We start from the raw sequence: 57,405 nt of genomic DNA, 5'->3' as shown, positions 1-57,405 counted from the left end.
TCGATCCAAGCCTGTGGGACTACGGCGTCAATGCCGGCTTCGTGAACTATCAGGCCAATATGCGAAGCGACACCTATTCCGGCCGCAGCAATAAATCGTATTATCTCGGCATGGTCAATGGCGTGAACCTGGGGGGATGGCGCCTGCGTAATGAATCGAACTTGACCAAGTCGGACATGATGTCCACCCAGTTCAAAAGCAACCGGACCTTTGTTCAGCACGACGTCACCGCGCTCAAGGGCCAGTTTTCCGCTGGCGAGATCTACAGCGGCTCGGACATCTTCGGCAGCGTGCGCTTCCGCGGGGTCCAGCTGTCATCCGACGAGGCCATGCTGGCCGACAGCGAGCGTGGCTACGCTCCCGTTGTGCGCGGGGTTGCAGAAACCAATGCAACCGTCGAAGTGCGCCAGAACGGATACCTGCTGACCAGCGCGCCGGTTTCACCCGGCCCTTTTGCGCTGCCCGAGATTTATCCCAACGGGTCCAACGGCGACCTGGAAGTGACCGTGATCGAGGCTGATGGCCGGCGGCGCACTTTCCGCCAGACCTACGCCAGCCTGCCGCTCATGGTCCGGCGCGGAACGTTGCGCTACAGCGCGGAACTTGGACAATACAAATCCACGAGCAGCGAATTGCCGACACCCACGTTCGGTTCTGCATCGCTGGTCTATGGCCTGACTGAAAACGTCTCGCTTGCGGGTGGGGCGCAGGTATCCTCTGACTATCAGGCCGTGAACGTCGGCCTTGGGGGCAATACGCCTATCGGTGCCGTTTCCGTCGACGTGACGCATTCGCGCAGTGTTGCCGCAGGCAAAACCAACCAGGGCCAGAGTGTGCGGGCGCTCTATTCCAAGACGCTCACCGAAACCAATACCACGTTTACCCTGGCAGCCTATCGGTACTCGACAGAGGGCTATCGCACGTTCGACAACCATGTGTATGACACGCGAAAGTCACGCACGGAGCAAGACCCGGCACGGGCGGGTTTTCTTTCCAAGTCGCGCCTGGATCTGACCGTGAACCAGCAGTTGGGGGACGCCGGACGGTATGGCAGCCTTTACCTGAACGGGAGCCAGGAACACTATTGGAACAAGCAGCGTTCAACCAGCGTCAGCGCGGGCTATGGCAATAATTGGGGGCGGGTTTCCTATAACATCAGCTATAGCAGGTCCGCGACGCGCAGTCCGGACGGCTTGTCCCGCAACGACAATATCATCATGCTGTCGTTATCCATCCCCCTTGGATCGGGCCGCAATACGCCGAGCCTGTATTTGTCCGGCATGCGCGCGAAGGAAGGGACCTCGAGTACGGCAAGTGTTAACGGCTATGTCCCCGGCAGCGAGTACACCAGCTATTCCCTCCAGGGCGCGCGCAGCCAGAACGGCGATAAATCGGGCGCCATCAGCCTTACCAGCGACCTTCCCCTGGCTCGTGTCGGCGGCAACTATAGCAACGGCACTGGCTACCATTCCTACGGCGTGAACGCCTCTGGCGCCATCGTCGGCCACGCCGGCGGCGTCAACTTGTCTCGCGAGGTCGGAGACAGCTTTGCGCTGGTGCATGTGGACGGCGTCAAGGGCGTAGGCGTGGGCAATAACCTGCCCAAGACCGGTTACAACGCCTATACCATCTACCCCTACACCCAGCCGTATCGGGTCAATACCGTGCGCCTGGACGCCGAGACCCTGGGCGCCGACACCGAGATCGAAACGCTGACACAATCTGTCGTGCCCAGAAGAGGAGCCATTGTTGCGACCCGTTTCAAGGGGTATTCGGGCCGCCGTGTGCAAATGCGCTTCAACTGGGCCCAGGGCAAGCTGCCAATCGGCGCGGCGGTCGAAGACGAAGAGGGCCGCCAGGTCGGCCTGGTCGACAACAATGGACAGGCGCTGCTGCTGCTTCGCAACGACAGCGGCCGGCTCAAGGTGCGCTGGCAAGACGCTAGCTGCGAAGTCTCGTACCAACTTCCTGAGCGCGACCCGGCCCGGTACTACGACAGAACATCAGAAACCTGCCAATGATCCGGTAGGCCGCCGGCGCCGCAAACGCATCATTCGGCGGTGCCGGACGCCGTATTCTTCGCCGCATATTTCGTATAATGGCAGCGGAAAAGGAGCATGCGGCCGCAGTGGATCCATCATCGGAGGTACTAATGTAATGGCACAGCGCATCGTCATTGTTGATGATCATCCCTTGGTAAGGTTGGCTGTGCGCGTAGTCCTCGAACGGGAAGGCTATGAAGTCGTCGCCGAATGCCAAACCGGCGCCGATTGCCTTCAGGCGGTTCGCAACTTGAAGCCTGATCTGGTGATCCTGGATCTGGGCATCCCCAAGCTGGATGGTTTCTCTGTGATCAGCCGGCTTCGCAGTGCCAAACTCGCGGTCAGCATCTTGGTCCTGACTTCCAGCGACGCCCGCAACTACGGAATGCGCTGCCTGCAGGCGGGCGCATCCGGCTTTCTTTGTAAAGACGAAAAACTCGACGAATTGGCCGACGCCGTGAAGGCTGTCCTGGCCGGGTATACCTATTTCCCCCGGGTCGTCGTTGATATTTTGGCCGAACAAGGCCTGACCTCCAAGGCTGCGGACCCCGAAAAAGCCTCCGCGTCCGAGCTGGCCAGCCTGACCGACCGCGAGATGACGATTCTGGGCTTGTTGGCCAAAGGCATGAACAACCAGGAAATTGCCGAAGTCCTGATGCTTAGCCACAAAACCGTCAGCACCTACAAAATCCGGCTGATGGGCAAGCTCAATCTTCCGAACATGGTTGCCCTGGTCAAGCTCGCCGAACGCAACGGGATCGCGACGTCTTAAGCGAGCGGTACCCTGCCGGAGGGCGCTGAATCTGATGCGTCTCCACTTTCCGACAACATCTTGCCTATAGAGATTATTCCTACTCCGTTTCGGATTAATCCACTTTCCCCGGCCTTCTAAAGCACACTAAGCTTTGGCCGATGAATTCGCCGAACCCCCAATCCCTGCCAAGCAGTTTTCTATTGAGCTGTGCCAAGGGAATGTCACCCAAGCGCTACCGTATTCTGGTCGTAGAAGACCATCCGTTCCTGCTCGCGAGCACGATGGCCGCATTGCAGTCTTCCGGATGTCACGTGGTCGATGGCGCCAAGGATGGTGGCGAAGCGCTGCGTCTTCTGTCTGAGCAGCCCTATGATCTTGTCATCAGCGATCTGCACATGCCCGAAATGGACGGTGTCCAGTTGATCGAGCGTTTTCCTGTCCAGCGCAGGATCAGCCCTGCTCTGGCCATTGTCAGCGGCGACTCGATCCAGATCTCGTCCGGCGCCTGCCAGGCGGCAAAGGCCCGTGGTCTGCCGGTGCTGGGCGCCTACCCCAAACCTTTCTCGAAAGATACGGCCGACGCGCTGCTGCGGGCGCTCGACAAGCATACGGCCATGCCCTTTGCCGGGCAGCCGCTGGCGCATCGCAGCCCGGCCGACATGCTGGTCAAGGCGCTGGAGAACCAGGAAATTCAAGCGTGGCATCAACCCAAGTATTGCCTGTCCGGGCAGCGCATTGTGGGCGTTGAAGCGCTGGCGCGCTGGGTTCACCCCCAGTTGGGCCTCCTGCTGCCCCAGGCATTCATGCCGGATATAGAGCGCGAAGGGCTGTATGAGCGGTTGCTGTGGGCCATGCTCAGGCAATCCATTGCTGCGCAGTACTACTGGAAGTCGCTCGGGCACGAGATCACCGTCTCGGTCAATCTGCACACGCGCCTGCTGGACGATCTCAGCCTGCCCGGAAGGCTGCACAAGTTCGTCATGGATCTGGGGGCGAAACCGTCCTCCATCTGTTTCGAGTTGACCGAGAACAGCACCACCACCGAGGCGTCCAGCTACTACAGCGGGGCGTCGCGCCTGCGCATGATGGGGTTCGGCCTTTCGCAGGACGATTTCAGCACAGGCTACAGTTCCTTTTACCGTCTGGTCGCCACCCCGTTCACGGAATTAAAGGTTGATCGCAGCATGGTGCAGAGTTCAATCGGGCATGACGCGTTTCGCACGGCGCTGACCAGTCTGATACGGCTCGGGAAAGATCTGGGGCTGAGCGTCGTTGCTGAGGGCGTGGAAACCCATGAGGAATTGACGCTGCTGCGGTCTTTGGGTTGCGACATGATTCAGGGGTTTCTAATATCGCCCGCCGTAGATGCGCGTGCGCTGGGCGAGCTGCTTGATCCTAAAAATTCGCCCCGCCTGTAGCTGCCGACCCAAAGACCTTGCAACGATGCTCTCGCCGAGCCGCTCTAGAGGCAATGGGCCGCACGCTGTCCAGCCGTTGATGCACGCTTGCGGGTCATTGCTTGGCCGATTTGTCCATCAATACAAAGGCGATGCCGCCCAGGATGGCGGCGGACGCGATGGCAAGCCGGGGCGTAACGGATTCCGCGACAAACAGGACTCCCCCGATGGTCGCGATCAAGGGCACCGATAGCTGCATGGTGGCAGCGCGCATGGCCGATAGTTTGGGCAGGGCGGCGTACCAGATCACGTAGCCCAAGCCGGAAGTCAGCGCCCCGGATGCCAGGGCCAGCCCGATGCCTGTTGCGGTGACCTGCGCGCTGGCCGCCAGCGCGACGCTCAAGGCCAGTGCAAAGGGCGTCGCCAGCGCGAAATTCCTTGCGGTGGCGGCCAAGGGGTTGGCTGCGTGACGGCCGCGCAGCGAGTACGCGCCCCAGGCAATGCCGGCGATGGCCATCATGCCTGCGTCAAGCAGGGGCGGCGCTGTCACGCCGGGCGACAGAAGATAAACCAGTCCGCCTAGGGCTAAGGCAAGCCCCAGCCACCCTGCGGCGCCGAATCTTTCCCCGGACCAGAGCCCGCACGCGATCATTGTCAATTGAACGGCGCCGAACAGGATCAGCGCGCCTGTGCCCGTGGACAGGGCAAGATAGGCGAACGAGAAGCAGGCGACGTAGGCAAACAGCATGAGCGCGGCCGGCCAGTCTGTTCCCGCTGCGGCGCGCGGCGCCGGCTGAAGCCGGATAAGAAGATTCAGGATCAGCGCTCCGGACAGGAGTCTGATCGATCCGAAACTGGCCGGGTCGATGGCGCCGTGATCCAGTGCAAGCCGGCATAACACGGAATTGGCCGCGAATGCCAGCATGGCTGTTGCGGACAGCAGCAGGGTCTGCATCCGGACTAGATTCCTTGGGTGTGGCCAATGGCCCGCGCCAGGGCTGTGACGTCTTCTTCCTTGTCGAAAGAGAACAGCCGCTCAAGCAGGCTGGCGCAAGCATCCGCGCTGGTCACAGGCGCCACCAAAGTGGAAAATTTGGCGCGCAACCTTTGTTCTTCTTTGTCAAGGTCCGCTTCCGGTGTGCCGGCGTCTTTGCGGGAAACGAAGGAGAGGCCTTGATGGGTGGTGACCGATACCTCTGCTTCCATCATGTCGACCTCGTCCGTAAAAATAATCTGCGCCAGGTCGCGTAGCGCGATGACGGTTTGATTGCCAAGGCGTTCTGGCGTGTACGCTTGTATATCGCCCGTGTTGTATTTCATGGCGGCGAAAGCAGTGTTCAGGCGCAAGCTGAATTTCGCTTCGGCGGCATCGCGCGGCGCGGCGATATTGCACATGTTGCGGCTGCCGGGGTGGGCCTTTACCGTGATGCTGGCGATGTCGGCGGCGGAAAGCTGCTGCGATTCGACGATTTCCCGCATGCAGTCTATGGCCGCATGGGTACCATAGCAGGAAGCATGGTACTTGAACAGGCGTGACAGCATATGCAGCCCGCCCGCCGGTTCTGCGAAGGCCGCGTGGATATCGGGTGCCGGGCTGAGCGTCCGGGCGTAGCCTTGCGCGGCTTCCAATGTGTCCGGGTTGGCCTGGAATCCCTTGGCTGCCAGGTTTGCCGCCATGAGGCCGTTGCGCGCAGCCAGCCCCGCATGCAGCGGTTTCAGATCGGAACCGAACACGGACTTGAGCCCGCTGGCCTGCGTCGCCGCAATGCCCAGCGCCGATACCGCCGTGGGGGCGTCCAGGCCCAGCAGCCGGGCGCAGCCCGCCCCGGCGCCGATGACCCCGACGGTGGCTGTGGCATGATAGCCGCGTTCGTAATGGCCATTGCCCAGCCACCTGCCCACGCGGCAGGCGACTTCGTATCCTGCTGCAAAAGCGCTGAGCACTTCGCGGCCTGTGCTTCGGCGAGCCTCGGCAAGCGGCAGCAAGGCTGAAAAGACGACGGCGGTCGGATGGCCGGTGATGGCCAGGTTGACGTCGTCATAATCCAGCATGTGCGACGCGGTGCCATTGATGAGGGCGGCGGGATACAGCCCGGAACGGTGTGGAGTGCCGGCAAGGGTGGCAAGGGGGTGGCCGCCTTCGCTGAGCACATCGTCGACCACGCTGCGCATGGCCGGGTCGCGCGCGCCGGCGATCGTGACCGCGTACCAGTCCACGATGCAGTGCAAGGCGATACGGCGGGCCGCCGCCGGCAGGCCGGAATAATCGACGTGGGTGGCGTACCGGGCGAGTGAGCAGGTTGCGCGCCCGTCATCGGGAAGTAAAGGGGGACGGGACACGATAGGCCTCTTTGACTGCGCTGGCGCGCCTTATTGATGGATCAATTACCCGGTTCGATACCGGCTTTCCGCATGATTTCGCCGTATCGCGGCAGTTCCTTCGCGACAAGTTCCGAAAACTCCGCGCTGGACATGCCCGATACGTCGGTGCCGAGGTCGAACAGGCGCTTCTTGACATCGGGCGTCTGCAGGATAGCCTGGACGTCGGTCTCGATTTTTGCGATGACGTCTTCCGGTGTGCCGGCCGGCGCAAGCAGGCCTATCCACGCCGCCATCTCATAGTCTTTGAGGCCGGCCTGCTGCATCGTCGGGATATCGGGCAGCGACGATGAGCGCTGAGTCGTCGTCACGGCCAGGGCGCGCAGCTTGCCCGCCTTGATGTGCGGCAAAGAAAGCGCGACGGTGTCGAACATGATGTCCACCTGTCCGCCCAGCAGGTCCATGACAGCTGGAGACGCGCCCTTGTAGGGAATGTGCGTCATTTCCACGCCCGCGAGCGACTGGAACAATTCCCCGGCCAGATGTATGGAGCTGCCGGTGCCGGAAGAAGCATATGTATATTTGCCCGGATCTTTTTTCAGCAGGGCAATCAACTCGGGGACCGATTTCGCGGGGACCGACGGGTTGACTTCCAGCACATTGGGCGCCCACGCCAGCAGGGTGATCGGCGTGAAGTCTTTGATCGGGTCCCAGGTCTTGTTTTTGAAAAGGTTGGGCCCCATGGTATGGCTGCTGGTTGTGCCGACCAGCATGGTATAGCCGTCCGGTTTGGAGCGGGCGACGTAGTTCGAGCCGATACTGCCTGTGGCGCCGGCGCGATTTTCCACCACCACAGGCTGGCCCCACTTCTCGGTGAGCTTGTCTGCCAGCGTGCGCGCAATCGTATCGGTGGCGGCGCCCGGCGGGAAGGGCACGATCAGGCTGACCGGCTTGTCTGGAAATGATTGGGCCAGGCAAGCGCCGCTGAAGAATACGGTACATAGGCCAATTGATAATCGGCGGGAAATTGTTGGGAATCTGATATGCATTGTTTCTCCTCGGGGGTTGTGTGGCTCAGCTTCTGCTTAATGTGCGGCTGATTTCGTTGGCCATGATCATCAGGCCTTCATCGAAACCCATGCCGGGTTTGGTGAACATTCTCCAGGCGCCGAACGCCAGGGCGACGTGAACGGAGGCGCGGGCGGAAATATCGGTTTCATTGCAACTGCCGCCAAGATAGGCAAGCACATCATGCCTGCGGCACGCCTGTATGGCGTCGATGCTGGAAAGCAGCGAGCCGTTGTCGGGCATCTTTATCTGGATCGCGTGGGCGGCCTGGGCTGCCGCGAACGCGGCGGCGCTGCCGGGCCCGTTGGCCCATTCATCGGCGATCAGCCTTGCGGCCGGCAGGCGGTCTTCGATTTTTTCGTAGAGCGAGCGCATGCGGTCCCGCGCTTCCTCTGGCCCGTGCGACAGCATGGGGTCTTCGAAATAGACGGTATACCCCTTTGCCTGCTCGCATACCTGCGCCAGGTATTGCAGAACGCGCTCCTCGTCGTTCCCGTACATGCGCCCAAGGGAGGAATGGAAGTCGAAGTGCAGATCGGGCTTGTAGCCGTCGGCCCCCCACTTGTCGATGCGGCGGGTGATCCATGCGGCATACGAAGGCAGGCGCTCGCATTCCGCAGGGGTCTGGATGGCGGATTGTGGAAACATGGCCACGCCCCGCATGATGGCTTTGTCGACATTGGCTTCCCACGCGCCCCCGCAGGATCCCGCAAAGCCCGGCACGGTACCGGGGCGGGGCAGGGAGAATTCATGGCGCAAGACCTCGGCCAGCGTGCTGCGCTTCGTCAGCGCAGCGGCATTGAGCAGCGCCTGGGAAGCCCCGTACTTGACGGGAAGTTCCAGGCGCGCGGGCAGATCCAGCTGATCGAGCGCCTGGGCGGCATCCGTGAACCCCTGGAAAGACCGGCCAACCAGCACGCCGGCCAGCGCCGCCTGTATGGATTCGGCATCGCCGTCCTTCAGGGGCAGCGGCCGCCCGGCGTAGCCGGCGTTGGCGACGGTAACGCAGTCGCCATAGGCAAATTGGCTATCATCGATTTCGATGGAAATGAGGTAGGCGCGGCTCGGTGAGCGAACCGATGGAAAGTCCGGCGAACTGGTCGGGGCGTCGAAGAAGAAGCCATCGGGGGCGGCGCCGGCCTGCACGGCGGCCTGGTCGTGGATCCAGTACCCCCCCATGCCGCAGTCGACGGTTACTTTCTTGATGTTGATGTGTTTGGGCTGTTTCCCGGCCTTGGACATGCTGCTCCTTGATATCTGCTACGCTATTTGTTTTCAAGTGGAAGACTAGTTGACTATGCAACCTAAGTCAAGCGCTTCTGACGCGACCATGCCGGTTTACCTGCAGATCAGAAACAGTGTCCGTGATGCGATTGCCAGCGGATCGCTGGCCAGCGGCGACCTCGTGCCGTCCGAAACCGTGTTGGCCAAGCAGTTCGGAACGACCCGGGCGACCGTCGTTCATGCCATGCAACAGCTTGTTTTTGAAGGTCTTGTAGAACGCAAGCGCGGGATAGGCACGTTCGTCGCTGGCCGCGCCTTGCACACGACGCTGGATACACGCCGGGTCGGATACTTCGAGCAGGACATGAGCGAAGACGGCGAAAACGTCTCGTATAAGCTCGTTCACTTCGGCGCATCGGCCGTAGAAGGCCATGTGCGGGAACGATTGGAGATAGGCGCAAGCGAGGCGGTATTCAGCCTGCAGCGGCTGCGCCTTTTGTCTGGAAGGCCTATCGCTTTGGAGTTGCGCTATATGCCGGCGTCGGTCGGCAAGCGTTTATCCGAGGAATTGCTTTCGCGCTATTCCGTCCAGGCATTGCTGAATCAACATAGCGACACCGCCATCCATAAGTTCGTCAATACGGTCAGGGTTGCGCTCGTTCCGCAAAATGCGGCAAAACACCTGAAAATAGAGCGCGGCCGCCCTGTGCTGGTTCGATCGCATACCTTCCTGAACAGCGGGGGCAGGCCCTTGCTTTGGGGCGAAACGCTGTACCGGGAAGAGTACAAGATCGAATATGTGCTGGACGCTGCGAGCCAGCCGGCTTGAGTCGGTCAATGCCCCGGGGGCGGCCGGGAGTGCTTTAGCGCAAGCTATTGTGCAGGGCTCCCCGCGGCTTGGGCATTGAAGGGGTAGATTGTGTCGACCGGCACGTGGCGATACGGCAGCAGAGTCAGGTCCGCCGGGCCCCAGTCGGGGGTGTCGATGATCAGGATATCGGCGCTCACCGGCTCAAAGAAGGCACGGAAATGGGTTTTCGAGCGCAAGACAATATAGTCGAACTCGTCCAGCGACCGGCCAAACTGGCGCAGGCAGTCGTCATCGACCGCCGTGCTGGGCAAAGAGGTCAGGGAGACCATGGCTTTGCCTGTATCGATGACGGCCACATTTCCCAACTGAACGATACGGCCGGTGTAATAGGGCCCGGTGGCCCGGTATGAAACAGGCCCCGCGTGCACAAGCTTCCCGGCCAGGGTCACGGGCCCGCCAGCGCGGCCGCTGCTATGGCCGCCCACCTTGAGTTCTACGTGCGACCCCACGTCCGCCTTCATGGCTTCGGCCACCGCGTAAGGGTCCCAAAGCAAAGGAACGGCGACCTTGGGCAAGTCTTGCTCCAGTACGGCGCGCAAGAGATATGTGGAGTCATGCATTCTGTCGGCATGCTCAAGCAGCACGATGGGCCGGCGGCCCGCGGCAAGCTGTTGCTTGGCCTTTTCAATACCGTCTTCGACTGAATACACCAGTTCGCGGTGGCTCAGGGCTTCACGTTGCTGCCAGATCTGTGTGGAAAACTGTTCAGTGATCTTTTGGGCCGCGGCGGCGTCGCGATCCGTGATCGCCACGACGGAGAAGCCGCAATTCGGCACGTCCGCATAGGAAAAGCCGGCGAAGACTGAGACATCCAGGTAGCCGTCGTATTTTTCCGCCATGTCGATCGATGCCAGGACGATGGACTTGAGCGGCTCCATGCCGGTGGCGCTGAATATGCTGGGCACCATCACGTCGGGCTTGATCAGCACGCTGACCGGATTGATTTCCCCGCGCAGCGTCCGGAACAGGCAGTCGGCGGCGCGTTCGCCCGTCTTTCCCATATCGGTGTGCGGCGAGAAGTGGTAGCCGAAGACCGCCGATGCCTGGGCGATTGTCTGGGCATCCAGGTTGGCGTGGTAATCGAGCGCCACCATCACGGGCACGTCAGGGCCGACGGTCGCCCGCACGCGTTCCAGTGTTTCGCGATCTGCATCCAGCCGTGTTGGCGTGACCATGGCGCCGTGCAGATCGAGCAGCACGCCGTCGAGCGGGGCTGCCTGCTTCAGGCCTTCGATAAGCCGCCCCACATAATGGTCGTAAGCCTCGTCGCTGATCGGGCCCGCAGCGCCGCCGCTTGTGTAGAACAAGGGAACGATATCCGCTTGCTCGCGTTCGCAAACGTCGATAATGCCGCCAAGCCCCGTGTTGGAGCCCCGAAGCGTTTTGATCAGCTCTGGCCCGGCGAGCTCGACGGCCTGAAATTGCTCAAGTGTGGTGAGTTCTTCGATGAAGGTGACCGATTCCTGCAGGAAACCGGCGATAGCGATGCGATATTGTTTATTGCCTTGAGGGGTGTTCATACTTCAGATTCCTTTTCCGTATTTTGGGAGCCCGGCCAATTTCAGATTGTCGCCGGTGATCTCAGGCCGCAGGCCCGTTGGTGGTCAGGTAGCGTGCATAAAGGGCGGGATCGCGATCCGTCCAGATGCCGGTATAGGCGCGGTATTGCGACACTTCCTGCAGATCGATTTCTACGCGCAGTACATCCTCGGCGTCATGCTTGAGGATGCCGAGCACCCGTCCATTGGGCGCGACGGCGCAGGACCGCCCGTAAAACCGGTGTCCGGCCTGAACGCCTACCCGATTGCAACTGAGGAAGAACACGCCATTCTCGATGGCGCGGGTATAGGCGCGATGCACGAACAAGTCCTCATCGGCCACCGGGGCGCCATCGATTCCCGAAGACGCCCATATGTTGGTCACGACATCGGCTCCTTGCAGTGCCAGGATTCGGGTGATCTCTGGGAAGCGAATGTCATAACATATCTGCATCCCCAGGCGGCATCCGGGACCCGGCCAGGTATCGATCCGGTCGCCCTTGGTGAAGTAGAGCTTTTCGTTCTGCCATTGATGAACCTTGATGTAAGTTCCCGCCACGCCTTGAGGGCCGATCAGCACAGAAGCATTGCGCATCACGCCTCGCAGCAGCGGATCGCGCAGGCCCAGGCCCAGCACCAGATAGGTACGATGTTTGGCGGCGAGTTCAGACAGGTGCTGTATTTCCTCGCCATCCAGATCCGCGCATGCTTCCCACAGAGCCTGGCCAAAATGGGGAGGCCGCGCCGCAATCTGTTCGCCAGCGGCCACCGGCTCGATGTAGCCGGTGTTGGAAAGCTCGGGGAAGACAATCAAGTCGGCCTCTTTCCCTTCTGTTTCTATCGCCTCGGCCATGCGCCGGAAATTTTCGGCGGGATTGAGTGCCTGGGGTTCAAACTGGATCAAAGCCGCTTTGATCATGCCGGCACCTCTGTAAGGCGTCGGCCTTGCGCAAAATCCCAATCCCTTCCGGGAGCGGCATTGATCAGGTCGCGCGTGTATTGTTCGCGAGGATTGTGCAGGATTTCGGAGGCGGGGCCGTACTCGACGACTTGGCCGCGCTGCATGACCATGACCTCGTCGCATATTTGCGCGGCGACGCGCAGATCATGGGTAATAAACAACAAGGCGAGGTCCTGCCGCTGCTGGATATCGGCCAGGAGTTCAAGTACCTGGGCCTGGATAGAGACGTCCAACGCCGAAACGGCCTCATCGGCAACAATCACATCGGGACTCATCATCAGTGCCCGGGCAATGGCGATCCGTTGCCGCTGTCCGCCCGAGAACTGGTGCGGAAATCGATTCAGGCTGTCTTGCGGCAATCCAACGGTTTCCAGGAGCTCTCCCGCACGGGAAATGGCGCTTGCCCTGCCTTCGCCGAGATTCAATGGTCCTTCTATCATGCTTTCACGGATGCGCAAGCGAGGATTGAGCGAGCGGTTCGGGTCCTGGAATATCATCTGAATGGCTTTGCGCGCCGCGGCCAGCTTCTCAGTCCCCTGTAGCTGTGCGATGTCTTGGCCATTGATCAAGATGCTGCCGTCGGAAGGGTCCTCCAGCCGCAGCACGCAGCGGGCCACGGTGGATTTCCCCGAGCCGCTTTCCCCGACTATGCCCAATGTACGCCCGCGTTGCAGCGCGAACTTGACGTCGCATACGGCATGCACACTGTGCCCGGGGCGGCCCAGCAACTTTGACAGCAGGGGACGCGTTTCAAACCGCTTGTGCAACCCTTGTACCTTGAGTACCGGCTCGCTTTCTACCGTGGACCTGGCTGCCCGGGGCGATAGCGAGGGCACGGCGCTCAGCAGATTCCGGGTGTACTCTTTTTGGGGGCGGGAAAGAACCTCTTGCACCGGCCCTGTTTCTTCCAGGCTGCCGCGTCGCATGACGCAGACCCGATCTGCGATATCGACGACGACACCCATGTCGTGAGTAATGAAAAGTACGGCGGTGCCTTGTTCATCCTGCAGCTTTTGGATCAGGCTCAGGATTTGCTTCTGGGTCGTGACATCCAGCGCTGTGGTGGGCTCGTCGGCAATCAGCAATTTGGGCCGCAACGCCAGAGCCATGGCGATCATGACCCGCTGGCGCTGCCCCCCTGACAACTGGTGGGGGAAGCTTGCATAGATGCGCTCCGGGTCTGGCAACTGCACAGAGGCAAACGCCGTTAATGCAGCTTCTTTGCGTTCGCCCGGCCGCATTTGGGTGTGCGCTGAATACACTTCATCCATCTGCTGGCCGATCGACAGCACGGGATTGAGCGCCGTCATCGGTTCCTGAAATACCATCGCCATCGTCGAGGCACGCAGCGCGCGGGTGCGCGCGGCCGTGGCCGTCAGGATGTTCTCGCCATTCAAAAGGACGCTTCCGGCTGTGACCTCAAGATCTTCCTTGGGAAGCAGATCCATCGTGACAAGCGACGTGACGGATTTGCCGGACCCGCTCTCGCCGACCAGGCAAACCGTCTCGCCCGGGAGGATGTCGAAAGAGATGCCCTGAAGTATTTCCGCCGGCCTCCGGCCGCGCGTCTGTACCCTAAGGTCGCGCACCGATAGAACAGGGGATGAGTCGGTATGGGTAGTCATCATCCGCGTCCTTTCATTTTAGGATCCAGACGATCACGCAGAGCGTCTCCCAGAAGGTTGATGGAGAGAATGCATAAAGAAAGCACGACGGCCGGCCAATACACCAGCCAGGGCTTCATGGCAAAATAGACTCGGCCTTCCGCCATGATGTTGCCCCAGGTCGGAATCTCGGAGCTGATGCCGACGCCCAGGAAGGACAGGGCCGCCTCGGTCAGGATGGCAGAAGCATAGATATAGGTGCCTTGCACAATCAAGGGCGCAATGGTCGAGGGCAGCAAGTGGCGGCGTATCAGGGTAAAGGTCGGTGTGCCGAGCAGGGTGGCGGCATCGACATAGGTTTCGGCACGGGCGGCCAGCACGCGCGAGCGCACCAGGCGGGCCACCTGCGGGATCTCGGGCAGCATGATTGCGACGATGACGGTTGAGATCCCCCCCTTGGTCAAGGCAACGACGGCAATGGCCAGCAGGATGCCGGGTATGGCCATCAGGCCGTCCATCATCCGCATCAACACCGCGTCCAGGGAGCGAAACCAGCCGGCCAGGAGCCCCAGTGGCAAGCCGATGAGTATCGATCCGATCGTCACGCCTGCGCCCACGAGCAGCGAGACTTGAGCGCCATAGATCACGCGCGAATACAGGTCTCTGCCGAAGGCATCGGTGCCCAGCCACCAGATATCGGATGCGGGCTTCAAGCGCTGGGCGGGGTTGATCTTGGTGGGTTCGAAGTTCGCCAGCCAGGGCGCCAAAACAGCCATAAGCACCACGAGAACCAGCACAATCAACGCGACGACCGTGGTCCAGTGCGGCGGGTTGGCCAGCAGGCGGTGCCGAATGAATCCCTGCGAGGGGGCGGCAGTATCAAGGGCGCTCATTGGTATCGAATCCTTGGGTCAGTTACTGCATAAGACAAATCGACCAACAGATTGATCACGACATAAGTTCCTGCAGTCAGAAGAATGATGGCCTGGATCAGCGGGTAGTCGCGGGCAAGCACGGCATCGACGACCAATCTGCCCAAGCCGGGAATGTTGAATACGGTTTCAGTGACGACCACGCCCGAAACCATCATGGCGAATCCTGTTCCCACCACGGTCAGGATGGGGATGGCGGCATTGCGCAGGGCATGACGGAACAGGACGAGGTATTCGGCCAGCCCCTTCGCGCGTGCCGTCCGGATGTAGTCTTCGCGGAGCACTTCGAGCATGGACGCCCGCGTCATGCGCGCCACCAGGGCGATATAGATCGAAGCCAGCGCCAGTCCAGGCAGGAAAATACGGTGTAGAAACTCGCCCGGGCCGGCTGATATGGGGCGGTAGCCCTGTACTGGGAACCAGTTAAGCTTGACGGCAAAAAGGCCGATCAGTATGTAGCCGATCACGAAGATGGGTACGGAAAAGCATACGACTGAAAACGCCATGACAGCCCGATCGATGAGCTTGCCGCGCCGCCATGCCGCCAGCACGCCGAGCGGAACAGAGATCAATACCGTCAGGGCGGTGGCGACGATCGCCACGGCAAGCGTAGGCTCCAGCCGCTGGGCTATCATTTCGGTGACCGGCCGATTCGATATCAGCGATGTGCCGAAGTCGCCGCCGAGTACGTTCAGTATCCAGTGTACGAACTGCTGAGGTAAAGGCTGGTTTAACCCGAGGTGCTCGCGAATCGCGGCAATCTGGTCTGGCGTGGCCTGGTCGCCCAGAATCATCTGGGCGGGATCTCCGGGGGCTAGACGCAGCAACAGAAATACGAATAAAGCGACAAAAAACATCACTGGCACGGCGGCCAGCAGACGGCGCAAAAAATAGGAAACCATGATTCATTCCATTGGAGCATCGGCGCGGGCGCCGCCATGGGGTGGCGCCCGCGAAGGGAGCTACTTCTTGCTGATGTTCCAGAATAAGCTCAGCGGACCTTCATTCACATCCTGGATGTTGCTGCTCCAGGCGCTGACTGAGCGATACTCGCCGCCGTTGTAGTAGAACCCTTCATCCCAGGCGATTTGCTGTATTTCCTTGGCGATCTTCTTCTGAGCGTCCAGATCCAGCGTCACCAGATACTCAGCGCGCAGCGCTTCGACCTGCGGACTGGTGCGCCAGCCGGCCCAGACCTTGTCTTTGCCGGAACCGTCGATCAGGGGATTGACCAGAGGATTCCAGATGCCGGAGATGCCCCAGGCGGTAAAGAACATGTTCCAGCCGCCCTCGGCAACCGGCGCCCACGAGTCTTTGCGCGCTTGCAGCGCACCCCAGTCCATCGGGACCACATTGACTTTGAATCCCGCCTCGCGCAGGCGCTCGGCCGCTACGATCGGCTGCGTGTTCAAGATGGCATAGTCGGTCGGCTGCATCATCATGACCGGCGTTCCGTCGTAGCCGGATTCTTTCAAGGCGGCTTGCGCTTTGACCATTCTTTCTTCAGGCGTGCCTGCGAGATATTCTGCGCCGGCGTCAGAGGCCATCGGCACGGAGCAGCCGTAGGTCGAAGGGCAGGTCTGGTAGTAGTCGGCGTTGCCAATGGCGGTTTGCAGGAAAAGATTCTGGTCGAGTGCCAGCACGGCAGCCCGCCGTACCTTGGGATTGTCGAACGGCGGCAGGCGATGATTGAACTGCCCCGTGATCTGCGAGCCCAGTGTCACTAGGCTGCCGAGCTTGATGTCGGGGTTGTTTTCGAGCAAGGGCAAAAGATCCGTCGTGACTTGCTCGACAAAGTCGACATCGCCGGCCTGCAAGGCATTGAGCGTCGTCTGCATGTCGGGCATGCTCTTCATGACGACCTTGTCGACATTCACCACCTTGCCGCCCGCTGTCCAGCTGGATGGCTCGGCGCGTGGCACATAGGCCGTATTCTTTGCATAGACGGCCTGGTCTCCCGCCCGGAACTCCTTGCCCAGGAATTTGAAGGGGCCGGATCCGATCATCTCGGAGACCTGTTGCCCGGCGGGCGTTTCCGCCAACCGCTTGGGCATCATGAACGCCGGGACGGGCGAAGGCTTGGCCAATAACTCCAGGACGTGTCCGAACGGTTTTTCCAGCGTGATCACCAGTTCTTTGTCGGACGTTGCCGTGATGGACTTTACGTGCTGCATCATGACCCGGCCCGCGCCGTCATTGGCGCCCCAGCGCTTGAGCGATGCAACGCAATCCTCGGCGGTGACGGGCGTGCCATCGTGCCATGCCAGGCCGTCGCGCAGCTTCAGCGTGTAGACCATCCGGTCTTCCGAAACGGTGTAGTCGGCCATTTGGGGCTGGGGGCGGAACTGGGCGTCCATGCCAAGCAAGGTGTCAAATACCATGAAGCCATGCGTACGCACGATCTGGGCTGTGCTCAGGATGGGATCGAGCACACGCAATGATGCAGGGGGGACAACGGTCAACACCGTTTCCGCGGCTGGTGCAGTAGCGTATAGCGACCCGGCAAGCAATGCCAACACACTGATACGACGGATTCCTGGTTGCTTCACAAATTTCTCCTGTTGCGCTGAGGGGTTTTGCACGACCCCGCTTGCCGGAGAATCCGTCTATCAGGGGGTAAGCAGTAAAAGCATTATTTGTTGCATTATTTTTTAATAAAACAACGAATGAATCAATATGGGAAAACCCTGTGGCGAGTTTTGGAGAGAATCCCTGCTGCGGGCCCGGCCCTTCATTTACAATCTCGCCCAGATAAAAATGATTGTTGACCCGTTGGCTGGTGTGTGTGATGGCCACGTTTCCTGTAGGCGCTTTTGCAGCGCTGGGTCGGTGAGCGCAAAGGTGCTGCTGTCCAAGAGCTTGCCAAAGGAGGACGAGCTCGAGGATGAGGGTTGACTGACCAGCATCCCGCCCAAGGAAAGATTATGACGACCGCCTACGACGTGCTTACGGAGCTCATTCGAAGCAAATTTCCGGGGTTCAGCCCGCAGTTCCAGCGGGGAGCCCGCTTCCTGCTGGACAACCCCGATGAAGTGGCGGTGCTTTCCATGCGTAAAGTGGCCTGGCGCGCCGAAGTGCAGCCGGCAGCCTTGGTGCGCTTGGCTCAGCAGATGGGGTATCCGGGCTGGAGCGAATTGCGGGAAGTCTTCGTCAGCCGGATCCGGACACGGCCCGAGCCGCTTACGGCCAAGGCGAAGTCTTTGGTCAAGGAGGGGTCCAGCGATCTGCTGTCATTGCAGATGGGAAAGGCGCAGGCCAGCAATCTTGACGTCACCACCAGCCGCAACGCAGAGCTGATCGTCAAAGTGGCCAACATACTGCGCAAAGCGCCGCACGTGCATATCGCGGGCTTCCGGTCATGCTATGGCACTGCCTGCTCCATGCAATACGGATACCGGCTGTTTCGCTCCTCTGTCAGCCTTATCGACGGCGGGGCGGGCACCTTGGAAATGCAGCTGCGAGGCATCGAGAAACGGCATGCCGTCGTCGTCGTCAGCTTCGCGCCTTATTCGGTCGAGGCTGTGCGGGTGGCCCGCGCGGCAGAGGACAAGGGGGCTCATCTTATCGCGCTGACAGATAGCGCGGTGTCGCCCATTGCCCTGGACGCGGAGCAGTCACTGATTTTTACCCATGACACGCCTTCGTTCTTCCCGTCGCTCATCGCTGCCGGGGCATTGGGCGAGATGTTGATTGCCCAATTGCTGGCGCTTGAAGGTGCGGACGCCATTGCTGAGCTGGAAGCGACGGAGTCGGGCTTGCACGGGCAGGGAGCCTATGCCACATAGCGTCAATGCTGCAGGTTCTGATGGCTAGCAAGAAACCGGCGTATCGGTCATGATGCGTCTGGGTATCGGCAGATAACGGAACGACTGATTGACCGCCGCCAGGAATTTCCTGAAATCCTCTTGGCTGATGGCGATGGTCGCTGTATTGACAAGGGGGTGGAACTGGAAATGGCGGCTCGCAGCCAGATCTGCATCCATGATCAATTGAATCTGCTGCGCCTCTTGGTCCGCAATCAGGGACAAGGGGCTCATTGCGCCGGGGGCAACGCCAAGAAGGTCCAGCATGTCGGCCGGGGAACACAGCGACAAGCGCCCTGAGGCGAGCAGCTTCCCGAGCGCGCCAAGGTCCACGGCGGCGTCGGGCGGCGTGACGATCAAATAGCGATGGCTGTTTTTCTTGTTCCTGACCAGCAGGTTCTTGCAGCGGGTTCCGGGTAGATTCAGGTTCAGGCCTGCCGATTCGGCCATGGTGAATACGGCGGGATGTTGCCTCTGTTGGATGTCAATGCCTTGGGTATTCAGGAAGGCCAGAAGTTTTTCTTGTGTCCACTGCATGGCGGATGGTTGCTCCAGGTTGCACGATTCACAGTATGTGCCCAAGGAATTCCTGGGTGCGCGGGTCTTTGGGCGAGTCGAAAAATTCGCCCGGCGCGCCATGTTCGACGATCAGGCCCTGGTCGGTGAAATAGACTTGGTGGGCTACTTCGCGGGCAAAGCCCATCTCGTGGGTCACCAGGATGCAGGTCATGCCTTCCTGGACCAGGTCGCGTATGGTGTGCAACACTTCCTTGACCGTTTCGGGGTCGAGGGCAGCGGTGACTTCGTCGAACAGCATCACGCTGGGCCGCATGGCCAAGGCGCGGGCAATGGCGACGCGTTGTTGCTGGCCGCCTGAAAGGTGGCCGGGATAGGCGTCTTCCTTGCCGGTCAGGCGCACCTTGGCCAACAGGGCGATGGCCCGTTCGCGCACTTCTTTTGGATCTTGCTTGAGCACTTCGACCGGGGCCAGCATGATGTTCTGCAGCACGGTCATGTGCGGAAACAGGTTGTATTGCTGGAAAACCATGCAGACGTCTTTGCGCAAGGCAATGCGTTCGGCATTGCCGTTCAAGGCGTGTACGGCATGGCCTGCTGCCGTGATCTGCCCGGAATCCGGTTTCACCAGGCCGTTGATACAGCGCAGCAAGGTGGACTTGCCCGAGCCGGAGGGGCCGATCAGCGCGACGGCTTCGCCTTTATGCACCGTCATGGATACGCCGCGCAGAACCTGATTGTCGCCGAACGCTTTCGTGACGTTATCAACGTGGACAATCACGTTTTGATCGATGGGGGTCATTCTTGTCTCCTGATTCAATTCGGTTGGGGGTTACGCGATCGCATAACGTTTTTCGAGCTTTCGCGTCCAGCGTGCAATGGGATAGCAATAGGCGAAAAACAGAAGCAGCAGCAGTCCGTAGACGGGCATCAGCAATGCGGTGTTGTTTTCAGCCGAAAGCACCGCGCGTGCAACGGTGACGCTGTCTTCGACGCCAACGATGGACACCAGGGGCGTTGCCATCATCAAGACGGCATAGACGTTCATCCAGGGCGGAACCATGCGCTTGACGGTTTGGGGCAGGATGATCATGCGCAGGGTCTGTCCGCGGCTGAACGCCAAGGCATTGGCGGCTTCCCATTGGCCGGAAGGGATGGACTGTATACCGCCGCGCACGACCTCGGAGACATTGCCCATGACAGGCAGCATCAGGCCGATGATCCCCTTGGCCCAGGCGGGGAAGGAAATGGTCGAACCCAATAGCGTGATCTGATAGGGCAGCAAGAGTATGCAGAAAAACAGCAGGACGAGCCATGGGGCGTTGCGGAAAAACTGTGTGATCCAATCCGACAGCTTGCGTATCAACGATAGCTGTGAAATTTGCCCGATGCCCAGCAATGCGCCCAGCACGGTTCCGATTGCCATGGCGGCGACGCTGATGCCCACGTCCACGGCAAACCCCTGCAGCAGCAAGGGCAGCCACTTCACGAGCGTGCCCAGCCCCAGTTCGGCAGCCTGCGCGCCTGGCGTGAAAGCCGCGAGCGCCATCACGGCCAGGCATGCCATGAATCGCGGTGTCTTGAATGTGCGAGATGATTTCATGCGTGCCCCCATCCAGGTACAGCGGTTGCTCGTTCCAATATCTTCATCAGCCAGGTGAATAGGCCGATCATGAGCATGAAGAACACGAGTAGAACGATCATCATTTCCAACGCATTCATGCTTTCGGACCAGATTTGCGACGAGGCATACAGTATTTCCGGCACCGCAATGGCAAAAGCATTGGTCGTGGTTTTGATGAGATTGACCAGATTGTTGGTCAGGCCGGTCAGGCTGATACGTATCGACAGCGGCAGGACGATCTTGCGGAATATCTGTCTTTCGTTCATGCCCAGGGCATCGGCGGCTTCGATGGTCGATGCAGGCACCGCCTCGATGCCGGCGCGAAAGATTTCGACATTGAAGGCGCCTGCGTACAGCGTCAAGGATACGATCGCCCAGGTGACGTTGCTGATTGCCGGGCCCGTGCCCGGCAGCATCCCGCTTAGCGTGGGGCCGAGCGCGAAATAGAAAAAGTACAGCTGCACCAGCGGCGGGGTGTTGCGAAATGCGTGAATGTAGCCGTTGACCAGCATGTTCGCCCACCGGCCGCCTGAATATTGAAGGTAGGCGCCCAGCGCGCCGACAGCCAGGCTGCCGGCGATGGACGCGACCGACAGCCAAGCCGTATAGACGATGCCTTCCAGGAACATATCCCGATCGAAGCTGTCGTAGAAGATCGAAAGGTTGATGCCGTGCGAGTGATACAGCTCGGCAAAGAATTCCACCATGTCCATCATGTCCTCCTGGCGCTGGTCGTGCTGTCGAACAGCGAACGAGTGTGGGGAAGGTGTTCCACGCGCTGTAGCCGCGTCCAGATTGCCTGGGCATGCTCTGATGGCAGCGCCAGCGTGGCGCAGGCCATGAACTTGTCGAACAGGATTTCCGTGGATGCCGGCCGTTGCGGCATCCCCGTCGCGGCCAGCACCGTGTGGGACAGCAGGCGGCCGTCCCTCAGCCGGATATCGACGCGCGCGGCTTCGGGGCAGGTCTGGATGTCGGCGGGAGGGACCAGGTTTTCGTCTTCGTGGAGTTCGACGCGTTGCATGAGTTGCCGCAAGTCCGGATCAGCCAAGGCCGCTATGTTCAAATGCTCCAGACGCACATCGCCGTGCAGCAAGGTGCATGCGATGGCGAAGGGCATGCAGAACTGCGCTTCGCTGGGGTGGGCCGGAAGCCGGTAGGGTAGGCATGAGACGACAAGCGCCGTGCCGTAGCAGTTGATGGACTCGACCTCGTCAAGCGTCCATGCGTGCTGGCCGCGCAGCGCGATCACGGCGTCGACCGCTGCTTGCATGGCCGAACACATGGGACGAAGCTTGAACGCTACGCCGGGATCCAGCAGCGCATAACGCATGCCCAGCGCATCGATGGCGGGGGCATGGAACACGCCGCCATTGAGTGTGGCGGCATAGCCGCGCGGTTTTTCGAAGGTGCCTGCCTGGCCGGTGATGCCCGCCTTGGCTGCGTAGGCGAGCTCTACCCCCAGGCGCGCCGCCATGCCGCAAAGATAAGGTTTGCCGCTTGTTCCGTGCGTGATGCGCAAGCCGATCGGCATGTTCGCGGCAAGTCGGATCGCATGTGCCATGGAGGCCGCATCCAGCCCGAGCAGCTTGGCGCAGCCTGCCGCCGCGCCGATGACGCCGAGCGTGGCGGTTGTCCACAAGCCTTGGTCATAGAGGCTGTCCGTCATGGCCAGGCCGAGCGCATATTCCGTTTCCACACCGGCGACGAACGCCTCAAGCAAACGCGCGCCATCGGCATCGGACGCCTGGGCGACGGCCAGCACGGCGGGCAATACGGCTGCTGTGCCATGGACAATGCCGGCGTAAGAGGTGTCGTCGAAATCGAGCACATGCCCGGCAACGCCGTTCAAGAGTGCCGCCGATGGGGCATCGGCCCTGCTTGCGCTGCCGACAATATCGCACATGCCGTCGGCGCAAGGCAATGCCGCGCATTGCTCGGCGAGGGGCGTTGTGCTGCCCGCGAGCATGACGCCCACGCCGTCGGCCATGCATGCGCGGGCCACGGCCAGCACCGAGTCGGGAATATCCCGCAGGGACAAGCCGGCAACCCATTGAGCCAGGCGGCTTTCCACATCCATAGGTGGGTGGCGGGAAACAGTCATTGCGCCTTTGCCTTGGTTTGTTGCTCTTTCAGGAATTCAGACTCGGGCAGCCCCCACTTCTTTTCGAGCGAGCGCAGCAGGCCTGAACGGTGCCATTCAGTGACGGTCTTTTTGATGAGATCGCCGTATGCCTGGTCACGCTCTTCCAGCGGCACCGCGACGGCCCAGAGCGCCATGTCTTCGATAGGCAAGGGCATTTCGAAATCGGCCCATTGGCTGTCGCCGCTGGCCAGTATCGACCCCAGCAGCGTGCTGTCTTGCACGAAGCCGATGCAGGAGCCCGTCAGCAGGGCATTCTGCGATTCGACGTTGCCCGGAAATGCAACGATTTTGGCCCCGTATTTCTGTGCGACGCTGCGGTTGTAATAAGCCCCTTGCGTGCCGCAAACGGGTTTCCCGTCCAGGTCCTCCCATTTCTTGATGCCGGCATTCTTGCGTACCAGCAGGGCCGTGCCGCCGGCGTAGTAATAGGGTTCAATGACGCCGACCACTTTGCGCCGCTGTTCGTTGACGGACATGGTGGCGATCATCAGGTCGATGCGGCCTTGCTGGAGAAACTCGATGCGGTTGGCCGTCTGAACCGGAACCAGTTCCAGCCGGACGCCCATTTGCTTGGCGATGTCGGCAGCCAGGTCGGGCTCCATGCCGACGACTTTCCCGCTTGGATCCAGGAAGCCGAAGGGGCGATAGTCGGTCTTTACCCCTACACGCAGCACGCCTGAGCTTTTGACGCGGTCGAGCACGGCGGACTGTGCGTAGGCATGGCCGGCGCTTGCCACACACGCCGTGATCAAGGTTGCAAGCAGTATGGAAAAGGATTTCTTCATGGTTTGTCTCCGTTGTTGAAATGAGTCGGGAACAGCAAGGGAAGGGTTCAGGTGTCGAGAGCGGTGGCGTCCCGGGTGAGCGCGACGGCCTGGTCGTAAGTGAGCAGGTTTTGCTCTTGCAGTACATCCAGCAAATTCATGTTCTGGGCGGTTGCCTGGCGGACCATGGCGCTGACCTTGGCATAACCGAGCGTTGGGACCAAGGCGGTCGCGATGGCCGTGGATTGCAGCAGGTGCCGTTCGTTCGAGCTGGTACTGGCGCGAATACCGTCAATGCACTTTTCCCGGAACAAGCGGATGCCGTTGCGCAGCAGCCGAATCGAGTCATAGATTCGATCGGCCACGACGGGCTCGAAATGATTGATCTCCAACTGGCCGGCTTGATTGGCCTGGGCGATGCAGACATCGTTGCCGGTCACCGCAAAGCCGATCTGTACCATGGCCATGGGCACGACAGGGTTGACCTTGCCCGGCATGATCGAGGATCCCGCCTGCACAGCCGGCAACTCCAGTTCAGCCAATCCGCCGTTGGGACCCGAGGATAACAGGATCAGGTCAGAGGCGATCTTGCCCAGAGACGTCGCACACGTGCGTAGTTCTGCCGACACGCGGCTGAAGGTATCCAGGTTCTGCATGGCATCGAACGGGTCGGCGGCAGGCTGGAAGTCCGTGCCGGTGATGTCGGCCAGATGCGCATAGACGCGGGCTTTGTAGCCCTTGGGCGCGCCGAACCCTGTTCCGATCGCGGTGCCGCCCAGGGGCAGGACGCGCAAACTGGCGCGAACGCTTTCCAGTTCGCTTGCCAGTCTTGCGGTCAAGGAGGCATAACCGCCGAATAATTGGCCCAGCATCATGGGCTGGGCATCTTGCATGCAGGTGCGCCCCAGATGGAGGATGGCGCCGAATTCGCCGGCTTTGCGCTGGAAACTGGCGGCCAGCGCGTGCACTTCTTCTATCATCGGCGCAAGCAAAGCATACGCCGCGATTTTCATTGCCGCGGGATAGACGTCGTTGGTGGATTGGGAACGGTTGACATGATCATTCGGGTGCACCCGGTCGTACACGCCGGTCTTGCCATTCAGCAGTTGCTGCGCCCGGTTCGCAAGAACCTCGTTCACGTTCATATTCGTCGAGGTGCCGCCGGATCCTTCCAGGAAGTCCACCACCATGAACGCATCGTATTGGCCATCGGCCAGTTCCTTGCAGGCCCGGACAAGGGCGTCTTTCTGTGCATCGTCCAAGATACCCACATCATGATTCGCCAGGGCGGCGGCCCATTTGCACAGTGCGAAGGCGCGGATGAACTCCCGTTCTGAACCGATGGGGCGCTGGGATACCGTCAGGTTTTCGACGCCGCGCAGGGTATTGACACCGTACAAGGCATCATGGGGGATTTGGACGGTACCGAGGTAGTCGGATTCCGAACGTTGGTCAACTTGGGTGATAGCCATCTTCGCTCCAGGGGTGTATTTCTATCAGGCTGCATAAAAACGGATTAAGGACTTTCAATTCAGTTTTGGTCTGGTCTTCGAGCAGGTTGGAAACCATATCGAAGGCTTCTCTGCCCAGCGTGCCGTACTCGCCTTGACGAAAGTGCAGGTAAAGCTTGCGCTCCACATTCAAATCTGCAATGAAGTCTTGCCGTACCGCAGGCGCCGATCTGGCGCCTTGCAGCAGGCATAGGGGGGTGGTTATGGCCCAGCCCAGGCCGCCCGCGACCATGGACGTCAGTGTGTCCGCCGTTTCGACTTCAAGGCGGCGGGCGGGATTCAGGCCGGCGCGCCGCAAAGCGCTATCGACTTGGGTGCCCAAGTGGGACTGCTGATTGAAACGTATGATCGGCAGCGCCTGGGCCAGTGCGGCCATATCGGCAACCGACCGGCAAACCGGGGCATCTTGGGGCGCGATAAGAAAGAACTGTTCGGCCATCAACGTATGGTTGGACATGCCTTCCAGGTCCAGTGAACGCGATGAAATGGCCAGATCCAGTTCGCGCCGGGCGAACGCTTCACCGAGATTGGGCGACAGGCCGGACCGCACAGATAGGTGGGCCGTGCTCTTGAGCAGTTGCCGGACGAAAGGGGTGCCGCAGGTGGCGGCGAAAGAATCCACTAAGCCGAGACGAAGACTGGGCTTGATGCCTCTGCCCGCTTCGATGACTGCGCCACGCAGATCCAGCGCCTCTTCCATGAGCACACTGCCGCGGTTGAACAGCGCCATGCCTGCCGCCGTCAATGTCAACGGGCGCGCAGAGCGGTTAAGCAGCGGCGTGCCGAAGTTATCTTCCAGCAGCCGGATGGATTGCGAAACGGCAGATTGCGAGATCCCCAGACGCGCGGCGGCCTTGGACATATTGCAGTCCTGGGCCGTGGAGAGGAAGACGCGAAGTGCTTGCATGTCGATGGGTCGGTTTTCGTTCATGGCTAAAGTTCCGTATCAGTCTAGGGGTAAAAAGAAGTGTTTTAAATAGTTATTCATATACTATAAGTGATGCTAATAGTAAGGTGCGAGACACGGAAATGGTTGACGTTGTCTATACGTAGAAACGCTGATTAGTTGGCGGCGTCTTATGCCTGGAGGCTGGCCGATGCGGCTGAAAGCAGCTTGCCGCCGCCTTGTCAGCCGGAAGTAACGGTTCGATCTACTGTTTCAGGCGCGCTGTGCATGCCCGCCCGTGCCTCGAACGCAGGGTGGCATAGGCAAATCGTGCAGCGCTTCCAGCAGCCCGCCTTCGGGATGCCTATTGGCTGGGCCGCGACCCAGCCAGGGGGCGTTCAAGCGGTGGATGGGCGGCGCCCATGCATGGCAATGTGCCATGCTCGTTGCCGCGGCTGCCCGCCCATCCCGTATTTAGACGCCCAGCAGCTTTGCCGGATTCTTTCGCATCATCTTGTCGATGTCGTCGTCCGACACCCCGGCAGCCTTGACGGCGGCGATCTGGTTTTCAATGCCGTCGGGCGGGGTCATCATGCCTTGCTGGCCCAGGTCGGTGGAAAGCACCAGGTGGTCGGCGCCGATTTCTTGCACGGCCTTGGCGACCGTGTCCGCGCCCACTTTATCCCAGTGCGTCATCCATTTGTACTGCGCATCCGGCCCGGTCATGAATTGCAGATAACACAATTCGATCATTGCGCCCAGCGCGGCGACTTCCTTGGCCTGTTCGATCGTCAGGCCCGGGATGTTGGTCAGCCCGTGCGTAATCAGGATGTTGTTCACGCCAAGCTCCTTGGCGCGCTTGACGACGATAAGGACCTCATCGGCGGAAACATGGCCGGTGGCAAGAATGAGGTTCTCGCGGGCGATGATCTTCAGGATCTCGTCCATCTCGGGCGTTACTTTGCCGTCCACCGCCACGACCAGGCCCGATTGGTCCTTGTCCACCAATGTCTTGATATGTTTATCCGAATCAAAGGTCGGCAGCCAGACCACTTTGCCCCGGCCTCCCGACATTCTGTGCATCCACTCCACGGCCGAGGGATTCAGGCCGCCTACGGATTTATTGAGGACGATGCCGCCCCAAACCTCGATGCCGGGAACTTGCTGCATGGTCGACGCCGCGCGGTCGTTCGTGGTCACCACATGGTTCTTGATGACGATGCCGCGCATACCCTTGCGCTTGGCAAGGGTGGCCAGCTCGATGTCGGTCAACGCCCTGCCGAATACATCCGGGTCCGGATGCACGTGCATGTCGATGACGCCCGCGGCGGGGCTGACTTTGGGGGGAGGGGGCGGGAAGCCCACTTGGGCATGCGCCAGATGGCTTGCGCTCATGACGCTGGCGCCAATAAGGGCGGCAAGCACCTTTTTATTGATTTTCAACATCGACGTCTCCTGTAGCTGTAAATAGGCTTGGTAGGACATGCAGTGTGGGCGTGCATTCGATGGGCGAAGACAGGCCAACGTCGAGTCTAGTAAGGGTTCAATCGGGCAGGAAGTGGTTGCGTGCAGGTTTGCACGATAATATTTTTTGGCTTTAAGGGCCGCCGGCCGCCTCAGCCCTGATCGAGCGTCGCGCCGCCGTCCACGCGCAGATCGTGCAGCGTGATGTGGCTGGCGCGGTCCGACAGCAGGAACAGGATGGCGTCGGCGATTTCCGCAGGCGTGGCGATTTTTTGCAGGGGTATGCCCAGGCGGAACTGAGCGGCTGAGCCCGCGATCACGGTTTCGCGCGAACTGCCCTGCTGCCACATGGCCTGCTGCATCGCGGTGTCGGTGGAGCCGGGCGAGACGATGTTCACCCGTATGCCGTGGGGGGCGAGTTCCAATCCCAGGCAGCGGCTCAGGGAGCTGACGGCGGCCTTGGATGCCGCATAGGCGCCCATGGCGGCGCGCGGGGTGGCGGCGGCGTTGGAACTGACGTTGACGATGGCGCCGCGCCGGCGGGCCGCCATGCCCTGGGCCACTTTGCGGCAGACATGGAAGATGCCGTGGGTGTTGACGGCAAAGGTGCGCATCCACTGTTCGTCGCTCAGTTCGGTGATCTGGCCCATTTGCAGGATGCCGGCGACGCAGGCCAGTTTCTCGATGGGGCCCAACTGCTGCTCACCCGCCTCGACCGCCGCATTGACCGCAGCCGAGTCGCCCACATCTACGGCCTGGATCCAGAGCGGCGCCCGCGGGAAAGCCTGTTTCAGGGCTTGCAGGCCGGCGGCGTTGGCATCCAGGGCGATGACCCGGGCCTGTCCGGCAAGCAGGCGCCGCGCCAGTTCTGCGCCGATGCCGCTGGCGGCGCCCGTGATCAAAACGCATTGTCCGGCGAATTCGCTGTCGGGGGTGGGGGTGGGTGAAGGTGCAGTCATGGGTGGTTATCCAGAACAGGCCGGAGCCTTACGGTTGTGATACGGACAGGCCCTGGCACTGCAGGGACGAAGCAATCTGCGCGCAGGTCAGGCTGACCCCGCAGCGCTGGGAAACATGGCGCAGGGCCTGCTCGTGTTCGCTGGCCGAGAAGTCGGCGCAGCCGTCGATGGCCATAAATGGCTGTATGTCTTGCATGAAGGCATCCAGGGCGGTGGCCATGCAGCCAATGTGCGCGTAAATGCCGGTGATGATGAGCTGGTCGCGGCCCATCACGGCCATGCGCTGGCGCAGGTCCGAGCGCTGGAAGGCGCTGTAGCGCCATTTCTTCAGCACGATGTCCGCCGGGCGTGGCGCCAGTTCGGGGATGATGGCTTCCTGGCCGTGGAATTCGGGGGCGGTCATGCCGGGACCCCAGAAGTCATTGAGCAAGGCCCGTTCTTCGGCGGGCTGATGGCTGGACTGGGCGGTGTAGACCACCGGTATGTCCAGGCCGCTGCACAGGTCGCGCAGGCGCGCGATGTTCCGGACCAGCTCGGGAATGGGCGACTGGGCCGTGTCGTATTTGTTCAGGAAATATTCCTGCATGTCGTGGATCAACAGCACAGCGCGATCGGCGCGCGGCCGCCAGTCGACGCGGTTGATGACGGCCTGGGCCGGCATGGGGTAAGAGGGCAGAGGATGTATGGTCATGGCGTTCCCCGTTCAACGTCAACAGGGTGAATAAAAAAGAACAAGCCGCAACCCCGCAGGGCTGCGGCAGGCGGTTTACTTGGCGTGGATCAAGCTGATGCGGTCAGCCGTTGCATCGTCCTTGCCCTTGGCCTTGTTCAGCAGGAAGGCATTGCCTTTGCCGTCCAGCGCCACATGGTTGGGGTAGCTGCCGCCTTCCAGGTTGGCCACAATCTGGCCTTTAGGGTTGACCAGGGTCACCGTGCCGGCGCCGCGGTTGGCCACATAAGCCAGTTCACGGACGGGGTCGAAGGCCACGTTCAGGGCGCCCGCGCCCACGGCGATGGTGTGCAGCACCTTGCCGTCTTTGGCGTCCACGATGAGCAGATTGTCGCTGCCTTGCGAGGCTACATAGACCTGCTGATTCTTCACGTCGACCGCCACGCCCGAGGCATTGCGCGCGCCGGGCAGGGCATAGACCTGTTCCGCTTCGCCTTTCTTCAGGTCGACGATGAAGAGCTCGTTGGTGCCCGAGCTGACGGTGTACAGCTTGCCATGGCCGGCATCCAGGGCCAGGCTCATCAGGCTGACATCGCCGCGGGTTTTACCGCGCAGCGCGATGGGGGGCAGCACGTCCAGTGTCTTGGTGTCGAAGACGGTGATGATGTTCGAACCGGGCGACGAGGCGTAGGCGCGGTGGTTCTTGGCGTCGACCACGACGTCGCGGGCATGGCTGGCGGTGTCGTTGGGAAACTGCTTGACCAGCGACAGGTCGGATTGCTTGTAGACGGCAACCGTGTCGCTGCGGGTGTTGGTGACCCAGACGTTGCCGTTGGCGTCGTCCACGCCTACGCCATAGACGGCCTGGACCTGGCCGTCGTCGCGGCCGTCCTGGACAGCGGGCTTGATGCTGCTTTCAATGGCCAGTGTCTTGGGGTTGACCTTGAGTAGTTGCGACTCTTTCACCGGAGGGCGGCCGACGGCCGAGGTGACGAAAAGGCGGTCGCTCTTGGCGCTGTAGGCGCTTTGATAGACGCCCGGCGCCAGGTGCTGCGATTGCAGTTCGAAGGCGTCCTGGCCCGACAAGGGGACTTTGGGCGAGACTTTAAGGTCGAAGACCGAGGCGGCGTTGGGTTTGCTGGCCTGGATGACGACGGTGTGCTGGCCTACCTCCGCGTCGGCGGGAATGGCGACCTTGAGCTCGAAGGCGCCGTCTTTGTCCGCAACCAGGGGGGCTTTGCCGCTGATGACCTGGCCGTTCTGGCTGAGCACGATTTCCTGGCCGGGCGTAAAGGCGCGGCCCGTGATGGTGGCTTCCCCGCCGGCATAGTTCACGCTGCCCCATGCGCCGGCGCTGCCCTTGAAGCTGGTGTCTGGCTGGATGAATGTGCCGGCGGCATAGGCGCTGGAAATCGACAGGGCCAGTACGGCCACGCTCAGGCCTGCTTTGCGCAACAGGCTGGCTGGCGTACGGCGAATGCTGTTGAGATTGATATACATCTGTAGATCCTCAAGGAAAAAATGGTTGCGGGCCGTCCGGGGACGGCCTTGGGTTCGTGGGACGTTCGATGGCTGCCCGACCGTGCTCATGCTTTCTTGCCGCGCAACTGGCGCAGGCCTTGATTCATGAGCCCGAAGGCGGCGGCCACGGAAGTACAGGCCAGGCCCCCCACCAGGAAGGCGGTGGCGGGGCTGAACAGGCGCGACATATAGCCCATCTGCACATTGCCCAGCGCCTGGCCCAGCGAGTATTGCGTCATCCACAGACTGGATACGCGTCCCAGCAAATGGTCGGGCGTGTGGTGCTGCACCAATGCCATGCGCAGGATTTTCGAGACGGTGTCGGCGGCGCCCATAATGGCCAGGCAGAGCAGCGAACCCAGCAGCGATGCCTGCCAGGAAAGCGCGGCCACGGACAGGCCCCAGATCAGCACGGCCGCGACGATCACCAGCCCCGGGCGGGCCGTATGGCGGGTCCAGCCGCTGGACAGCGCGGCCAGCGTGGCGCCCACTGCGGGGGCGGCATACAGATAGCCCGTGGCCTGGTCGCCCATGGACAGTACGTTATTGCCCCATTCCGGCAGCAAGGCCATGGGGGTCGCCAAAATCAGCGCGGTCAGGTCGATGAGCAGCAGTGTGCGCAGCAATGGGTGCGTGCGCACGAAACTGAAGCCATCGGCCATGGACTTGAATACGTGTTGCGCCGCTTTGTTGGGATGGGCCTGCGGGGGCAAGGGCGGCAGGGCGTGCAGCAGAAAGGGAGTGATCAGTACGCCCGCCAGGACGATGAGGTAGCAGGCGAGCAGCCCGGGCCCGGCGATCAGTACCCCGGCCAGCGCGGGGCCGACGATGCCGCCCACTTGCATGGCCAGGCCCGACAGCGCCGCGGCGGCGGCGAGCTTGTCCCGCCCGACCAGCGCCGGGGTGGCGGCCATCATGGCGGGCACGCTGATGCCGCCGGCCGCGCCGCCGATGGCGGCGGCCACGTAAATAGGCCAGACCAGCGGATCGGGCAGCAGGGCGTTGAGCACAAAAATCAGCACGCTGATGACATAGACGCTGCGCGACCAGACCATCAGCTTGCGCCGGTCCATGCGGTCGGACAGCACGCCGCCCAGGATCAGTGCGAAGGCCATGGGCGCGGCCATGGCCACGTTCAGGAAGCCGACATACACGCTGGAGCCTGTCAGCTTGAACAGCTGGGTGCTGGCCGAGACCAGCAGCATGCCGGTCACCAGTACGGTGGCGGCGCGGGCGGCATAGGCGTAGCGGAAGGCCCGGCTTTCGCGCAGCGGTGAGATATCCAGCAGGAAACGGCTTAAAGACATGGCTTGCTTCTAAACAGGTTGGGTGTAAGGCTGGGCGGCATCGGCCCGGGCCATGTGTTCGGCCAGCACGGGCGCCATGACGGCAACGGCCTCGGGACCGGTCAGGTGCGCGTGCAGGCTGGCAATGTCGTGCGTGTCCAGGCTGTCGACATAGGGCTGCCACAGGCTGGGGTACAGATTTTCGCCGATATGATCCAGCGCGGCCCGGAAATACAGGGCCTGGCCGTGGTAACGCTGGTGGCGGTGTGCGCGGACCAGGCGATTGTTGTGTTCCACGACCTGGAACACGCCGTCCAGCTGCGCATCGGGCAGTTCGCCCAGCGGGTGGCCGCTGCGGCGCAGGAAGCCGATGACGCCGTCGCGGCTCAAGGCGACGTCGTGCAAGGTGTCGGGATCATGGCCGGCGATGTGCAGCAACGCCTTGTAGACCGCGTTGGCGGGCGGTTCGGGCTGATCGCGCCAGGCATCGCTGGGATAGGCGTCCAGCATGGCCAGCACACCGACCTGGTGGCCGCGGGCCTGAAGATCCTGCGCCATGGCCTGGGCAATAATGCCGCCGACCGACCAGCCGGCCAGGTGGAATGGCCCTTCGGCCTGAACGCCGAGCAGGGTGTCCACATAGGCTTGCGCCATGCCTTGCAGGCTTTGTTCGGGCTGGGCGTGAAGCGAACCCAGTGTCCGGGATTGCAGGCCATAGATGGCTCGCCCTGCCGGCAACTCACGCGATAGCGTGCCGTAGCACCAGCTCAGGCCCCCGGCGGGGTGAATGCAGAACAGGGCGGGCTCGCTGGTCAGCGCCGGCCGCAAAGTGATCAGGGGGCCGAAGCCGTCCGGGGCCTGCGCTTCGTGCGTATCCTGGGCGATGCGGTCCAGATGGGCGGCCAGGCGGGCCAGGGTGGGGTACTCGAAGATGGTGCCGATGGACAGCGGCAGCCCCAGCGCGGTGCGCAGGCTGAGCGCCAGCTTGGCGGCCAGTAGCGAGTGGCCGCCAAGCGCAAAGAAATCGTCGTCGGCAAACAGGGCATCCGGGCGTTCCAGTACCTGGGCCATGTGCTGGGCCACCATGTGCTCGGTGTGCGTGTCCAGGGCGCGCCCTTGGCGCTGGCGCGGGAAGACGGGGGCGGGCAGCGCCTTGCGGTCCAGCTTGCCGTTGGCGGAAACAGGCAGCGCGCCCAGCCAGATCAAGGCCGAGGGCACCATGTATTCGGGCAGGACGCCGGCCATGTCCTGCAGCACTGTGCCGGCATCGGCAACGTGGCCGTCGCGCACCACGGCATAGGCCACAATGGCCAGTTGGCCGGGTGTGTCTTCGCGCGCGATGACGGCCGCGTGCGCCACGCTGGGCTGGCGCGCCAGGATGGCTTCGATCTCGCCCAGCTCGATGCGCTGGCCGCGCAACTTGATTTGATGGTCGGATCGGCCCAGGAACAGCAGCGCGCCGTCTTCGCGCCAGCGCGCGATATCGCCGGTCGCGTACATGCGCTCGCCATGCACGGGATAAGGGTCGGGTATGAAACGCTCGGCGGTCAGGTCGGGGCGGCCCCAGTAGCCTTGCGCCAACTGGCGGCCCGCCAGGTAAAGATGGCCGGGTACGCCGGGCGGCAGGGGGCGCAGTTGCTCGTCCAGCACGTACAGCGCGGTGTTCCAGACGGGGTAGCCGATGGGCACGGGCTGGGAATGGTCGCCGGCGCCGGCGGGCCAGTAGGACACGTCCACGGCCGCCTCGGTGGGGCCGTACAGATTGTGCAACTCGGCCTGCACCTGTTGGTGAAAGCGGTCGCGCACGGCGGCAGGCAAGGCTTCGCCGCTGCAGAAGACCAGCCGTGGGTTCAGGCCTTGCGATTCGGGTTCGTCCAGGAAGGCGGCCAGCATGGACGGCACGAAGTGCAGCACGCTGATGTGCTGTTCGCGGATCAGGCGGGCCAGTTGCAGCGGGTCTTTGTGGGCATCGGGCTCGGCCACGACCAGGCACGCTCCGCTCAGGAAGGGCAGGAAAAACTCCCATACCGAGACATCGAACGTGCAAGGCGTTTTCTGCAGGATGCGGTCGCTGGGCTGGATGCCGTAATGGTCGCGCATCCACAGCAGGCGATTGACGATGGCGTCATGGTTGACCAGCACGCCTTTGGGGGCGCCGGTCGAGCCCGAGGTATAGATGAGATAGGCGGGGTCATGCGGGCCCGCAGCCGGACCTTCGACGGCGGCGGTCGTATGGAACCGGTCGGGCAGTACGGTGTTGACCGGAAGATGCAGGGCGGGGTCGCCGAGCAGCACGCGGGGGCCCGCCGCCTGGACGATGCCGGCCAAACGTTCGCGAGGCTGTTGCGCATCGAGCGGCAGGTAGGCGGCGCCGGCCCGCAGAACGGCCAGCAGGCTCAGGACCAGCTCGACAGAGCGCGGCAGCGCGACGGCAACGATATCGCCGCGGCCAACCCCCAGGGCTTGCAGCTGCGTGGCGATGCGGGCGCTTTGTGCGTCGATGTCGGCATAGCTGAGCGCTTGCCCCTGAAACACCAGGCCGGTCTGTTCGGGGCTGGTGCGCAGACGTTCTTCGATCAGCGCCCACAAGGTGGTGGCGGGCACCGGATGCGCCGTGTCGTTGACGGTGTAGATCCAGTGCTTGTGCTCGGCTTCGGTCAGGGTGGGCACATCGAGCAGCCGCTCCGCGCGCAAGGCAGCGAGCAGGAAGTGGGCCAGCCTTTGCAGATGGGCTTGTATCTGGCCCTGGTCGTAGAGCTTGGGGTTGGCTTCGACCTCAAGGCGCATTCCGCTTGAGTCGGGCTGGGCGCGGAAGGTGAAATTCAGGTCTTCGACGGGGCCGGCGCACAGTACGGTCTGGCTGGCGTCTAGGCCAGCCTGCTGGTAGGGCGCGTCAAAGGGCAGCACATTGATGATGGGGCCGTGCAGGCGGCGCATGCCCCCCAGCAGGCCAAGATCGCGCCGCAACTGCTCGCTGCGGTAGCGGCCATGGCGGCGCGCCTTGCGCAGCGCTTTGGCGCTGTCGATCAGGTAGTGTTCCAGCGCTTGCTCTTCGGCGATGCGCAGGTGCAGGGGCGCGACGTTCATGACGGTGGCCACGGCGCGTGCGCTGATATTGCCCAGCCGGCCCATGTAGGGGACGCCGACGGTGCATTCGCCCTGGCGTGTGTGCCGGCGTATATAGGCTGCCGTCAGCGCGGTCAGGATGTCGGGCCAGCTCAGGTTCCAGCGGTTCTGCGCCGCTTGCAGGGCCTGGATAAGCGCCGGGCCGGCAGCCTGGCGCGCCAGCAGGAAACGGTGATCGGTCAGCGCCTGCTGGTCGGTCAGGCTTAGCGCCGGTTCGACGGCGGACAGGGTATCCAGCCAGAACTGGCGGTCCTGTTCGCGCTTGCCGGCGCCCCGGTATTGCCGGTCGTCCTGCTGGACCAGGCGGAACGAGGCCAGCGGCTCGCCGATGTCGGCATGGCCTTGCAGCAGGGCGTTGTAGACCTTGACCACGCGTGTTTCGATCAGGGCCATGCCATAGCCGTCGGCGGCCAGATGATGAATGCGCTGGTACCACTGCGCGTGATGCTCGTCGAGCAGGAACAGAACGTGGCGGGCCAATGGGCTGCGGGTCGGGTCCAGGGGGGTGTTCAGGTCCTGGACCATGAATTGATGGGCGCGTTCTTGCCCCTGCGCATCGCCGCGCAAGTCCATGAGCTCGGCGGCAGGACGGTGGCCGGGGTCGAAAACCTGCTGCGGCCCTTCGGGGGCGTCGATCATGCGCAGGCTGAGCGCATCGGCTTCGGCCAGGGTCAGGTTGATGGCCTGCAGGAACAGCCCGACATTCAGCGGGCTGCGGATATCAGTGCAATGGCCGGTGTTGAAGATGGGATTGGCCGGGTCCAGGCGTTGCGCGTACCACAGCCCTTCCTGGGCTTCGGTCAAGGGTACGGGTGCGTTGTCGGCCGGTTGTTCCGTGAAAGACATGGCGCCGGGCATCAGGCTTGGTCTGCGCCTGTCTGCCGGGCGCGCTCAACCAGGGTCCACCAATGCGCCAGCGTGGCGTCAGCCGCCAGGTCGGCAAATTCCATGTGCGCACCGGCCTCGCGCCAGCGCGAGGCCAGCGTCATGATGCGCATGGAGTCCAGGCCCAGGTCCATCAGGTTGTCGTCGTCCAGGATCTCGCTGGGGTCCTCGTGCAGCATTTCGGCAATGTCCTGGCGCATGCGCGCCAGGGTCAGGACGGGATTCGATGTATTCATGCTATTCATTCGGCCTTGGCGGCCTGTTCCAACTGTTGGCGCAATTGCGCACGTAATTCTTTGCGGCTGATTTTCAGGGCCGCCGTTTCAACAAAACGATCCACGAAAACGACCTGGTCCGGCACTTTGAAATCGGCCAGGCCGCGGCTGCGCACCCATTGCTTGATCTGCACCGCGCGCGGCTTTTCCCCTTTGGGGATGATGAAGGCGCAACTGCGTTCGCCCAGATAGGGGTCGGGAATGGCCACGATGGCGGCATCGAAAACCTGGGGATGGGCCAGCAGGTGATCTTCGATTTCCTCGGCCGAGATTTTTTCGCCCGCGCGATTGATGTGGTCGTTGGCCCGCCCTTGTACGCTCAAATAGCCTTCCGGCGTCATTTTGACGATGTCGCCGGTGCGGTAGAAGCCGTCTTCGGTGAAGGAGCGCGCGTTGGCGGCCGGGTTGTTGTGATAGGCGCGGATGGTGTACGGACCGCGCGTCAGCAGGTAGCCCGACTCGCCTTGAGGGACGGGGGCGCCGTTGTCGTCGACGATCAGGATTTCGTCGGCGGGGCTGATCGGGCGCCCCTGCGTATGGATGATGATCTCGTCGGGGTCGTCCAGCCGGGTGTAGTTGACCAGGCCTTCGGCCATGCCGAACACCTGCTGCAAAGTAATGCCCAGCACCGGGCGCACGCGTTTGGCGACTTCGGCGGCCAGCTTGGCGCCGCCGACCTGCACGACTTTAAGGCTGCTCAGGTCGGCCTTGCTGTTGGGCGCGGCCTCGAGCCACAGCAGCAGCAAAGGGGGCACCAGGCTGGTATCGGTGACTTTTTCCTGTTCGATCAGGGCAAAGCAGGCATCGGGCGCCGGCGACGGGCTGAGCACAACCCGGGCGCCCGCATACAGCGCACCCAGGAAGCCGGGCGAGCTCATGGGGAAATTATGGGCGATGGGCAGTGCGCCCAAAAAGACGCTGTCCTGGTCCAGGCCGCAGATGCGCGCGCTTTCACGCAGGGTATAGATATAGTCGTCGTGGGTGCGCGGAATCAGCTTGGACAGGCCGGTGCTGCCGCCCGAGATCTGCAGGAAGGCGACGTCGGAGGGCTGGGCATCCGAGGCGGGGATGTCGATGCCTGCGCCGCTGGCCCGGACCTGCTCCAGCGCGGTGAATTCTTCAGCCTGGCCGTGCACGACAATGTGTTGCAGTTGGGGGCAGCGCGTGCGCAGTTCGCGCAGCATGACACGGTAGTCGAAGCCCGCATGCTGGTCGACGCCAATGTAGCCGGCCGCCGGCGCGCTGTTGGCGAAGTGTTCGATCTCGGCGATGCGGTGCGCGGGCAGGGCGTAGACGGGAATCATGCCGGTACGGAACAGCGCAAAAATCACGCTGATGAATTCCGGGATGTTGGGCAGATGCACCAGCACCCGGTCGCCCTTTTTCAGGCCCAACTTGAGCAGGCCGGCCGCCAGCGCGCTGGCGCGCTCATCCAGCTCGGCGTAGGACCAGCGCTGGCCCTGGCCGATGACGGCTACGCGGTCTGCGTGCTGCCGGGCGCGGTCACGCAGCAGCGCGCCAAAGGTTTCGCCCTGCCAATAGTGGGCATCGCGGTATTTTTGGGCGAATTCAGCCGGCCAGATTTGTTGAAGGGGAATAGAGGTCGTCATGTTAGTGAGAACTATTACATAAATTGAGGCTTTCGTCAGGATAACCCTTCAGAAGCAGGTCTATATCGTGCACATCGAAGGCCCATGATCCGATATCGCCCAAGACCGCCAGGGCGGCATGATAGCCCGAGGGAGCCGTCAGGCGCACCAGGCGGCAGTCTTGCAGCGGACGATGGCCGTGAATGCGCAGATCGGGTTCATGGCCCGTGATTTCAAACTGCAAGGGGTCCAGCGAGAAGCCGGTGCCGATGGCCTTGATGGCGGCTTCCTTGTAAGTCCAGTAGCGATAAAAATCCGCGCCGGTCCGGATATGGGCCTGTTCGGCCGGCGTGAAGCAGGACCTGATCAGGGCCGGGTCGACCGGGCCGCGCTGCTGTTCGATGTCTATGCCTATGCTTTGGCTGGCCAGGGCCACCAGCACCCAATCGCCGCTGTGCGCGATCGAAAATTCGATGCGAGGGGCTTGTGATGCCGTGAGCACAGGTTTGCCGTAAGGGCCTTGATGCAGGGGAATGTCCGGGGCGGCCAGGGTCAGTTTCCGGCCCAGCAGCGTGCGCAGGGCGGCGCGCCCCAGCAGCGAACGGTGGCGGTCGGCGGGGTGGCGAAAGCGTTGCAGGGCCTGTTGCTCATGCGCGGGTAGTTGCCGCAGCAGGTGGTGTTCCTGGAGGGCGTCCAGGCGGCTGTTCAGGGCAAAGATACGGACCATGTCGCTAGACCCTATAGTCCCAGGCTGCGCTGCAGCAGGTCGTGGTCGGCGCGCAAGGCGTCCGGCTGTCCGTCAAAGGCCAGTGTGCCGTTGGACAGCACCAGGACGCGTTCGACGACCTGCAGGGCCAGGGCCATGTTCTGCTCGGCCAGCAGCAGCGTCACCCCCTGGCGCGTCAGCGCTTGCAGTTGGGGCAGCAAGGTGTGCTCGATGGTCATGGGGGCCAGGCCCTCGCTGGGTTCGTCGAGCAGCAGGATGGATGCCTGGGTAAGCAGGGCGCGCGCCAGCGCCAGCAACTGGCGCTCGCCGCCGCTGAGCGAGGCGCAGGCGGCGCGCCGCCGTTCGTACAGCCGTGGAAACTGGTCGTAGATGGCGTCCAGCGTCCAGCGCTGCGCCAGGGCGGGGCGCCTGGCCAATGTCGCCAGGCGCAGGCCCTCGGAAACCGTCAGGGTGGGGAAGTTGCCCCGGCCCTGGGGAACCAGCGCCACCCCCAGATGGGCAATGGCGTGCGTGGGCATGGCCTGGATGTCCCGGCCCTGGATGCGCAGGCCGCCCTGCCAGGCTGGACCGATATTGAACAGGCTGTGCAGCAGGCTGGTTTTGCCCGCGCCATTGCGTCCGAGCAGTCCAACGGCCTGGCCGGGCGCAATGCGCAGCGAAATATCCTGCAGGACGGTGGCGGCGCCGTAGCGCACCTGGAGCCGCTCAAGGGCGATGGCGGGTGTCTGTGTCATGGGCTGGCCAGATCCCCCAGGTATGCCCGGATGGCGGCGGGGTGCGTGCGCACGGCCGCCGGCTGGTCTATGGTCAGCAACTGCCCCAGGCTCAGTACCGCAATACGGTCGCTGACGGCAAAGACGATATCGATATCGTGGCTGATCAGCAGGATGGCGCATTGGGCGTGCTGGGACTGGACCAGCGCGATGACAGTCTGCGCCTCGGATCCCGACAGCCCGGCGGTCGGCTCATCGAGCAGCAGCAGCTTGGGGCGCTGGGCCAGGGCGATCAGGACGTCCAGGATGCGTTGCTCGCCATAGGACAGGCCGGCGGCCTGCTGCCGGCCGCGTCCGGCAAAGACGGTGCCGCTCAGCAGCGCGTCCGCCTGCGCCAGGCTGGCCTGATGGTGCTGCCCGCCTTTCCACCAGGCATAGGCGCCGGGGCCGCCGGCGCGCATGCCCAAGGCGATATTGTCCAAGATGGACAACTCGGGAAAGATGCGGCTGGTCTGGAAGCTGCGCACCATGCCAAGACGGGTGCGCTGGACGGGGCCGCTTTGCTTGAGGTTGCGGCCATCCATCCATAATTGCCCCGTGGACGGGGCGAGCAGGCCGCTGATGACGTTGAACAGGCTGGTCTTGCCCGCGCCGTTGGGGCCGATCAGGCCGACGGTTTCGCCCGGCTGGATGTCGAAGCTGACATCGTCCAGGACACGCAGGGCGCCGAACTGCTTGCTGATGTGCGCCAGCCTGAGCAAGGGTGCCGCGGCGCTCATGCCTGCCTCCGCGGCCACAATTGAGCCAGGCCGCGCGGCAGGAACAGCACGGTGGCGACAAAGACCACGCCGATCAGCAACTGCCAGCGCTCGGTATAAGAGCTTAGATAGGTCTGGATGAACAGGTAGGCGCCCGCGCCCGCGAGCCCGCCCAGCAGCGTGTGGATGCCGCCGATCACGCCCATGATGATCAGCGTGGCGGAAAAGCTCCAATGCACTTGCTGCGGGCTGATGTATTGATTGGCGTAGGGATACAGGCTGCCGGCCATGCCCGCCACGCCGCCCGCGACCAGAAAGGCGTACAGGCGCAGGCGCCAGGCCTGATAGCCCAGCGCGGCCATGCGCAGGGGCTGGTCGCGCAAGCCGCCCAGCGCGATGCCCACGGGCGCGCGCAGAAAGCTGCGCAGCGCAAGCCAGGACAGCAGGGTGACGATCACGCTCAGCAGCATCAGGGGCAGGGGCTGGCTGATGGCCCAGCCGCCCAGGCTCAGTTTGGGGAAACCGCGCAGTCCGTCGGCGCCGCCGCTCAGGCCGCGCCAGCGGAAAATGACTTCCCAGACCAGTTGGCCGGCGATGAGCGTCGTGACCAGGAAGAACAGGCCGCTGCTGCGCAGGCTGAGCAAGGCCATCACGGCGGCCAGCGCCATGCCGGCAAGCAGGCCGATCAGCAGGACCAGGCCGAGTTCGGCGCCCAGGCTTTGGCTGGCGATGGCCGCGGCATAGCCGGCAAAGCCGAAGATCGCGCCGTGACCGAGCGAGACGAGCCCGCCCTGGCCGATCAGCACGTTCAGGCTCATGACGGCGCAGCCCATGAGCAGGGCTTCGGTCAGGAAGCGCCACAGGAAGGGATCGCCCCACAGGCAGGCGGCAAGCAGCGCCAGAAGCAGAAACAGGCTGGCCGCGTAGGCGATCTTGTGCGCAGTGAGCCGCATGATCAGACCTGCCGTGTTTGCCGGGCGCTGATGCCGCTGGGCCAGATCATGAGCAGCAATAGCATGACGGCCAGCGCGATCACATTGGCGAAGGCGGGGGTGAGGACGCGGGCAAAGGTGGTCACAAAACCCAGCACCAGTGCGCTGAGCAGGGTGCCGCGAATATTGTTGAGCCCGCCGATCACCACGACCATCAGCGCCAGCAGCAGCACCTCTTCGTCCAGGCCGGGGTAGACCGAGAGCATGCCCGCCCCCAGCGCGCCCCCCAGTCCGCTCAGGCCGGCGGCCAGTACCATGCCCAGGGTGAACAGGCGCCTGGCATTCAGGCCCAGCGTTTCCACGATCTGCGCATCGATGACGCTGGCCCGTATGGCGGCGCCCCAAAGCGTGTGGTCCAGCAGAAACCAGAACAGCAGCGCCAGCAGCAGACCGGCCGCGATGATGAACAGACGGTAGGCGGGAAAGGGCAGGCCCATGATCCAGACGCCGCCGCGCAGCAGTTCGGGCAGCACGGGCGAGAGCGTGTCGGCGCTGAAGCCCCAGCGCATCAGGTCGGCAAAAATCACCGAGACGCCGTAGGTCAGCAACACCTGCATCAGGTGGGATTGATTGTAGAAACCTCGGAAGGGGAAGCGGTCCAGGACGGCGCCAACCAGGGCGGTCAGGATGAAGGCGGCGGGAAAGGCGGCCCACCAGGGAGCGCCGCTGGCCAGCCACTGCACGGCAATATACCCGCCCAGCAGAAAGAACGATCCGTGTGTCAGGTTGATGAAGTTCATCAGGCTCAGGACCAGCGCCAGCCCCAGGCCGGTCAGCATGAGCAGCACGGAAAAGGACAGGGCGTTGAGGGTTTGGAGCAGGTAGTAAGACACGAAGCGCTGAATCGGGTTAGCTGCGGGGGCCTGGATCCTGGACCCGTGGATAGGTGTGGGCGACGGTGTTGAAGGGCTTGCCCTGATCGTCTTTCTCGACTTTGTTCACATAGATGTCGAGAATGGCCTGATTGTTGCGCGGGTCGAACTGCAAGGGACCGAAGGCGGTATCGATGGGGTTCTGGAGCAGGCTTTGCTTGAAAGCCGCCTTGTCGGCCAGCGAGCCCTGAACGGCGTCGATACCCGCCTTGATGACTTGGCCGGTGACATAGCCCGAGGTGCTGGCCTCGCCCGGCAGGCGCTTGCGGGCCGCCTGGTAGGCGGCGACAAACTTTTGCGCGCCGGGTGCGCCGGGCGACTGATGGAAGGTGCTGATGCCGCCCAGGGCGGCATCGCCCACGGCGGGCACGACATCTTCCTGGTCGTACAGGGCGCCGGGGCCGACGATCTGGATTTTGCCGTGCAGGCCGTAGTCTTTCATTTGTTGATGAAAGCGTACGGCATCGGCGCCTGCCAGGAAGGTGTAGACGAACTTGGGGCTGGCCGCCGCCAGGTTCATGATCAGCGGTGCGAAGTCGGGGGTGCCCAGGGGTGTCCAGATGCGCTCGCCCAGTGTGCCGCCCTGCTCTTGATAGGTATGGGTGAAGTCGTCGATATACTCGCGGCCTGCCGTGTAGTCCGAGCCCAGGGTCATGCCGCCGGATTTCTCAATATGCCCGTACGTCCAGAGCGCGCCGGTATGGCCCAGCATCCAACTGGTCTTGGTGGGCCGGAAAACATAGGGACTGGCCGCTTCGCGCGCCAGGCCATTGGCGGCGGCGTTGGAAATGAACGTGGGCAACTGGGCGTCGTGCACCACATCGCGTATGGCCAGTGCGATGTTGGCGCTGATGACGCCGCAGAGGATGTCGATATGGTCGCGGGAGATCAGCTTGCGCACTTTGCGCAGGGCCTCGTCCGGTTTGCCGTGGTCGTCTTCGACCAATAGCTCGACCGTGCGTCCGCCCATCTGATAGCCGCTTTGCTCAAGCAGAAGTTCCAGCCCGGCGCGCATGCTGGCGCCCAGCGAGGCGAAGGGGCCGGTCAGCGAAGTCAGCAGGGCGATTTTAAGGGGCGCGTTCTGGGCGCGCAGCAGGGTGGGCACGCCAAACAGCAAGGGCATCCCGCCCGCAGCCAAAATAAGTTGGCGGCGGCGAGGCGATGATAGAGGAGTGGTCACGGCTTGGATTCTCTGGAGGTGCCGGCACTATTACGATAGCTAATAGGCGGCTACTAAACGTTAATCGTTCTCATTTTAGATAGCTTTGGCTATTTATGCCAATCGCCTGATGGAACCGGCTGGGCGGACAGCGTCAATGCCAGGCGGGTGGCGGCATCGAGCACGGCGGCGTGGCCGGCCTCGGGCAAGGGATGCAGGCGCACGGACAAGCCGGCTAGGCGGGCCAGCCGGTCGTGCAGGGTTTGCATGGCGGGCAGGGTGGGGATGCCGCCCGTGCGCGGGACGCCCGGCGTGGCCTGGGCGGGCTGCGGATACCAGGCCTCGGCCTGACCCGCAATAATGTCAAGGCGGCGCGGGGCGGGCAAGGCGTCCAAGCCGTCCAGATAGTGATGGATGATGCCGTCGTGCCACCACAGCGACGGGCTGGCGGCGATCAGCCTGGAAAAGGGCAGCGCCTGCCGGGCCAGGGCATACAGCACGAACAGGCCCGCATAAGAATGGCCGAACAGGCTGAGCGCCGCAGGATTCAGCGCGGCTTGCCGCTGGAGCCAGGGCAGGACCTGTTCCCCCAGGAACTGGGTAAAGGCGGGCGCGCCGCCGCCCTGCCAGGCGGGCACGCGCGGATCGGCCCAGCGCCGGCCTTGCTTGTCCGGTGGGGTGTAGTCGTAGGCGCGGCAGCGTGTCGTCAGCGCCTTGTCGCCGCCATAGCCCAAAGCCAGCACAACGACGCGGTCCAGCAGCGGGGCGTGTTGCAGCAAGGGCCAGGTCCAGTCGCCGTCGAGCAGGCAGAGCAGCGGCCAGCCCATTGCCGGATGCGGGCCGCCGGGTACCGACAGGGTCAGGTGGTGCTGGTGGCCGCTGGCCGCATCCGTCAGGGTGTGGGTCTGCGGCGCCATGCTCAGGGGGTGGGTTCCAGGTCGACCAGATAAGTGCCGCTCATGGGCACGGTCAGGAAGCGTTCGTTGACTTCCTTCAGGGTGGCCAGCGGGTCGATGTCCGCAAAACGTTCGGGCTGGAGCCAGCGCGCCAGGGCTTCGATGAAAATCATGTGCAGCGGCGAATCGTTGAATGCATGCCAGATGCCGTGGCTGTTGCCGTTGCGTACGGCGGGCAGGGCTTGCAGCCGGTTGTGCTCGATGATGGCCCGCAGGCTTTTGCGGGCTTCTTCGGGGCTGGTGCCCATGCCGATGTGCAGGCCGCTGCTGGTGCGTTTGCCCGAACCGGTGCCGGTGGCCACGTAGACCATGGGGTTGCGCGAATTGATGTATTCGAAGTTAAGGCGGCCGGTACCGCTCTTCAGGACGTCGGCGCCGATATTGTGCCCGCCCGCATAGGTGATCATGTCGTTGAAGGTGCCGGTGCCCGGTGAATTGCAGCAGTCTGTGCTGCCGGCATGCGCATGCACGAATACATTGGGGCGCTGGTCCGCCGGGACATCGGCCACGCGGCGGGCGATGGCATCCATGTGCCGGCGGTAAAAGTCCACGAACTCGCGGGTTCGTTCAGGCTGGCCGACCGCGTCGCCCAGCGCAAGCAGGCTGGGGACGGTGTTTTGCATGGGGTCGACGAAGAAATCGATGACGATCACGGGGATGCCTGCCGCATCCAGGCGCTGGATCAGGGGCGAGTCCTCGGCGCTCTGGCCCAGGCCTATGCCGGCAAAGGTGGCCGTCAACACGACCAGGTCGGGCCGCAGCGCCAGGGCCTGTTCGATCGAGAAGGTAGAGGGGGTGTGACGGGCCACCACCTGCACCGAAGCCAGCTTGGGGTAGGCTTTCAGGTAGGCGTTGTAGTCATTGGTGAATGAAGTCCTGAATTCGTCGGACCATCCGGCCAGGATGTTGGCCGGATCGGGGTGCACCAGCGCCAGGACCGGAAAATGACGCGCCTGCGCCAGGACGACGCGGCTGGCGGGGGCCGGCAGCGTGACCTGGCGGCCCAGAATGTCGGTGACCTGGATGGGGGCGGCGCTGGCCAGCGAGCACAGGCCGGACAGCAGGCCGATCAACAGAAGGCGAAACAGGTTCATGGTTTCAATTACTCGTGGATGGGATTGCACAAGCCGTCGATGACGATTTGCGGGGTGCCGAGGGAACAATGTTCGACTCGGGCCTGCACGCCGTAGGCGCGCGCCAACGACTCGGCCGTAATCACCTGTTGCGGCGGGCCCTCGCCCAGCAGGCCTCCGCCCTGGATCAGCAGGGCATAGTCGCTGTGCCGCAGGGCAACGTTCAGATCGTGCAGCACGATCAGGGTGATCAGGCCGTTTTCGTGCGTTTCCTGGGCCAGCAGATCCATGACGTGGAACTGGTAATTCAGGTCCAGCGCGGACAGCGGTTCGTCCAGCAGCAGAAGCTTGGGTTTGCGGATCAGCGCCTGGGCCAGGCCGACCAGCTGCTTTTGCCCGCCCGATAACTGGTCCAGATAGTGCATGGATAAATGCTCTATGCCCAGGCGCTTGAGGATATACAGAATCTGGTCGTGGTCCACACCGCCCAGCGATGGGGACACGGCCGAGGCGTTGCCGGCCACCAGGACCGACTCGAACACGCGCAGGTGCACCGAGGCGGGCAGGGACTGCGGCAGATACACGACTTTGCGGGCGCGCTGTTCGAAACTGACGTGCGTCAGGTCGGTCCCGTCGAGGACGACGCGGCCCTGCTTGGCCCTGAGCAGGCCGGCCAGCGCTTTGAGCAAGGTGGATTTGCCGCTGCCATTGGGGCCGAGCAGCGAGACGAGCTGGCCGGACCGCAGGGGTTGGGCGGACAGGTTCGAGATGACGTCGCGCTTTCCGTAGGCAAGGCTCAGGTCATGGACTTCAAGCATGGTTCTACTTCATTTGCCGGCGCAGGACGACGGCCAGGAAAAAGGGAACACCCACCAGCGAGGTCACGATCCCGACCGGGATGATGATGCCGGGTACGATGTTTTTAGAGGCGATGGACGCCAGCGAAAGAATGACGCCGCCCACCAGCGCGCTGCCGGGCAGGTAGAAACGGTGGTCTTCGCCGAACAGGCGGCGGGCAATATGGGGAGCGATCAGCCCCACGAAAGCGATGGTGCCGACAAACGAGACCGCCAGGGCGGCCAGCAGGCTGATACGCAGCAATGAAACCAGCCGCAGGCGCGGCACGTTGATGCCGAAGCTGGCGGCGCGGTCTTCGCCCAGGCGCAGGGCGGTCAGCTTCCAGGTGTCGCGCAGCGCCAGCGGCAAGATGATGGCAAACAGCGTCAACATGGCGGCGACCTTGGGCCAGGTGGAGCGCGACAGGCTGCCCATGGTCCAGAACACCAGCCCCTGCAGGGCTTCGGCGCTGGCGACGAACTGCACCAGCGACACCAGGGCGTTGAATGAAAAGACCAGGGCAATGCCGAACAGCACCAGGTTGGCGGTGTTCATGGCGCCCCAGCGGGCGACGGCATCGAGCAGCAGCGCCGATATCAGGGCAAAGACAAAGGCGTTGGTGGCGATCATCCACGAGTGCGGCACGCCGGGCAGGGACAGGTCCAGCACAATGGCCAGCGAGGCGCCGAAGGCGGCGGCGGCGGAAATGCCCAGGGTAAAGGGGCTGGCAAGGGGGTTGTTCAGGATGGTTTGCATTTCGGCGCCTGCCAGCCCCAGGCTCAGGCCGATGGCCACGGCCATCAGGACGTAGGGCAGGCGTATGTCCCAGACGATGACGCGCGTGGTGGGGTCGGCCGAATCGGGGTTGAACAGCGCATTGCTCAGTTCATTCAGGCCCAGTCCCGAGGGCCCGAGGGTAAAGTCGGCCAGTATGGACAGCAGGATGATGACCACCAGGGCCGTCACCAGCAGCCATCGGCGTTTCAGTATGCGTTGGTAGTCAGCAATGGGTACGGCAATAGCGGGAGAAGTGGACATTAAGCATCAGAATGAGAACTGTTTATGCAGGAAGGAAGTATAGTTGATCGCTGCCCGCTTTGTATCGACACCCCAGACTTTCTTTTATGCCCGAACATGCTTTCCTGTTGCGCTCCCCGGCCGGGCGCCAGCATTTGATTTCCTTGAGCCTGCCGTCGTCGGCCCCGCCCCCGGGCGGCTGGCCATCGGCCTGGGTGCTGGATACGCCCCAGTTCGACCATGCGGTGCGCAGGCTGCGCCAGCAGGGCGGCGATCTGCCAGGGGTGGTGATAGGCGTGGGCTATGCGCAAGAGGACAGCCGCGAGCTCGACTATACGCCGGGTGATGAAGCCGGACGCGCGGCGCAGTTCCTGTCCTTCCTGCAGGACGATGTGATGGCCGAAGCGCGGCGCCGGGCGGGCTTGCCGCTGGATGGGCGGCGGCAGGCTCTGTGCGGCCACTCCCTGGGGGCCTTGCTGGGTTTGTATGCCTTGCGGCAAGAGGCGCCGGCATTCAGCGCGTATGTGCTGTCCAGCCCTTCGGTGTGGTGGGGGGACAGGCCCGCCTATCGCTGGGCGGCCGAGGTCGCCGGGCGGCAGCCGTGGCGGGGCGCGGGCCGTGTTTGGCTCAGTGTCGGCGAGTATGAACAGGGGCTGAGTCCGGAAGAATATAAGCTGCCCGCCGATGAACAGGCGCTGCAGCTGGCGCGCCGCCGCGCGCGCCGCATGGTGGATGGGGCGCATGAGCTGGCGGGCGCGTTGGCGCGGCAGGCGGGCTTGCAGCTGCATTTCCAGGTGCTGACGGGCTGCTCGCATGGCCATGCCGGCCACCAGGCCATTGCGCAAGGCTGGCGTACGGTGCTGGGGGCCTAGGCCTGCCGCTTGAACAGCTTGCCCGTATATTGCGCCAGCAGCACCAGGCCGGTAGAGATAATGATCATGATGATGCCCAGCGCCGACAGCTTGCCCCACAGGCCGTCGTCGGCGAAGCTGAGGATCTGCACGGCCAGGACTTCAGTACCCGGACGCGACAGCACCACCGAGACGGTCAGCTCGCGGATGAACATCGTGGCCATCAGAATCCACCCCGACACGACGCCGGGAATGATCAGGGGCACGATGATGCGGCGCATGGTGGTCAAGGGGCTGGCGCCGCTGACGAGCGACGACTCTTCAAGGTGGGCATGCACCTGGACAAAGGCGCTGGCCATGGGCCGTATGCCATAGGGCAGATAGGCCGCCACATAGGCCAGCAGCAAGGCCGTCAGGGTCGAGTACAGCGGGGTCTGTACAAAAAACCACATGAAGCCGATGCCGATGACGATGCCGGGAAACGAAAACGACAGGAAGCTCAGCGATTCAAGCAGCGCCGCCGCCCGCGTGCGCAGTTTGACGATGACGTAGGCGACGAACAGGGACAGTAGCACCCCCAGCGTGGCCCCCACGATGGCCAGGAAGAGGCTGTTCTTCAGGGCCAGCACAGAGAGCGGTTCATTCAGCACGTCCGTCCAGTGCTTCAGGGTCATCATCGAAAATGCGCGGGCGCTGGGCACCATGGAATAGGGGACGAACGAGGTGTACAGCAGCACGGCCACCGGCAGCACGATCATGAGCAGGCATAGCGCCCCCACCAGAATGAAGAGCGGCAGGCGGGCGCGGTTGAGCTGGATGACGGTGGGCTTGAAGCCCCGGCTGGAAATGGTGACGAACCGGCCGCTTTCAGAGGTGAGCGCCCGGTACAGCACGATCAAGGCAATCGAGGCCGACAGCACGCTCATGCCCAGCGCGGCCGCCTTGCCGTAGTCGGGGGCGAAGCCGGTGGAGATCATTTCGTACAGATAGGTGGCCAGCACGTCTACGCGGCCGGGCATGCCCAGCACGCGCGGCACGGCGTACGAGGCCAGGCTGCGTACGATCGCCAATACAAAGGCGGCAAGAATGGCGGGCCGCAGCACGGGCAGCGTGACGCGCAGCAGCGTTTTCCAGATGTTCGCGCCGAACACCCTTGACGATTCTTCCAGGGACACGTCAAACGAGGCCATGGCCGGGGCGATGATCAGGTAAGCGATGGGCATGTTGAGCAGCCCTTCGACCAGCACCATGCCCCAGAGCGAGTAGACATTGAAGGGTGCGCCGTCCAGCGGCAGGATGTCCACAAGGAAGAGGTTGATCAAGCCGTTGGAGGGGTTGAGCAGCAGCGCCCAACTGACCGAGAACAACAGGTGGGGAATCATCATCGGCACAATGGACAAGACCGTGAATACCGGCTTGAACGGAATATTGGTGCGCGTATTCAGGTAGGCCAGGAACAGGGCGAGCACAGTGGAAAACACCGATGAGCCCAGCACGAACACCACGGTGTTGTAGGTGACCTCCAGCAGGAAGGGGTCGGTGTAGGCGGCCACATATTTGCTGAGCGTGAAGCTGCCGAAGGCCGTGAGGCCTTGCGAAAAGCTGCCCAGCAGCAGCATGAGCACCGGGCACAGGGTCAGGAAGCCGACGATGGCGATCAGCGACCAGGTCAGGACGGGGCGGGACGGGTTCATGCTTCCCCGCTCAGGCCGACAACAGCAGGCAGTGGTTGGGATCGAGGCTGATGCTGACCTCGTCGCCCTGGTGCAGGGTCACGTCCGGGTCGATGCGCGCCAGCAGCCGTTCCTGGCCGATCCGGATGTCGGCTTCGTATACTTCGCCCACGAATTCGAGCGATTCGACCACGCCCTGGACGATGTTCTGCCCTTCGCTGCGCGCCTGGCCGGTGATGCGGATGAATTCGGGCCGTATGCACAGGGTCGCTTTGCTGCCCGCGGCCAGATCGCGCTTGAGGCACTGGATGACGCCCATGCCTGTCTGGACCAGCGTCATGCCGTTCAGGTTGTCTTGCACGACGGCGTCGATCTGGTTGGCGCGGCCGATGAAGTCGGCCACGAAGCGGTGGTCGGCGTTGAAGTAGATTTTCTGCGGCGAGCCTTTTTCAATGATGTGCCCGTTGCGCATGACGGCAATGGTGTCGGACAAGGCCAGCGCTTCCACCCGGTCGTGGGTCACGTAGATGGCGGTGATGTCGAGCTCGCCCATGAAACGGCGCAATTCCTTGCGCGTTTCTTCGCGCAGCTTGGCGTCCAGGTTGCTAAGCGGTTCGTCGAACAGGATGACCTTGGGTTCGGCCACCAGGGCCCGGGCGAGCGCCACGCGCTGCTGCTGCCCGCCCGACAGCTTGGTGGCCGAGCGTTTTTCCACACCTTCGAGCTGCACGAAACGCAGCGTGCGCGCGACTTTTTCGCGGATGACCTCTTTGCGTTCGCCCCGTATCTGCAGCGGGTAGGCGATGTTGTCGAAGACGCTCATGTGCGGCCAGATGGCGTAGGTTTGAAAAACCATGCCCAGCCCGCGTTTTTCAGTGGGAATGGCAATGCCTTTGGCGCGGGACCAGATGATCTCGCCGCCGATGCTGATTTCGCCTTCATCGGGCGTTTCCAGCCCGACGATGCACCGCAGCAGCGTGGTCTTGCCGCAGCCGCTGGGCCCCAGGAGCGTGAATATTTCGTTGGCGGGTATGACCAGGTCGACGTGGTCGAGCGCCTTGACGGTTTTACCTTCTGAAATGTAGTGCTTGCTCAGGCCCTTGATGATGATTTCCATGGGGGGCGCCGCCGTTAGCGCGTATTGAAGATGCCGGCGAATTCACGCCCCCATTTCTGGAGTTCCTCGTCTGACAGATCGCGTACGGGTTTGACCTCGACCTTGTCTATGCCTTCGATTTCCGGGAACACGCCCGGCGCCAGCACGTATTCCCCGACGTCCTTGGCCAGCAGGCTCATGGCCTCCTTGCCCAGCCAGTAGTCGATGAAGGCGCGCGCCGCGTCGGGGCGGGGCGCCTTGGAGGTGAGCGCGATGGCGCGCGAGGTGCCCAGCAGCGGCTGGCCCGAACGCGGGCCCCAGTCGAGCGGCGCGGGCTTCTTGGTGACAATGTACTTGGGCATGGAAATGCCGATGCGTTTTTCACCGCTTTCGACCGGCGCCGGCGTGGGGCCGAACGAGGCGACGAACATGGGCCGGTTGGCTGCCAGCCCTTTCACGAAAGCCAGCCATTCGTCTTCGGACTTGAAGACGAGCTCTTTAAGGCCCACGAGCCAGGCGATGGTGGAGGCGTGATTGGCGGGGTTGGCCATGACGATCTGGTTCTTCCACTTGGGGTCGGCCAGATCTTCATAACGGGCGGGCGCTTCCGACGGCTTGAGATGGTCGGTGTTGAACAGATAGGACACATACTCGATGCCAAACAGCGTGATGCTGTCGTCCTGGGTGGCCCAGTCGGGGTAGCCCTGCGCGGAGGGCGATGCGTAAGGCGCCAGCACGCCTTGCTGCTTGAGCAGGTCGAGCATGGGTTGCGGCGACTGCAGGATATCGGCCTGCAGCTTGCCGGCCTGGAATTCAGTCAGGATGGTGGGAACGAACTTGGAGCTGGATGCCCGGGTGTATTCGCCCTTGATGCCGGTGGCTTTTTCGAAGGCCGCCATGATGGGTTCGACGGCGGTGATGTTGGCGTAGAACACCGCCTTGCCCTGGGACTTGGCCAGGGCGCTGACCTGGGATGCGTGGGCCAGGGCGCCCAGCCCCGGCACGCCAACCATGCCGGCAGCGCCGGCCAGTTTCAGGAAGTCCCTGCGATCGATCTTATTCATGTTTGTCTCGCCCTTGTCCACATTGATTGTTTGTTACAGCGCGTTTTTTGTAGATGGTAGACCGGGAAGCGATTTCGATCAATTGGCAATTTTCACCCGGCGCGGACTCAAGCCAGGCTGCGCACCTTTTCCTCGAGTTCTTGTTTCAACCCGTCGGGTAAAGGCATTCGGCGGGCGAGTTCGTCAAGATAGGCGCGTTCCATATAGCTTTGCTCGTCGATGACCAAGAGGCTGGCCAGGTACACCTCGGCAGCCTGTTCTGGCGTCGCGGCGAGCGCGGCTGTTTCGGCGGGGTCCGCAGGCCGGGCCAGTTGCGCGTTGAACCAGGCCCGGTCGTCCGGCTGGGCGCCCGCCCTGGCGATTTCCGCTTCCAGCAACTGGCGCTCTTCGGCGCCGATGTGCCCATCCGCCTTGGCGGCGGCAATCATGGCCGACAGCATCAACCGGCTGTGGTCTTCGAGTTGGCCAGCCGGAATGGCGGCCTGCACGGGAGCCGGCGGCGCAATCTGGGCGGGGTTCAGGGCGGCGGCCTGCTCAGCCGACTTTTGCTGCCAATCCTGATAGGTCTTCAGCGCCAGGGCGCCCAGCGCCGCCGCGCCCCCGTAGGCGGCCAGGCCGCCGCCGAGCTTGCGGAACTTCTTGTTGCCCAGCAGCAGCGCCAGCGCGCCGCCCGTCAGGGCTCCCCCGCCGAAACCGCCCAGTTTCGACGTCAGGCCGGGCGCGCTTTGATTCAGTTTGCCGCCGGCATCCTGCGCAAGGCTTTGGCCGGACTGAAGGACTTGCTGGAGTAGTTGTTGTATGGACATATTTTTTACCTGTGTTGGATGGACCCGGCACTGGAATGCGCCGCGTGGCATGTAGGAGCTTTATTCAAGACCCGTTTCGGCGTGCTTGGTTCCGGGTTGGCTGCAGGAAATTTTATGCCTGGGGCGTCAGGCATCGGGAAATAACTCCTGCGCGGCCTGGCGTATCGCGGCCATCAAATGTTCCGAAGCCATGGTCAGCCGGTGGCCGCGCAGTGTCATGATGCCGACAGGCGGCAGTTCGATCGGGATGGCCAGCGGCAGAATGTTGAACAGGCCCTGTTCCTGCAAGTGCACCCCCACCGAGCGGGCCACGAAGCCGACGGCGTCAAGCTGTCTGGCAAGGGTGGTAATGGCGAAATACGAGGATGTTTCTATCAAGTCCGTCGGCGGCGTCAGGCCGTGGCGGTAGAACTCTTGCTCGATCTTGACGCGCAGCGATGCCCACGGCGGCGGCATGATGCAGGGGCGGTTGGCCAAGTCGCGCCAGGCCACTTTCTTCAGGCGCGCCAGCGGCGCACCCGCGGGCGCGATCGCGATCATGGGTTCGCGGTAAAGCGGTTCGGCAACCAGGTCGGGCGCCGCATAGCCCGGCTCCAGGCGGCCCAGAAAGAAATCCAGTTCATTGATGCGCAGTTTGGGCAGCAGGTGCGTGAGGTCGCCTTCTTCGACGAGGACGCTGGCGTGTGTCGAGGTTTGCTTGAGGATGTCGATGCTGCGCGACAGCAGGACAGGCAAGGTTCCGCTCATGGCGCCGACTCGCGTGCGGCCCGCTGCGCCGCTGGCCACTGCGGCGATCTCGTCGCGCGTTCGCTCATACTGCGCCAGGACCGAACGCGCGAAACGCACCAGCGACGTGCCGGCCGCCGTGGGTTCTGTGCCCCGCGTGGACCGGATGAATAGCTGCATGCCCAGCATGTTCTCTATTTCAGCCAGCATCTTCGAGACGGCGGGCTGACTGACCAACAGGAAATCGGCGGTGCGGCCAAGGTGGCGGAACTCGTCCAGCGCGGCGACCAGTTGCAAGTGCCGCAGCTTGATGTTGGAGCGCAGTGCGCGATCGATGCTTGCCATGATTAAGTCGTTACATTACCAATAGGTTATGAATGAATTCTAATAATCGATTAGATATTTATATTCAAGTTTATGACAATACGCTACCGGTGGCCGTAGAAACCGCCGTTCTGTTCGTTCATAAAGCCAAAGGAAGAGAAATGAGACAAGAACACACCATTGATGTCCCGCGCCGCCGGTTCCTGGCCGGCGGGCTCGCCTGTGCAGCGGCGGGCGCCATGGGCAGCGCAGCTTGGCCCGGTTTGGCAAGGGCCGGTTCCTTTCCCGATCGCCCCATCACGTTCATCTGCCCTTGGCCGGTGGGCGGCACGGCTGACCAGTCCATGCGTGCGTTGTGCCAGGTCGTTTCGCAGGACTTGAAACAATCCGTGGTTGTGGAGAACCGCGCAGGGGCTGCCGGCATGATCGGCGTGCGCGCACTGACGCAGGCCAAGCCAGATGGCTACACGATAGGGCAGATACCGATTTCTGTGACCCGTTTTTCGCAGTTGGGCATGCTGCCCCTGGATCCGCGTACCGACTTCACCTATATTGCCCGCACGTCGGGGCAGACTTTCGGCATTGCTGTTTTGGCGAACTCGCGTTTCAAGTCGCTGCAGGAAATGGTCAGCTATGCCAAGGCGCATCCGGGTGAACTGACCTACGGCCATGCCGGGATAGGCGGCGCTACGCATGTGGGGATGGAAGAGTTCGCCATGGCGGCCGGGATCACCTTGACGGCTGTTGCTTACCGCGGCGGCGCGGCCGCACTGCAGGACCTGCTGGGTGGGCAAGTGGCTCTTCTGGCCGACTCGAGTTCCTGGGCCCCTCATGTCCAGGCGGGAACCTTAAGGCTGCTGGCGACCTGGGGCGAAGCGCGTACGCCGCGCTTTAGCGACACCCCGACGCTGAAGGACCTTGGCTACAACGTGGTGGTCGAGGCGCCCAACGGCATTGGCGCGCCCAAGGGGCTCGATCCGGCGGTGGCCCAAGTGCTGGAGGCCGCGTTCAAAAAGGCGGTGGAGAGCCCCGAATTCAAGCAGGTGGCCGACCGCATCGATGCGCCCGTGATGTATCTGGATGGCACGGACTATCAGAAATACATTGCTTCCGTGTACGACCACGAGACGCACTTGATTGAGCGATTGAATCTTAAAGCGCTTCTGCAAAGCAGCTAGGCGGGACGATGCGCACCTCACCGTTGATCAGACTGCACGACGACGATAATGTTTTCGTGGCAAGGGTCCCCCTTGCGCTGGGCCAGGCCCTTGCCCAACTGGGCGGCGCGCGGGTGCGCGCCCAGGTGCCTGCCGGCCACAAAATCGCGGCGCGCGGCATTGCCCGCGGCGAAGCGGTCAGGAAGTTCGACACGATCATCGGTACGGCGACCCGGACGATCGAGGCGGGCGAGTATGTGCACAGCCACAATATTGAACTGGTCGACTATTACCGCGATCCGCAATTCTGCCAGGACGTCCGGCCGGTGAACTACCTGCCCCTGGCCGAACGTGCCCGTTTCATGGGGTATGTTCGTCCTGATGGGCGGGTAGGCACGCGCAACTTCATTGGCATATTGTCATCGGTCAATTGTTCAGCGACCGTGATCAAGCACATTGCGGCGCATTTCACCCCCCAGGTGATGGCAGCATGGCCGAATGTGGATGGCGTTGTGGCGTTTGCGCATTCCAGCGGCTGCGGCATGTCTTCGCCCAGCGAGCACTTCGATGTCTTGCGGCGTACGCTGGCGGGTTATGCAAGGCATCCCAACCTGGCTGCTGTGCTGGTGGTCGGCCTGGGCTGCGAGCGCAATCAGGTACCGGCTTTGCTGGCGTCGCAAGGCTTGTCCGCCGGGCCAATGCTTCGTCCGCTGGTCATGCAGGAAGTGGGGGGGACGCGCGCGACCATACAGGCCGGCGTGGATGCGATCATGGCCATGCTGCCGGCGGCCAATGCGGCTGTCCGGGAACCGGTGAGCGCCAGTCATTTGAAGATCGGCCTGGAGTGCGGCGGATCGGACGGGTTCTCGGGCATCAGCGCCAATCCGGCGCTGGGCGCGGCCATGGATATCCTGGTGCGTCACGGGGGAACGGCCATACTCTCTGAAACACCCGAGATCCACGGCGTCGAATATATGCTGACGCGCAGGGCGGTCACGGAAGAGGTGGGCCGGAAGCTGTTGGATCGCCTGGCTTGGTGGGGGCGTTATGCCGCAGGCCAGAACGCACAGTTCAACGGCGTGGTCGGGCATGGCAACCAGCAGGGCGGGCTGGCCAACATTTTCGAGAAATCCCTGGGGTCGGCCATGAAAGGGGGGACGACGCCCTTGCAGGCGGTCTACGAGTACGCCGAGCCCGTGGATAAGGCAGGCCTGGTATTCATGGATTCCCCGGGCTACGATCCCGTCGCGGCGACCGGGCAGATTGCCAGCGGCGCCAACTTGATCTGTTTCACTACCGGACGTGGTTCCATGTTCGGATCGAAGCCCGCGCCCACCATCAAGCTGGCGACCAATACGCCGATGTTCAGGCGGCTTGAAGAAGACATGGACATCAACTGCGGCCTTGTCGTCGATGGCGATGCCACCATCGATCAGATGGGCCAGGCAATTTTCGAGCACATTCTTGACATCGCCTCGGGCCGGCGCAGCAAAAGCGAGCTGCTGGGCCTGGGAGATCATGAGTTCGTGCCCTGGCACCTTGGCATCGTCAGCTAGTGTCGGCTTGCCGGGGATTTTATCTTTGCACATTAACGCTCTTGACCCAGAGCAATCGAACGGAACGATCATGCCCGCAAACAACGCCTTCAAGGCGGCCTTGGCCGCGCGACAACCCCAAATTGGGCTGTGGCTGTCGATGGCAGACGCTTACCTTGCCGAAGTCAGTGCAACGGCCGGGTTCGACTGGCTGCTGATCGACGGCGAGCATGCGCCGAACGATCTGCGCACGACCTTGTCGACCTTGCAGGCCCTGGCGGCGTACCGCTCCCGGCCTGTGCTGCGTGTGGTGTCGGGCGACAAGGCGCTGATCAAGCAAATGCTGGACCTGGGCGCCCAAAGCCTGTTGGTGCCCATGGTGGATACGGCGGAGCAAGCCCGCGATCTGGTCGCGGCCACGCGCTACCCGCCGGCCGGTATTCGCGGCGTGGGCAGCGCGGTGGGGCGGTCCTCGCGTTTCAGCCATCGCGCTGACTACTTGGACGTTGCCGATGAAGAAATCTGCCTGCTGGTGCAGGCCGAAACCGTAACGGCACTGGAGAATCTGGAGGCTATCTGCGCCGTCGAGGGCGTGGACGGCGTATTCATAGGGCCGGCCGACTTGGCCGCGTCGATGGGATACCGCGGACGTCCGGGGAGCGAGCCGGTTCAGGCGGCGATAGAGCAGGCCATGAAAACGATAGTCGCCAGCGGCAAGGCGGCGGGCACGCTGACATCCGATCCCGCGCTGGCCCGCAAGTATCTCGACCTGGGTTGTACGTTTGTCGCGACCGGGGTCGACGTGCTGGTTTTTGCCAAAGCGGTCCGCCAGTTGGCGGCGGACTTTATTCCCGGGGCGGGCGGGGCGGCCGTCCCGGCACCTGCACCGGATCGAAGTGCGTCATAACGTCCAGCACGGGCTCATGATCCATGACCCGCTTGCGGGCCGCCACGGCAATGGCGTGGCCCTGCTCAATCGTCAGGGTGGCGTCCATCTCGATATCGACTTCGACCCAGATCATGTCTCCGAGCTTGCGGGTCTTCAGGTCATGAATGCCCTGCACGCCCGGGGTCGTGGCCAGGTGATGGCGGATCCGCGCTTCGGTGTCCAGGTCGACGGCGGCATCCATCAGGTCGTTGAACGAGGCAAAGAAAAACTTCCAGCCCATGCGCATGATCATTAGGCCGACGACCAGCGCGGCCAGCGGGTCGGCAAGATGAAAGCCGGCCAGGTTGGCCACGATGCCCAGCGCCACGACAAAGGATGAGGCCGCGTCTGACCGGGCGTGCCAGGCATTGGCCGCCAGCATGGTCGAGCGCACGCGCCGGGCCAC

51 protein-coding genes (2 of these 51 running past the window's edge) are annotated in these 57,405 nt (G+C 62.7%); 9 read left to right on the top strand and 42 right to left on the bottom strand.

Annotation, left to right across the window (positions count from 1 at the left end; translation table 11 throughout):
* The 3 genes from RE432_RS00495 to RE432_RS00485 all read left to right on the top strand — a co-directional run.
* Positions 1–2,021, top strand: the 3' portion of a protein-coding gene (locus tag RE432_RS00495) for a fimbria/pilus outer membrane usher protein (protein ID WP_310931259.1). It extends 502 nt beyond the left edge of the window; only the last 2,021 of its 2,523 coding nucleotides appear in the window; its start codon lies beyond the left edge, outside the window; it ends in the stop codon at positions 2,019–2,021.
* Between the two features lie 136 nt (positions 2,022–2,157).
* Positions 2,158–2,814 (top strand): response regulator transcription factor, encoded by a 657-nt coding sequence (locus tag RE432_RS00490; protein ID WP_310931258.1) that lies wholly within the window; start codon positions 2,158–2,160, stop codon positions 2,812–2,814.
* Between the two features lie 200 nt (positions 2,815–3,014).
* Positions 3,015–4,214 (top strand): EAL domain-containing protein, encoded by a 1,200-nt coding sequence (locus tag RE432_RS00485; RefSeq protein ID WP_310931257.1) that lies wholly within the window; start codon positions 3,015–3,017, stop codon positions 4,212–4,214.
* 94 nt (positions 4,215–4,308) lie between these two features.
* Here the strand turns inward: RE432_RS00485 and RE432_RS00480 are convergent, their stop codons facing one another.
* Genes RE432_RS00480 through RE432_RS00465 form a run of 4 tightly spaced genes read right to left on the bottom strand, consistent with a single transcriptional unit; the run spans position 4,309 to position 8,822 of the window.
* Positions 4,309–5,148, bottom strand: a complete 840-nt coding sequence (locus RE432_RS00480; RefSeq protein ID WP_310931256.1) for a DMT family transporter — start codon at positions 5,146–5,148, stop codon at positions 4,309–4,311.
* Positions 5,149–5,153: 5 nt separating this feature from the next.
* Positions 5,154–6,533: an MmgE/PrpD family protein gene (locus RE432_RS00475; protein WP_310931255.1), complete on the bottom strand. Its 1,380-nt coding sequence runs from the start codon at positions 6,531–6,533 to the stop codon at positions 5,154–5,156.
* 41 nt (positions 6,534–6,574) lie between these two features.
* Positions 6,575–7,561 carry a tripartite tricarboxylate transporter substrate binding protein gene (locus RE432_RS00470; protein ID WP_310931254.1) on the bottom strand — a complete coding sequence of 329 codons (987 nt, stop codon included), beginning with the start codon at positions 7,559–7,561 and terminating at the stop codon, positions 6,575–6,577.
* Between the two features lie 25 nt (positions 7,562–7,586).
* Positions 7,587–8,822 carry a methylaspartate ammonia-lyase gene (locus RE432_RS00465; RefSeq protein ID WP_310931253.1) on the bottom strand — a complete coding sequence of 412 codons (1,236 nt, stop codon included), beginning with the start codon at positions 8,820–8,822 and terminating at the stop codon, positions 7,587–7,589.
* Positions 8,823–8,877: 55 nt separating this feature from the next.
* Between RE432_RS00465 and RE432_RS00460 the strand changes: the two genes are divergently transcribed.
* Positions 8,878–9,633 (top strand): GntR family transcriptional regulator, encoded by a 756-nt coding sequence (locus RE432_RS00460; protein ID WP_310931252.1) that lies wholly within the window; start codon positions 8,878–8,880, stop codon positions 9,631–9,633.
* Positions 9,634–9,677: 44 nt separating this feature from the next.
* Here RE432_RS00460 and RE432_RS00455 read toward each other — a convergent pair whose 3' ends face one another.
* From RE432_RS00455 to RE432_RS00430, 6 genes are all read right to left on the bottom strand, one after another.
* Entirely contained in the window at positions 9,678–11,195 is a 1,518-nt protein-coding gene (locus tag RE432_RS00455; protein WP_310931251.1) for a M81 family metallopeptidase, read from the bottom strand.
* Between the two features lie 61 nt (positions 11,196–11,256).
* A complete protein-coding gene (locus tag RE432_RS00450; RefSeq protein ID WP_310931250.1) occupies positions 11,257–12,132 on the bottom strand; it encodes a carbon-nitrogen hydrolase family protein in 876 nt (291 codons plus the stop codon).
* Entirely contained in the window at positions 12,129–13,802 is a 1,674-nt protein-coding gene (locus tag RE432_RS00445; protein ID WP_310931249.1) for an ABC transporter ATP-binding protein, read from the bottom strand. Before RE432_RS00445 ends, RE432_RS00450 begins: the two co-directional genes overlap by 4 nt.
* On the bottom strand, positions 13,799–14,671 hold the full coding sequence (locus tag RE432_RS00440; RefSeq protein WP_310931248.1) for an ABC transporter permease: 873 nt from the start codon (positions 14,669–14,671) through the stop codon (positions 13,799–13,801). Before RE432_RS00440 ends, RE432_RS00445 begins: the two co-directional genes overlap by 4 nt.
* Positions 14,668–15,612 carry an ABC transporter permease gene (locus RE432_RS00435; RefSeq protein WP_310931247.1) on the bottom strand — a complete coding sequence of 315 codons (945 nt, stop codon included), beginning with the start codon at positions 15,610–15,612 and terminating at the stop codon, positions 14,668–14,670. Before RE432_RS00435 ends, RE432_RS00440 begins: the two co-directional genes overlap by 4 nt.
* A 60-nt stretch (positions 15,613–15,672) precedes the next feature.
* Positions 15,673–17,259, bottom strand: coding sequence for an ABC transporter substrate-binding protein (locus RE432_RS00430; RefSeq protein ID WP_310931246.1), 1,587 nt, complete (start codon positions 17,257–17,259; stop codon positions 15,673–15,675).
* A gap of 375 nt (positions 17,260–17,634) precedes the next feature.
* Here RE432_RS00430 and RE432_RS00425 point away from each other — a divergent pair, with 375 nt between their 5' ends.
* Complete coding sequence (locus RE432_RS00425) at positions 17,635–18,495, top strand: MurR/RpiR family transcriptional regulator (protein WP_310931245.1); 861 nt, start codon at positions 17,635–17,637, stop codon at positions 18,493–18,495.
* A 24-nt stretch (positions 18,496–18,519) separates the two neighbouring features.
* Here the strand turns inward: RE432_RS00425 and RE432_RS00420 are convergent, their stop codons facing one another.
* From RE432_RS00420 to RE432_RS00295, 26 genes are all read right to left on the bottom strand, one after another.
* Positions 18,520–19,050 (bottom strand): prolyl-tRNA synthetase associated domain-containing protein, encoded by a 531-nt coding sequence (locus tag RE432_RS00420; protein ID WP_310931244.1) that lies wholly within the window; start codon positions 19,048–19,050, stop codon positions 18,520–18,522.
* Between the two features lie 28 nt (positions 19,051–19,078).
* Positions 19,079–19,831, bottom strand: a complete 753-nt coding sequence (locus RE432_RS00415) for an amino acid ABC transporter ATP-binding protein (RefSeq protein WP_310931243.1) — start codon at positions 19,829–19,831, stop codon at positions 19,079–19,081.
* Between the two features lie 30 nt (positions 19,832–19,861).
* Positions 19,862–20,632 (bottom strand): amino acid ABC transporter permease, encoded by a 771-nt coding sequence (locus tag RE432_RS00410; protein ID WP_310931242.1) that lies wholly within the window; start codon positions 20,630–20,632, stop codon positions 19,862–19,864.
* Entirely contained in the window at positions 20,629–21,369 is a 741-nt protein-coding gene (locus RE432_RS00405; protein ID WP_310931241.1) for an amino acid ABC transporter permease, read from the bottom strand. Before RE432_RS00405 ends, RE432_RS00410 begins: the two co-directional genes overlap by 4 nt.
* Positions 21,366–22,757, bottom strand: a complete 1,392-nt coding sequence (locus RE432_RS00400) for an MmgE/PrpD family protein (protein ID WP_310931240.1) — start codon at positions 22,755–22,757, stop codon at positions 21,366–21,368. Before RE432_RS00400 ends, RE432_RS00405 begins: the two co-directional genes overlap by 4 nt.
* Entirely contained in the window at positions 22,754–23,584 is an 831-nt protein-coding gene (locus RE432_RS00395) for a transporter substrate-binding domain-containing protein (protein ID WP_310931239.1), read from the bottom strand. Before RE432_RS00395 ends, RE432_RS00400 begins: the two co-directional genes overlap by 4 nt.
* Before the next feature lie 47 nt (positions 23,585–23,631).
* Positions 23,632–25,035 (bottom strand): aspartate ammonia-lyase, encoded by a 1,404-nt coding sequence (locus tag RE432_RS00390; RefSeq protein ID WP_310931238.1) that lies wholly within the window; start codon positions 25,033–25,035, stop codon positions 23,632–23,634.
* Positions 25,016–26,005, bottom strand: coding sequence for a LysR family transcriptional regulator (locus RE432_RS00385; protein WP_310931237.1), 990 nt, complete (start codon positions 26,003–26,005; stop codon positions 25,016–25,018). The genes RE432_RS00390 and RE432_RS00385 overlap by 20 nt, the downstream gene beginning before the upstream one ends.
* Before the next feature lie 429 nt (positions 26,006–26,434).
* Positions 26,435–27,406, bottom strand: a complete 972-nt coding sequence (locus tag RE432_RS00380) for a DUF6282 family protein (RefSeq protein ID WP_310931236.1) — start codon at positions 27,404–27,406, stop codon at positions 26,435–26,437.
* Positions 27,407–27,576: 170 nt separating this feature from the next.
* Positions 27,577–28,383 (bottom strand): 2,3-dihydro-2,3-dihydroxybenzoate dehydrogenase, encoded by an 807-nt coding sequence (locus tag RE432_RS00375; RefSeq protein ID WP_310931235.1) that lies wholly within the window; start codon positions 28,381–28,383, stop codon positions 27,577–27,579.
* A gap of 28 nt (positions 28,384–28,411) precedes the next feature.
* Positions 28,412–29,074, bottom strand: coding sequence for an isochorismatase family protein (locus RE432_RS00370; protein WP_310931234.1), 663 nt, complete (start codon positions 29,072–29,074; stop codon positions 28,412–28,414).
* 75 nt (positions 29,075–29,149) lie between these two features.
* On the bottom strand, positions 29,150–30,553 hold the full coding sequence (locus RE432_RS00365; RefSeq protein WP_310931233.1) for a YncE family protein: 1,404 nt from the start codon (positions 30,551–30,553) through the stop codon (positions 29,150–29,152).
* A gap of 86 nt (positions 30,554–30,639) precedes the next feature.
* Positions 30,640–31,881 carry an enterobactin transporter EntS gene (gene entS, locus RE432_RS00360; RefSeq protein ID WP_310931232.1) on the bottom strand — a complete coding sequence of 414 codons (1,242 nt, stop codon included), beginning with the start codon at positions 31,879–31,881 and terminating at the stop codon, positions 30,640–30,642.
* Positions 31,882–31,890: 9 nt separating this feature from the next.
* Positions 31,891–35,832 (bottom strand): amino acid adenylation domain-containing protein, encoded by a 3,942-nt coding sequence (locus RE432_RS00355; protein WP_310931231.1) that lies wholly within the window; start codon positions 35,830–35,832, stop codon positions 31,891–31,893.
* 11 nt (positions 35,833–35,843) lie between these two features.
* Positions 35,844–36,107: a phosphopantetheine-binding protein gene (locus RE432_RS00350; RefSeq protein WP_310931230.1), complete on the bottom strand. Its 264-nt coding sequence runs from the start codon at positions 36,105–36,107 to the stop codon at positions 35,844–35,846.
* A gap of 5 nt (positions 36,108–36,112) precedes the next feature.
* On the bottom strand, positions 36,113–37,756 hold the full coding sequence (locus tag RE432_RS00345) for a (2,3-dihydroxybenzoyl)adenylate synthase (RefSeq protein WP_310931229.1): 1,644 nt from the start codon (positions 37,754–37,756) through the stop codon (positions 36,113–36,115).
* Position 37,757: 1 nt separating this feature from the next.
* Complete coding sequence (locus RE432_RS00340) at positions 37,758–38,462, bottom strand: 4'-phosphopantetheinyl transferase superfamily protein (RefSeq protein ID WP_310931228.1); 705 nt, start codon at positions 38,460–38,462, stop codon at positions 37,758–37,760.
* Between the two features lie 11 nt (positions 38,463–38,473).
* The gene (locus RE432_RS00335; protein WP_310931227.1) at positions 38,474–39,196 is read right to left on the bottom strand and encodes an ATP-binding cassette domain-containing protein; all 723 of its coding nucleotides are present in this window, start codon (positions 39,194–39,196) and stop codon (positions 38,474–38,476) included.
* Positions 39,193–39,954: an ABC transporter ATP-binding protein gene (locus tag RE432_RS00330; protein WP_310931226.1), complete on the bottom strand. Its 762-nt coding sequence runs from the start codon at positions 39,952–39,954 to the stop codon at positions 39,193–39,195. The genes RE432_RS00335 and RE432_RS00330 overlap by 4 nt, the downstream gene beginning before the upstream one ends.
* Complete coding sequence (locus RE432_RS00325) at positions 39,951–40,886, bottom strand: branched-chain amino acid ABC transporter permease (RefSeq protein ID WP_310931225.1); 936 nt, start codon at positions 40,884–40,886, stop codon at positions 39,951–39,953. Before RE432_RS00325 ends, RE432_RS00330 begins: the two co-directional genes overlap by 4 nt.
* 2 nt (positions 40,887–40,888) lie before the next feature.
* Positions 40,889–41,758: a branched-chain amino acid ABC transporter permease gene (locus RE432_RS00320; RefSeq protein WP_310931224.1), complete on the bottom strand. Its 870-nt coding sequence runs from the start codon at positions 41,756–41,758 to the stop codon at positions 40,889–40,891.
* A 16-nt stretch (positions 41,759–41,774) separates the two neighbouring features.
* The gene (locus tag RE432_RS00315) at positions 41,775–42,977 is read right to left on the bottom strand and encodes an ABC transporter substrate-binding protein (RefSeq protein ID WP_310931223.1); all 1,203 of its coding nucleotides are present in this window, start codon (positions 42,975–42,977) and stop codon (positions 41,775–41,777) included.
* An 89-nt stretch (positions 42,978–43,066) separates the two neighbouring features.
* Positions 43,067–43,873 (bottom strand): alpha/beta hydrolase-fold protein, encoded by an 807-nt coding sequence (locus tag RE432_RS00310; protein ID WP_310931222.1) that lies wholly within the window; start codon positions 43,871–43,873, stop codon positions 43,067–43,069.
* A gap of 2 nt (positions 43,874–43,875) precedes the next feature.
* Entirely contained in the window at positions 43,876–45,006 is a 1,131-nt protein-coding gene (locus RE432_RS00305; RefSeq protein WP_310931221.1) for an ABC transporter substrate-binding protein, read from the bottom strand.
* A gap of 8 nt (positions 45,007–45,014) precedes the next feature.
* Positions 45,015–45,803, bottom strand: a complete 789-nt coding sequence (locus tag RE432_RS00300) for an ABC transporter ATP-binding protein (RefSeq protein ID WP_310931220.1) — start codon at positions 45,801–45,803, stop codon at positions 45,015–45,017.
* Positions 45,804–45,807: 4 nt separating this feature from the next.
* Positions 45,808–46,860, bottom strand: coding sequence for an iron ABC transporter permease (locus RE432_RS00295; RefSeq protein WP_310931219.1), 1,053 nt, complete (start codon positions 46,858–46,860; stop codon positions 45,808–45,810).
* 86 nt (positions 46,861–46,946) lie between these two features.
* On the opposite strand from RE432_RS00295, the gene RE432_RS00290 reads away from it, so the two are divergent.
* Positions 46,947–47,711 carry an alpha/beta hydrolase-fold protein gene (locus RE432_RS00290; RefSeq protein WP_310931218.1) on the top strand — a complete coding sequence of 255 codons (765 nt, stop codon included), beginning with the start codon at positions 46,947–46,949 and terminating at the stop codon, positions 47,709–47,711.
* Here the strand turns inward: RE432_RS00290 and RE432_RS00285 are convergent.
* From RE432_RS00285 to RE432_RS00265, 5 genes are all read right to left on the bottom strand, one after another.
* Positions 47,708–49,384 carry an iron ABC transporter permease gene (locus RE432_RS00285; protein ID WP_310931217.1) on the bottom strand — a complete coding sequence of 559 codons (1,677 nt, stop codon included), beginning with the start codon at positions 49,382–49,384 and terminating at the stop codon, positions 47,708–47,710. The two genes, RE432_RS00290 and RE432_RS00285, sit on opposite strands and share 4 nt — an antisense overlap.
* Before the next feature lie 10 nt (positions 49,385–49,394).
* Positions 49,395–50,480 (bottom strand): ABC transporter ATP-binding protein, encoded by a 1,086-nt coding sequence (locus RE432_RS00280; protein ID WP_310931216.1) that lies wholly within the window; start codon positions 50,478–50,480, stop codon positions 49,395–49,397.
* Between the two features lie 14 nt (positions 50,481–50,494).
* Entirely contained in the window at positions 50,495–51,523 is a 1,029-nt protein-coding gene (locus RE432_RS00275; RefSeq protein ID WP_310931215.1) for an extracellular solute-binding protein, read from the bottom strand.
* Positions 51,524–51,630: 107 nt separating this feature from the next.
* On the bottom strand, positions 51,631–52,329 hold the full coding sequence (locus tag RE432_RS00270) for a tellurite resistance TerB family protein (protein ID WP_310931214.1): 699 nt from the start codon (positions 52,327–52,329) through the stop codon (positions 51,631–51,633).
* Between the two features lie 126 nt (positions 52,330–52,455).
* Positions 52,456–53,400, bottom strand: coding sequence for a LysR substrate-binding domain-containing protein (locus tag RE432_RS00265; protein WP_310931213.1), 945 nt, complete (start codon positions 53,398–53,400; stop codon positions 52,456–52,458).
* 140 nt (positions 53,401–53,540) lie between these two features.
* On the opposite strand from RE432_RS00265, the gene RE432_RS00260 reads away from it, so the two are divergent.
* The 3 genes from RE432_RS00260 (at position 53,541) to hpaI (ending at position 56,978) form a co-directional block, all read left to right on the top strand.
* Positions 53,541–54,557, top strand: coding sequence for a tripartite tricarboxylate transporter substrate binding protein (locus RE432_RS00260; RefSeq protein WP_310931212.1), 1,017 nt, complete (start codon positions 53,541–53,543; stop codon positions 54,555–54,557).
* A gap of 8 nt (positions 54,558–54,565) precedes the next feature.
* A complete protein-coding gene (locus tag RE432_RS00255; RefSeq protein WP_310931211.1) occupies positions 54,566–56,092 on the top strand; it encodes an altronate dehydratase family protein in 1,527 nt (508 codons plus the stop codon).
* 70 nt (positions 56,093–56,162) lie between these two features.
* Positions 56,163–56,978, top strand: coding sequence for a 4-hydroxy-2-oxoheptanedioate aldolase (gene hpaI, locus RE432_RS00250; RefSeq protein ID WP_310931210.1), 816 nt, complete (start codon positions 56,163–56,165; stop codon positions 56,976–56,978).
* On the opposite strand, the gene RE432_RS00245 is transcribed toward hpaI, so the two are convergent.
* A protein-coding gene (locus tag RE432_RS00245; protein ID WP_310931209.1) for a cation diffusion facilitator family transporter crosses the window boundary here: on the bottom strand, positions 56,917–57,405 show its 3' portion. The gene runs 426 nt beyond the window's last position; only the last 489 of its 915 coding nucleotides appear in the window; its start codon lies beyond the right edge, outside the window; its stop codon occupies positions 56,917–56,919. The genes hpaI and RE432_RS00245 overlap by 62 nt on opposite strands.

Source organism: Pusillimonas sp. SM2304 (genome assembly GCF_031628915.1).
Classification (GTDB): Bacteria; Pseudomonadota; Gammaproteobacteria; order Burkholderiales; family Burkholderiaceae_B; genus Pusillimonas_C.
This window is presented reverse-complemented; position numbering and strand designations above follow the sequence as displayed.

Coding starts and splice junctions, on each gene's coding strand:
- RE432_RS00445 (WP_310931249.1), bottom strand. CDS start 13,802: ATGATGACTACCCATACCGACTCATCCCCTGTTCTATCGGTGCGCGAC.
- RE432_RS00280 (WP_310931216.1), bottom strand. CDS start 50,480: ATGGAAATCATCATCAAGGGCCTGAGCAAGCACTACATTTCAGAAGGT.
- RE432_RS00465 (WP_310931253.1), bottom strand. CDS start 8,822: ATGTCCAAGGCCGGGAAACAGCCCAAACACATCAACATCAAGAAAGTA.
- RE432_RS00310 (WP_310931222.1), bottom strand. CDS start 43,873: ATGGCGCCGCAGACCCACACCCTGACGGATGCGGCCAGCGGCCACCAG.
- RE432_RS00420 (WP_310931244.1), bottom strand. CDS start 19,050: ATGCAGTGGACACAAGAAAAACTTCTGGCCTTCCTGAATACCCAAGGC.
- RE432_RS00330 (WP_310931226.1), bottom strand. CDS start 39,954: ATGAGCGCCGCGGCACCCTTGCTCAGGCTGGCGCACATCAGCAAGCAG.
- entS (WP_310931232.1), bottom strand. CDS start 31,881: ATGTCTTTAAGCCGTTTCCTGCTGGATATCTCACCGCTGCGCGAAAGC.
- RE432_RS00435 (WP_310931247.1), bottom strand. CDS start 15,612: ATGGTTTCCTATTTTTTGCGCCGTCTGCTGGCCGCCGTGCCAGTGATG.
- RE432_RS00260 (WP_310931212.1), top strand. CDS start 53,541: ATGAGACAAGAACACACCATTGATGTCCCGCGCCGCCGGTTCCTGGCC.
- RE432_RS00395 (WP_310931239.1), bottom strand. CDS start 23,584: ATGAAGAAATCCTTTTCCATACTGCTTGCAACCTTGATCACGGCGTGT.
- RE432_RS00300 (WP_310931220.1), bottom strand. CDS start 45,803: ATGCTTGAAGTCCATGACCTGAGCCTTGCCTACGGAAAGCGCGACGTC.
- RE432_RS00325 (WP_310931225.1), bottom strand. CDS start 40,886: ATGCGGCTCACTGCGCACAAGATCGCCTACGCGGCCAGCCTGTTTCTG.
- RE432_RS00370 (WP_310931234.1), bottom strand. CDS start 29,074: ATGACCATACATCCTCTGCCCTCTTACCCCATGCCGGCCCAGGCCGTC.
- RE432_RS00450 (WP_310931250.1), bottom strand. CDS start 12,132: ATGATCAAAGCGGCTTTGATCCAGTTTGAACCCCAGGCACTCAATCCC.
- RE432_RS00485 (WP_310931257.1), top strand. CDS start 3,015: ATGTCACCCAAGCGCTACCGTATTCTGGTCGTAGAAGACCATCCGTTC.
- RE432_RS00255 (WP_310931211.1), top strand. CDS start 54,566: ATGCGCACCTCACCGTTGATCAGACTGCACGACGACGATAATGTTTTC.
- RE432_RS00425 (WP_310931245.1), top strand. CDS start 17,635: ATGACGACCGCCTACGACGTGCTTACGGAGCTCATTCGAAGCAAATTT.
- RE432_RS00355 (WP_310931231.1), bottom strand. CDS start 35,832: ATGTCTTTCACGGAACAACCGGCCGACAACGCACCCGTACCCTTGACC.
- RE432_RS00440 (WP_310931248.1), bottom strand. CDS start 14,671: ATGAGCGCCCTTGATACTGCCGCCCCCTCGCAGGGATTCATTCGGCAC.
- RE432_RS00285 (WP_310931217.1), bottom strand. CDS start 49,384: ATGAACCCGTCCCGCCCCGTCCTGACCTGGTCGCTGATCGCCATCGTC.
- RE432_RS00350 (WP_310931230.1), bottom strand. CDS start 36,107: ATGAATACATCGAATCCCGTCCTGACCCTGGCGCGCATGCGCCAGGAC.
- RE432_RS00305 (WP_310931221.1), bottom strand. CDS start 45,006: ATGAACCTGTTTCGCCTTCTGTTGATCGGCCTGCTGTCCGGCCTGTGC.
- RE432_RS00385 (WP_310931237.1), bottom strand. CDS start 26,005: ATGAACGAAAACCGACCCATCGACATGCAAGCACTTCGCGTCTTCCTC.
- RE432_RS00375 (WP_310931235.1), bottom strand. CDS start 28,383: ATGACTGCACCTTCACCCACCCCCACCCCCGACAGCGAATTCGCCGGA.
- RE432_RS00270 (WP_310931214.1), bottom strand. CDS start 52,329: ATGTCCATACAACAACTACTCCAGCAAGTCCTTCAGTCCGGCCAAAGC.
- RE432_RS00340 (WP_310931228.1), bottom strand. CDS start 38,462: ATGGTCCGTATCTTTGCCCTGAACAGCCGCCTGGACGCCCTCCAGGAA.
- RE432_RS00410 (WP_310931242.1), bottom strand. CDS start 20,632: ATGAAATCATCTCGCACATTCAAGACACCGCGATTCATGGCATGCCTG.
- RE432_RS00365 (WP_310931233.1), bottom strand. CDS start 30,553: ATGTATATCAATCTCAACAGCATTCGCCGTACGCCAGCCAGCCTGTTG.
- RE432_RS00275 (WP_310931215.1), bottom strand. CDS start 51,523: ATGAATAAGATCGATCGCAGGGACTTCCTGAAACTGGCCGGCGCTGCC.
- RE432_RS00345 (WP_310931229.1), bottom strand. CDS start 37,756: ATGACGACCTCTATTCCCCTTCAACAAATCTGGCCGGCTGAATTCGCC.
- RE432_RS00390 (WP_310931238.1), bottom strand. CDS start 25,035: ATGGCTATCACCCAAGTTGACCAACGTTCGGAATCCGACTACCTCGGT.
- RE432_RS00415 (WP_310931243.1), bottom strand. CDS start 19,831: ATGACCCCCATCGATCAAAACGTGATTGTCCACGTTGATAACGTCACG.
- RE432_RS00480 (WP_310931256.1), bottom strand. CDS start 5,148: ATGCAGACCCTGCTGCTGTCCGCAACAGCCATGCTGGCATTCGCGGCC.
- RE432_RS00290 (WP_310931218.1), top strand. CDS start 46,947: ATGCCCGAACATGCTTTCCTGTTGCGCTCCCCGGCCGGGCGCCAGCAT.
- RE432_RS00460 (WP_310931252.1), top strand. CDS start 8,878: ATGCAACCTAAGTCAAGCGCTTCTGACGCGACCATGCCGGTTTACCTG.
- RE432_RS00470 (WP_310931254.1), bottom strand. CDS start 7,561: ATGCATATCAGATTCCCAACAATTTCCCGCCGATTATCAATTGGCCTA.
- RE432_RS00405 (WP_310931241.1), bottom strand. CDS start 21,369: ATGATGGACATGGTGGAATTCTTTGCCGAGCTGTATCACTCGCACGGC.
- RE432_RS00400 (WP_310931240.1), bottom strand. CDS start 22,757: ATGACTGTTTCCCGCCACCCACCTATGGATGTGGAAAGCCGCCTGGCT.
- RE432_RS00295 (WP_310931219.1), bottom strand. CDS start 46,860: ATGTCCACTTCTCCCGCTATTGCCGTACCCATTGCTGACTACCAACGC.
- RE432_RS00265 (WP_310931213.1), bottom strand. CDS start 53,400: ATGGCAAGCATCGATCGCGCACTGCGCTCCAACATCAAGCTGCGGCAC.
- hpaI (WP_310931210.1), top strand. CDS start 56,163: ATGCCCGCAAACAACGCCTTCAAGGCGGCCTTGGCCGCGCGACAACCC.
- RE432_RS00335 (WP_310931227.1), bottom strand. CDS start 39,196: ATGACACAGACACCCGCCATCGCCCTTGAGCGGCTCCAGGTGCGCTAC.
- RE432_RS00455 (WP_310931251.1), bottom strand. CDS start 11,195: ATGAACACCCCTCAAGGCAATAAACAATATCGCATCGCTATCGCCGGT.
- RE432_RS00490 (WP_310931258.1), top strand. CDS start 2,158: ATGGCACAGCGCATCGTCATTGTTGATGATCATCCCTTGGTAAGGTTG.
- RE432_RS00380 (WP_310931236.1), bottom strand. CDS start 27,406: ATGTTGAAAATCAATAAAAAGGTGCTTGCCGCCCTTATTGGCGCCAGC.